This is a genomic window from Deltaproteobacteria bacterium HGW-Deltaproteobacteria-18, from assembly GCA_002841885.1.
In the GTDB taxonomy this organism is placed as follows: domain Bacteria; phylum Desulfobacterota; class Desulfovibrionia; order Desulfovibrionales; family Desulfomicrobiaceae; genus Desulfomicrobium.
This window is the reverse complement of the sequence record PHBE01000007.1, coordinates 171,843-229,513: the sequence shown is the minus strand read 5'-3', so window position 1 is coordinate 229,513 and position 57,671 is coordinate 171,843. Positions and strand designations below refer to the sequence as shown.

Here is a 57,671-nt window from a genome sequence, read left to right as displayed (position 1 = left end):
GCACGCCCCTACGATCCCGCAGTTGTCCCTGACCTCGAGGGCTGCTTCGCCCTGCTGAACCACTGTCTCGCGCTCAATGCCATGCAAATGGAACGCACGGCGAATGATGACTCGCAACTCGTCCAGGTCGATGGGCTTGCGAAAAAAATCAAAGGCACCCAGCTTGATCGCCTGCAGGGCATTTTCCCGATCGTCATTGCCGGTGACGACAATGATCTTGGCTGAAGGCTCAAATTTGAGCATCTCCGCCAACGCCCTAAACCCCTCCTCCGAAGACTCGACATGCGGCGGAAGACCCAGATCAAGGGTCACCACACCGGGATGAAGCCGACGAAAGACAGCCAGCGCCTCGTCAACATTGGAGGCAAGATGGAGCGCGTATGGTTCCGAGGCCAACCCCCATTTGAGCTGGGTCAGTACATCCTCGTTATCATCAACAATAAGCAAATGTTCCAATTATTGGCCCCACTCAAGGTATTTTTTGAATCAGAACACATTTTATTCGACACCACCGATCAATTTTATTGAAAAATAACACATCTTCACATTACAAGTCCATATCTCTCGCCTAAAAATTGATAACAAAGTCTATCTATCCTCAATACAAACAACAAATTCAGCACCTTCTCCCGGAACACTACGAACCTCGATTCGCCCTCGGTGAGCTTCAACGATCTGCTTGCATTGATACAGTCCGATGCCCATGCCCTTGGTCTTGGTGGACTTGAACGGTTCGAAGAGACCGCCCGCCAGAAACTCCTCGGCAATCCCCACGCCATGATCCACGACCTTCACAAATGGCTCCGGTTCCTCCCCGACCGTAATGGATATGGATTGACCCGCCGTGGAAGCCTCCAGCGCATTCAGGCAAAGGTTAAGGATCACCTTGCCCATCTCCACGCTGTCAACCAGCACCCGCACATCCGTACCCTGAAAATCCAGACGCTCCTGCGGCAGGGGACGGGTGGCCTCCCTTGCCAGCGACAGAAGGCCCACAGGTTCACGCTTCAGGGTTTGCCGGTCGGGGAGACCCTTGAGTTGCGAGATGAGGATCTTCATCTTGCCCACCGTGCGGCCCAAAGAATCGACCATATCCTTCTGGAATTCGGGATTGCCGATATGTTTTTGCGCGTTGTCGACCATGAGCGAAAGCGTATAGACATGATTCTTCAAATCATGGAGCACGAAAGCCGAGACCTTGCCCATGATCTCCATCTCCCTCGACCGAGCCAATTGTTCCAGGAGGCGCATGTTCAAGAGAGCCGAGGAGATATGCCGGGCCATGGTGTCCATCAGTTCAAAGTCCTCCTCGTCATACTCTTCTTGGGGATTGATGGGCGGACCCAGAAGCACGAATCCGTCCAACATTTCTTCGCGAAAAATGGGAATGGCGAAGACGGCCCGCGCGAGCCAAGGCGAAGGGTCGTCAACATCCGCCGTGCGCAACACGGAACGCCGGAGGTCAAGCGCAGTCACTAGAGCCGAGTCTGCCCCGAAACCGCCTTCGTGGAAATCCATCTCCACCAGGCTGGCAGACAGATAAAGTTTGCGACCATGGTCGAAAAGAAAAAGCCCCGCACCTACGATGCCGAATGTTTCACAGCAGGCCGACAATGCCGCCTGCTGCAATTCGCTTTGCGTGCGGGCCGCTGCCAGATGCTGCGTGAACTGCACCCACTGGATGCGATAATCATACTTCTCGCCATAAAAGTGCAGCTGCAGAAAAAGACGGATCTTGCGGCGCACCGTGTCAGAAAGAAAAACAATCAGGAGTCCAAGCCCGGCCAGAAAGCTGATCACCAGCAGCACGGCCCGACCCAGCTCGTCTCCGAAAAGGCGCGCGCCCTCGCCGAGCAATCCGAGCCCGACCAGATACAACCCGGCAGCGACCAGAACCACGGATTTGAAGGCCATCCGTCTGGAGAAGCTGATCCTCACCTCGGACCCGCGACGCAAATCCGAAAACCACATCATGCACGCGCCGACCAACAGGGCAGAAGAGCGCAGGCTGGCCAGGCTCATGTTGATGGAACGATGCAGGAGGCTCTGGCTGTAATAGAGGATCAAGGAGGCCAGGATGCTCACTGCCCCCAGAAGCACGAATTTGATTTTCCAGCGGCGATGATGCACGGCCGCCGCCAGGGTGGCTTCGATATTGAGAAGGGCCACGACGCAGCATACGGCGAAACCGATATAGAAATAGAAGCTTCCGGGAAGGAGAAAAAGAAGGCCTTCGGTCGCGAAATCCGGGGCAAAATAGGCGCCCTGAGCAGCCAGATACCCGGCCCAGGGCAGCATGAGGCAGGACAGGAGGATCATGGCACGCTGTATTCCGGGCAACCGCCCCTCTTCGTAGCTCCGGGCAAAAAGGGCCGTGAAACAGATCCAGGCCGGCCCCAAAGCTCCTTCCACCAGCAGACCGGCCATACGCCATGACTGCAACATGCCGGGATACAGAAGCGTCAGCAGATCCGTCGTTTCCAGCCCGGCAGACAGCAGGAGCGCCAGGGCCAGGACTCCCGAGGCCCGCGACCGCTCGGCGCGCATAACGCCAAGCAGCATGCGCACGGCAAACCCGAACGCCAGGATGACGGCGCACAGGGTTGTCAGAAACGACAGAAAGGGAGGCATCATCGATCTACTCCAGCGTGCCTGCAAGCGTTGCCGTATTGCCGAAAGGATCCATCAATTCCAGCCGCCACGGATCTCTCTTGCGAACTTCCCGCTTGGGGACGAAGATACAGGGTCTTGAGGCGAAGCGTTCGAAGACATGCTTCGCCCCGTCTCCCTCGGCTGCGATGCGGCCAAGGCGCATCTGTGCCAGGCGGGGCTCATGGGCGCTCGATCCCAAATCAGCCATGACCAGATAGCCCCTGCCGCGCTCCGCATCCCGGACAGGTGCCACGCGCACGTTTTTTTCCCACGTCAGACCGTTCAGCCCGCCCGGCTTTTGCGGCACCAAAGGCAAACGGTACAGGGGGTCGCCAACAAAGCTGGTGATCCAGCCCATGTGGACCTGATTGCCAAGCAAAATTTCACCAACAGGGCGGCCTTCACGCAGGGCCGGATAAAACACCGCTTCGTCCCAGAAACTGTGGCTGTGTATGTGGGGCGTCTTGCGCGGGTCAACGCGAGCCGCCCCGGCCGTGACCGTCACTCCTTGCCTCAGGAACTCGTGAAATCTTGAATTCTTCACGTTCCAGCCCTGGTTCGACTGCACAAAGGCCGCAATCCCTCCGGGAAGAAACACGGGACCGGAGTTGAAAAAACCGCAATCAGGGGCCAGCCGGAAAAGATCCAGCCGGACCCTGCCTTTGGGGTGTTGGAACAGATGCCTGTATCCCAGGTCCCAGAACGGCTTGGCCGGAGTCCGATCGCCGATCTCTCCAACGCGTTCCGGAGCCTTACGGAGAGGGATATCCGGAAGTACGCCCAGCTCCGGGCCGGCATATCTGGAGGCATAGACGCCCCTGTCCACCAGTTCCATGGCTTCAAGGGGTGTTTGCCCGTCGATGCGCATGGCGAAAAAAAGATGACGATCCGGGCGCAGGGCCCGTAGCGCGGAGGTAAACCGGGGCGAACCCAGCCCTGCCTTGTTCCCGCCTTTGCGGTAGGCCGCCGGATGCACGAACGGATTTGCATCCACTCCCTCGAGGGGCATGGACATTCGCGTGCGGAGCAAAATGTTCGCGAATGCATTTGGCTTTGAAGACGAAACCGGGGCAAAGCGCATCGGCTGGACCTCACTTAGGTGCAGGCTTTTGAAATCGTAGTACATGAGCTGAAGCCTCTGACAAAAATCAATCTCCGAGCCGTAATCGCGCAACTGCAGACCGACCCCGGTGGCAATGCCGTAAGGAGCCGAAACGGTTCGGGGTAGCCCATGACAAACGACAATGTACAGAACATGATCTTTCAGCAGCGTCCCGTCAGGCCTGGCATTGGAAGGGTCTTCCAGAAACGCCTTGATCGGGGCTTCCACAAAATCCAGATAATTCTGATCGTCGCGAATTCCGTCGAGACCGGTGGAACTCCAGGACGCCTGACGAATGTCCTTGTATTCGGCGCTCCACTCATGGACATCGCCCTGAACATTCCCGCACCGGGCTCTGGCCGTAAACGACCCCGGCAAGATGAGTCCGCCCAGAGCCCTGATCTGCCAATCCTCGCCATGCCGTACCCGCACCTTGTCGGGGTAAAGGCTCAAACCATTCTCGACCAGCACGAGGCGTGTGCGGCTTGAGCTGTCGTCAGACTCGATCTCAAGCCTTAACGTACCTAGGTCCCACGGAACCTTGGACCTGGGCAGCGCCACCTCCACCATGCGGCTGTCCCGCATCTCGCAGGCGGGAACTGGGCGTTTCGAATCACGGGGCTGATACACGACCCCGCAACTGTTGTCGTGGCTGCGTTCCTGCAAGTGATCGCCCGCAAGGAGGCTTTTTGACGACCGCGCACCTGTCAATCCCAGCAGATAGGGCCGCTCCCCGGTGACGGGGTCGGTATGCATCCGCGCATAATGCTCGGCGACTGCCAGGGAATCCTGTGCCGAGGGGATCAGAGGATGCCGTGCCCGCCAATCCGCATTGTAGAGAACGAGGACCTGCGAGGGCGAGATGTCATCCGAGGCCTTGGCAAATGCCAGCCCCCGGCAGAAAATAAGCGCGCACAGGAGAAGCAGGAGCGCAGCGGACAGGCGGCATGAAATACCGCGTACGACAAAACTCGACATGTCCGTGTACATAAGCCCCCCTCAAGTCCCTAGCTTGGCAAAAAATCGCGAATGAGCGGATAGAAATCCCGCAAAAAGTCTTCGATCTGTTTCTCCGCCGCTTCCTGACTGCCCCCCCCCTGCACGGAAATTCTCATGAAGCTCTGATCCCGGCGGCGGTGGAACATGGAGCCCGTTATCTCGGCAAGTTTCAGGGAGAACTCGTCTGGCATGGTCCTGCCGCGCATGGAGAACCAGTAGTAGATGGTCTCGCGGTTGTTACCCATGGCGTATACGGCCTGGACCAGGTTGACCGTCTCCGCGCCCAGCTCCAACGTGGCGTGCCTAGAGGACATTTCCGTCCAGCCCCCGCCCGGCAGGCAATGCTTGGGCGAGTGAATCCGCCCGGAATCGGGACCACCGTCAAAAAAACTCAGGTACATGTCCACGCTCGATCCGTCCTCCCTGGCATAGCGCCGGGAAAGGTAGTCCGTCGGCATGAGCACCTTGATGATGTTTTCGCCAAGGCTTGCCTGTCCGATCATGCGCCAGCCCGCATGGCTGATCGGGAAATCCCCGAAGGGACGAGCCAGCGGCACTTCGAGATCGCGGTGAAGACCCATGTATGTTCCGGCCCCGGCCAAGAAAAGAATGATGAAAATAAAACGGAAGCGAATGTTCATGACCACCTCTTGAGTGCCGCGCCCAGGACCAAGAACATGACCACAGCAGCGAAAAAAACGAAAACTCCGGCAAATTCGTGAAAAAATCCCTCGGCTGCAGCCGCCCCGAAATACTGGGCCAGTCCCCCCGTGACGATGACCCGCAGGCAATTGGTGAAGACCGCGATGGGCAGCGTGGAACCGATGAGCACCACCCGGTCCCGGACCGAAGTGTGCAGCACGAAGGCGTATGCCGTGCCCAGGGCCAGAAGGGACATGATGGAACGCAGCCCGCTGCATGCATCTGCCACTTCAAGGGTGATATTCGGGAACATGAGGATGTTGCCTTCCTGCCAGATGACGATGCCCATGGCTTTCAAGGCCAGGACCGAAACCTTGGTCACAAAGAGCTTCAGCGGAAAGGCGGCTGCGTCGTAGATAATGTAGGGGATCGGAATCATGAGCAGCAGATAGGCCAACGGTGCAAGAAGAATACTGAAAATCCTCCATCCCAGGATATAGAGCACCGAACCCGCGATGATGATCACCAGCGAGGCGCGCATGGTGTAATATTCCGTACCCAGCCAGCCGAAAAGAAGCATGCCCAGCCCGAAGAAGACGAGACCCAGGCCGGACTCGGCAGGCCTGACCTCCGCCTCCAGGAGCTCTTCCCGACGCATGTAGGCCAGATACCCGGCGATGAAGGGCACGAGAAAGCCGTGCGAATAATTGTCGTCGGCAGCCCACTGCCTGACCATTGGGACGACAATCGGCCAATAGACGACCCCGACCGCCACGATCAGGAAAACACCCCAGATGATCAGATTTTTTTGATTCTTCAAAAGTTCCATCCAGTTCCCCCATCAGATGTTCACATTCCAAAGGACCCGACCTATTCCCAAACCCCGTCCAGGGCCTCGCGGTGCGCGCCCCGTCCGACAAGGCTGCGCACCTTGCGTACGGCCTGGCAGGCAACCCAGCCCGCCAGGGGAAAAGGATCCCGCAGCTCAAAATCATCCATGGCCGCGAATCTGGAAAACTCCGCATCCGGCCGCTCGACGTTCGGCCTGGCCAATAATCCGCAAGCCTTGCGCATCATGTCTCCGCCCAGCCACCTCGTTGCCACCTCCGGCGGGTCAAGGGGCGCACTGAAATCATTCTCATCCATGGCGCATTTGTAATAGTAGTAGGGAAAATCAATGCCCCGGGCGATGCTCTGTCCGACTGACCCCCAAAAACGCGGATTGACGTCGATGAGAAAACTCTCGTTCCTGACCTCGTCATGCAGGAAGTCCGCCTGGCACGGCCCGGTCCATCGCAAATCGTCCAGAATGGTCTTCAGCGCCGCCGTCGCTGCGGGAAAATCGCGGCTGACACGCACTGTTGGCTGACCATACGGATGAGGATAGGTCTGTACGGTCCAGTACGAATCCGAGGCGACGAGACGCCCGTCTTTGTAAAGCATGGCCACTCCTGCAATGGGACCGTGGATTTTCTCCTGAACAAGGTATCGATCCGGCAGCAACTCAGGCTGTTCAGCCAAGACTCGGAGGACGGGCATGTCGGCCACCTCCATCACCGACCATCCCCCCCCGCCCTGCTTGGGCTTGAGGACGGCAGGGAAATGAAAGTCAGACGGCAAGCCCAGGGCCAGCGCGTCTTCCAACTCCACGGTCATGGGCATGCGCACCCCGAGACGATCCGCAATGCTTTTGAGAGAGCGCTTGTCATGGAGGCTGATGAGTTTCTCGTATTCGGACATGAAGATGCGCACATGGGGGGCAAGGACAGCGCGATGGCGGGCCACGAAATAAGTTTCTTCCAGAACAGGGACAAGGACGTCGATACTCTCCCTGTCGATGATCCGGAGGAGGTCTTCGACAAAGCGGGCCTCATCCAGAAAGGGCGAGGCGTAAACATGCCTGCCGGCGGCATGACGGGACCAGAATGACATGGCCAGCGGATCGGAATCCGCCATTACCGCCTGGATACCATGACTGCTTAAATTCTTGCAGATGCAGTAGGCAACACGAGTACTGGCCGAAGTGATGAGTGCGCGTCCCACATTATCTCCATATTAAAATACATAATTTAAGTACAAAAAATCATGAGGATTCTTTCTTTACAAAAGAATTTTTCATAAATTTTGCGACAGAATATATTCTTGAATTCTTATCAAAATAATTTTTTGGATTTGAATAAAAATTCAGTTTATAAATAAATTGTCCATACATACCAAGTCTATATTTAAGACCTATTTCGTATGTATTTTTACATGGATTACATGAACCGCAAGGCTTTGAAAAAAATGTAGGACGATGACAAAACCATGACAAACTCAGTATATCAAAAAAATCATGTTCTTTCGATATTTTTTGCATATCTAATTTATAAATATCTGTTATAGAAAAAACAAAACGATGAAAAAGATCATAAACTGGAGATCCTTTATACTTTTGATCTATACAACGAGACCCATTTTCCTCTTTTGATAAATAATTTGATATGACAGAATGACAGCCTACAACCGAATTTGAACGTTCAATAACGAGCTCAATCTCTGAAACCCCGAATCTGTCCGCCCAAATGGATAACCACTCATACTGCCCGCCGAGCCTGTTTTTAAGCCCCTCATAAGATGCGGATAAATGCAAATTCTCTCCCACATCGGTTTTATCAAAATAAAGCGTCGGCAACAAAAGAGCGCTCAACTCAGGGTATCTCTGCGTCAAAAGACGCTTGACGTTGCTCATCGCCTTGAACTCATGGACAAGAGACCATCGAAAAGGATCAATTATATAGTACGTCTGTACTGGACATTTTTCTATCAGAACAAGAGAAAGCACTCTAAATGTCGAGTCCCATCCTCCAGTCCATAAAACTTTCTTAACTTCACTCATTTCTACCTCTAACTAATTTAAAAACTTAATATTTAAGCACTTACCAAAATTTTACCCATCTATTTTTTACGAGTTTTAGAATTATCTCTATAGTAAAAATCTTGCTGAAAATATGGCCGCTTTTGTCTTCATCAAGTAATTTCATCAATTTTTTTTCTGAAACATATTTTGATATTTGAAGCTCAGAAGTTTTAAAAAAAGCATCAATCCATGTTTTACAGTCTTTGTTGAGCCATTGCTCCCAATCTTCGAGCGGGACATGATTCATCTCCTTGTTCCACGCATTGCAAACTTTATGATAGGCACGGTACAGGAAATGAAAAAAACCTCCGGCCAAAACAAATTCTGGCCGCGCACTGACAATGGGAATTTTTGCAAGATGCGGAGCTTTTTTGGTCAACAAATAGGATTGCATGACCATTTCGCGGCGTGATCCGCGTGTATGCTCGGGCAGGAACTGGGAATAATTCAGCATGCTCAATTCCGAAGCAAAACCATACTCAATAATTTTTGTATCATATGCAGGAACACGCCACGTGGTGAAGTTGTCTGCAATTTTCATTTCACCGCCGAAATATCTCGCTCCAATCATGTACAAACTATATAAAAAATGATGCGCACTCGACGTAAAACTTCCAAATTTATTTTCAAGAAAACAGTTAGTCTCTTCAATATGATCAGAAAAATATTCAAGATTTCCTTCAAAAATATCACGCCATGCACCGCTTTGAAATTTTGACGATTTGCCTTCAAAGAGGTTGTACACATCCGGAGATGTCAAAGGATGCCACCCTGCATGTCCCCGGAGCGCTCCCAAGGCAACACCGCTCAACGTAAGAGGATATTTCGTCCCGTTTTGGGTTATCAAACGATACACGTGCAGCAACGTTGCCCGCTTCACGCCTTGCGTTCCGGAAGACACGTAAACCGTATCCAACATAAGCTGCGGCAAGCCGCTTACGAATTCCTGATCGAACAAAACTTCCTTGTGCAACGTTCCGGCCCTGCGAGCCACTTTTGCCGCACGAAGCAGATCCGATGTACCGGGAATCCCGTACGTGTAGGTGGTCAGGGGTGCGCCATCCGGCTTGAAAGCCAGGACCGTCCTCGCATCCCAACCGGCAGTGATGGGACAGGCCATTTCCTTGCCTTCGTAATAAAGCGGAAATCTTTCCGAAAAGACGTCCAAGGCGGTTTCCAAGGCTTTTTTCTTTTTGAGAAGAGGCGTATGCACCTTGAATTCCGGAGCATATTCAAAAGTTTTATGTTCAATCGGGCCGTGCAAAGAAAATTTCATCACGGTTCCAGCAGACGCTCTGGTCACACCTTTTAAAACACTTACGTTTGACACAGGAAAGTTATAATACAAAAGCTCCCATATCCACTTCTCGTTGATATCAAAAGCATCCAGCTTACAAAACGAAGACATTTCAGAACCTACGTACAATTTATCTGAAACAATTCCCCAATATATGGAATATTGACTTCTTCTGTCTGTAACTACAAAAACATCATTTTTAGTATTATTTACAGCTATTATCCCGTACATACCTTCAAATTTGGAAAGCTCATAAAATGACTCTTTATTCAGCGCTTTAGTTATTATTTCTACATGGTTTGCAGGGATATCAACAATATCACCTATTATGAATATTTTCCATTTCAAGTTATCAAGGAAAGTTGAATATTTCATTTCCGGAGAAGGAGTTTGACCAATTCTGATGCGAAAATTCTTGCCGATAAAACTCGATAATGTCCGCGTCCGACAAGGATTCAACGTTTCATCAATATCTGAAAAAAGATGATCCTGATTCAAGCATCCTTCATCGCTACCAAAGCAGCTAAAAAATGAGGACATAAGCACCTCGTTTTATACATGCATCAATTTTCAGTCCCGCTCTTTCATGCAAGCTCATGTCTTATCCACCCTCATTCCGGAAGATGCGGACCTTCAAACACGCCCTGTCCAAAGGTCGTGACAATGATTCGTGTCATGTCCGCAGGATCGAAATTGATGCTTTGCACCGTTGCGGCAGGAAACTGGGCATAGTGCCGCCATGTCGCCCCGCCATCCTGACTGAAGAGCAAGCCGTTCCTGGAAGTGCCGGCATAAACCAGCCGGGAATCTTGAGGGTGAAGGGCCACAGCCATTGTTTGCTCATAGCTGCCCCCTCCGCCCGCGTCATGGATCATCTCATCGGTCAGGACATGCGCCCAGGAGCCCCCACCATCGACCGTCTTGTATATGCCCCCCTGCATCCAGTGACCTTCCGAGGACCCGGCCGAGACGTACATCACATCCTCGTCCTCAGGATCCAGAGCGAAGTTCGTGGCCCACCAGACAAGATCGACCCCATTGCTGATCGACGTCCATGTACCGCCGCCATCCGTCGACTTCCAGACGCCGCCCGGAGCCGTGAAATAATCCTTCTTGGATCGTAGCCCCGTGATGAGACAGTACAGATTCCCGCTCTCCGGATGCATGCGCAGCCTGTAGACGTGCAGATTGGGCGCGATACCCGGGCCCGGAGAGATTTTTGCCCACGAAATTCCCCCGTCAACGGACTTGTACACTCCCGCGTCGTCATCATCGCCCTCCCCGTACACACCGGCATAAAGGGTTCGCCGGCCAGGAGGCGACTTGGGATCCAGAACCACGGTGGTGCAGACCTGCTTGGGCAACCCGGATGAACTCCCCGGCCTGTAAGGAACCTGCCAGCTCACGCCGCCGTCCGTTGATTTGACCACCCCGCCCTGATGCCCCCGATATCCCGATTTCGTCACCGACAGATTGGAATGGTGAGGAATGTCGTGCCGGGCGCTCACCGCCGCATAGAGCACATCCGGCACATCCGGATCGATGGCCAGATCATAGAACGTGTTTCTCCAGGGCGACCCCTGGCCCGCCCATTGCCAGCTTGCCCCGTTGTCGGGCGATCTGGCGAAGCCGATGTCCGTATAGGTGATGTAGTGCCTGGAAGGATGATGGGGGTCGAAATGATACCCCCAGGCGCTAGTCACCTCCAGCCCGATGCTCCCGTAATGCAGCGCATGCGGGCCCTGACCATGAAAGACCTCCCGGGCCATGCGAGGATGCCATGACTCTCCACCGTCCTGTGTGCGGTAAAGTTCGCCCTGCGTGACAAGAAATGCCTCATCGGGTCTTCGAGGATTAACGGCAAAGCCCTTGGGCGAGATCAGATAGCTCCATTTCAGGGAATCCTGAATCCAGGAGGGAGCCACATTCGCCTTCCAGGCATATTTCCGGGCGAAGTCGGCCATCCTGAAGCTCGGACTCCAGCTTCGGCCTCCGTCAACGGAACGCAGCAGATTGATGTTGACGTTTGATCCGGTCTGGGCGGCATACGCGACCGTGGTCTGCCCAGGCGCCATGACAAGATGATTTTCACCCCGATACGGCGAATGAGCGAGAGTCCAGGTCGAACCCTGATCCGTAGAGCGGATGATACCGAACTTTTGCAGGCTGGCCACCATGAGCGAAGCTTCTCCCGACATCGCACCCGCAAACGCCACGGCCGGATGCCCCGTGATTGTCCGCCCATCGACGACCACTGGAGACGTTGTCCACGTCAAGCCCCGGTCCCGGCTTCGGGCCACACCATCCGGGGACGCCATGGCACAGAGGACCTCGCCAAGGATGACGGTCTCGGTGGTTTGCCCTTCCAGAACCTTTTTCCAGGTCACGCAGCCATCCTCGGTGCGCCACAGTCCGCCAGTCGTGCTGACGAGAAGAACATCCGGCGAGCCGGGAACAGCCGTCAAATTCAGGATATCGGACTTTTCCCAGGGCATGCCCGTCACCTTCGACCACGAGCACCCCTTGTCCATGCTGACTCGCAGCGCGCTCTTCCCCGAGCGCCAATATATGCGATCATTGAAGAACACCGGGGGCGTGGAGAACTGCATGAAGCGAAACCCTTGGCTGTAATGAATCAGCTCCCACCGCTCGCCGCCGTCTTCCGAGCGGTATGCCCCGCCCATGTCGGTGACCAGGAACATGAGCCCCTCGTCGTATGGAGAGACGGAGATGATGTACATTCCGCCGCCGCCGCCAATCCCCCTCGGAGAGAACACGCCCGTATTCACCGCAGCAAACGATGCCGGCGCGAACATGCCCATGATGGCGAGCACGGCCCAGAACAACAGGCCATACGCTCCGCGTCCGCCCAGCTTTCTCACGGCGATTATTCGTGACATGATTCGTTCCTCACCCGCCCAAGCATGGCGATCTTCATTTTTTCCCAGTTTTCGACCGCGAGTTTCCCTCCTCCCCGTAGCAGCCGAGCCAAGCGGTTTCCGCCCCGAACCTCCTCCAGGAACAGCGGCAGCAGCCATGGACCGAGATAGCGAAACCCCATGCGCCCCTCGACCCCCGGAGGCCCCACGCGGGAAAAGCGGAAGCACCCCTGCGCATCCAGTGCCGCCGGCCGGAGCCGTTCGCGGGACCCGACGGTGGTGCCGGCATAATATTCGGCTGCCGCGTCAAACACTTCCGCAGTGTACCCGCCCCCTGGCCAGCAGAAGAAATCGATCTTCTTGCCCAGGTTGTCTTCAAGAATGGCTTTTGACTCCGCAAGCTCACGACGCACCCGCAGCATGAATTCGTCATGCGTCTCGAACCCGTTTTGCGTATAGGTATTTACCAGTTCACCGGCCTTGGCGTGCAATGCGTCTCTCCAATCCGGCCGCTCGAAAAACGACCGACCCTGTGCGGCCGTAAATTCGCGCAGCGCCTGCCCAACGCGCGCATCGGGATGAAAAATCGGGCCGTCCATGGATTTGACATGCTCATACACCGGCTCGCCCCAGACGCCGGGATCGGATTTGAAATTCAGATAGCGCCATTTGTCGGCGGGTGCCGCGTTCCAGTCCATCCAGTAGTGCGCATCGCCCGGGTGGCGAAAATCCACGATCCCCGGCCCGACGGGATACCAGGTGTGCGTGATCCCGTGGGACTGGATCTCCATGACCCCGCTCTGTTCCAGGGCGCGCATCTCGCTCCAGGACAGGAAGCCCGCGCCCGGCAAACGGGCACTGTCCGGACGTAGCGGATCAAACTGGGGCCGTGGTTCGCTCGCGGGATCGACGAAATCGGTTGAAACGAAAATCGTGGCGCAAAAACCGTGTTTTTTGAGCAACGGCGCTGCAAAGACCCAATTATCCAGATACCCGTCGTCAAAAGTCAGGGACACAACCCGCTCCTGGCCAAGGCGTCCGGACAGGGCGATATCCATGTACTCGCGCAGAAAAACCGACCGATAGCCGAAGCGCCGCAACGCGCTAAGCTGGGCGTCGAAGAGCTGCCACGGAACCGTGAGAAAACTCCAGGCCCAGCGCCCGTCGGGCACACCCACGGTGTGAAACATGACGGAACTTGTTGCAGGACGGGACATTACTGCACCTCACAGACGATATACCTGTGTTTGCCACCGATTGTACGTGGAATTTCATCTACAAAACGGACACGCAGCCGGATTTCGCCCCCGTGATCATTGGCGACGCCTTGCGGCAAGGCCTTGAGCTGCTCCGTGGACGTTTCACTGATGCCCTCCTTGCATTTGACGAAAAGTTCCACTTCTCCGGGGACGGACTGCCTGAACTGAAATGAAAGAACACCTTCTATCCCTTTGATGATCTTGACAAAATACGCGCCGTGAACCTTGCCGCCACCAGCGGCAAACATGAAGTCATAGATGCGGCCGATATCCATGCGGACAAGAGGAAAGCCCCGGCCGCAGGGACAGCTTTGGGAGAGCGGAGCCGCATAATCGCCGATCTCGTAGCGCAGAAGCGGCATGGTCCGATTGGTGAGGCCGGTCACGACCAGGCGCTTCAATTCCGAACCCTCCTCGGGCAGGAACTCGACATAGGCCGAATGCGTCAACAGGTGCATGCCTCCGTGCTCGCACTCCACGGCGATGCACGGCACCTCCCTGCTCCCGTACTGGTCGTGAACCCGGCAACCAAAGGCTTGCTCGATGAGGGCGCGCTGATGGTCATGGAGCTTTTCAGCCGAAGTCATGACCGCGCACACGCTCGAAGGCGTGAATCCGCCGGCCTGAATGTGCGCGGCCAAGTCACTGAGAACGGAGACATAGCCGTACACGAAGACCCTGCGAAAACGCGCGAGGACTTCAAGCCAGTCGTCCATCTCCCTGCGCCCGTAGCGATAGGCGCTCAGGGTCATGGAGCCGGAGAGCCATTGCTTCAGATTCACTGACGGCCGTGCAGATCCCGTGTCCCTCGGATTGCCCCAGATGTTGACGATCATGTCGGAGGGCTTCCACCCAGCGAACGACAGCCCGAGCATGAAGCTGCCCTGCATGGCGTCGAACACGTCCATGTCCTGATAAAATCTGACAGGTTCTCCAGTGGACCCTCCGGTGGCGTTGTCCACACGGCGTGATGCGTCCGATTCGGTGGACAGCATGCGCGGGAGGCTGTCGCGCAGCTCCTGCTTGGAAAGAACCGGCAGGCCGGCAAAATCTTCAAACGTCCGGATATCCTTCGCCCTGAGGCCGCGCCCACGGAAGAGTTCCTGATAGAACGGCACTGTTTCGGCGGCATGATGGACCAGACGGACAAGCCTGGCCAACTGCAACCGCCGCAATTCCTCCTCAGGCAACCGTTGCAGGGCGATGCCTTCGCGCATCAGCGCATAGCGTCTGCTTCCGCGCAGGGAGTGCATTGCCTGGCGCAACAGACCTACCATGATCGCCTCCCCGCCTCCGCATACAGCTGGAAATAACGCTCCACCATCCGCTCATGCCCGTATTGCCCATGAATCAGGGCCCTGCCTCGCGCCGCCATTTCCGCCCGCGCGGCAGGGTTTTCAAGCATCCACGCCAGCCCTCCCGCCAGGGCCGGAACGTCCAGAGGAGCTACGACCCTGGCCGTCACACCGTCCTGCACCACCTCGCCGATCCCGCCGACGTCGGTGGAGAGCACCGGCAAGCCAGCGGCCATGGCCTCCAGGACCGAGATCGGCATGCCCTCGCGCATGGAGGACAAGACAAAGACGTCCATGAGGCCAAGCAGGGCTGGCACGTCCCGGCGCATGCCCGTCAGCCGGACAAAGTCGCCAAGATCAAGCCCGTCGACCAGGGCTTCGATGTCCGGTCTGGTCTCGCCATCGCCCACCAGCAAGAGACGGGCGCCGGGATATCTGCGCCGGACCGCGTCAAAGGCCCGCAGTAGGCCGGGGTGATCCTTGGCTTCGCTGAACCGGGCCACATTCCCGAACACCGTGATATCCGGACCGCCCCAGTTCTCGGGCAAGAGCCCGCGCGTATCAGGGCTTTGCTCAACCCGCGTGAAACGACCCAGATCCACCCCGTTAGGGATGACCTGAATCCTGCGTGCATTGATGCCTACGCGCTCGACCATGAAGGACTTCAGATTCTCCGAGACGCAGGTGACCGCGTGCAGAAACGGCGCGCAGAGGCGCACCATGCGCCGCAGCATGGGCTGCTGTTCGAGGGAGTGCTTGGCGTGCTCGGTGTACACGACGCGCACACCGGCCATGAACGCCGCAGGAAGCACGAATGAAAGAAGGTAGCCGGCCTGTACGTGCGCCACGTCGACCTTCTCACGGCGCAGCACGCCCGCAAGAGCCTTCCAGACCGCAAAACGGCGGGGGGAATTCGACAAGAGCGCATGCCAGGGCAATCCCCGAGACTCGATGGCCGGGATCAGCGCGCCGGTGCCGCGCACCAGTCCGCACACCGAACCTCGCACGTCCGCCTTCTCCAGAATGGTCAAGGCCAGGCTCTCGGCCCCTCCGGGAGCCAGGGAGACAATGCACTGCATCACATGGGGCTTCATGGGCGCTCTCCGATGACCTTGGCGGGAACGCCGGCAGCGATGCTGTACGGGGGAACCGGTTTGGTCACCACGCTGCCGGCCGCGATGACGCAGCCCTCGCCCAAGTCGGCCATGATAATGGCACCGTTGCCGACCCAACAGTCCCGCCCGATGGTGATGGGCTGGAACTCGCCACCCTGTAGCCGGATCGGTATGTCCCGGGAATCAAAGCGGTGCTGGTTCTTTCCGCCGGTTATCATGACGTAGGTTCCGATCATGCAGTCCGCCCCGATATGGCATCTGCCTATATTGGCACCCGTGCTGAAGTCCGTGTTGTTGCCGATTGTGATATCCGGTGACGAGAACGTCGTCAGAAATCCAACCGCACAGCTTTGCGGAAAATCATTCATCGCAATATGATAAAATCCGCCGCGAATATAAGAACCAAAAAAACCTGGAAAAAGAGACAAGAACTGCGACATGCTTATGAATGCAGCGCTTTTTCCTATAACAAAAGATCCTATACGATATATCACATACGGAATTATCGCGATAATAAGAAAAACTGCATGGAACAACTTCTTTACCATATGTCACCAACCCATAACTATGTGTGCAAGCGGCCAATATAATTCTGAAAAATTCATACTATATGACAACTGCGCCCTGTTGCTCTTTCCATATCCGGAATCGATCTTCCCCAAAATGTTCTTTGAGTTCTTCGGAAATGGGGAGTTTAGCCACAATGCGGCCCGGATTCCCCGCAACAAGGCAGAACGGAGGAATTTCGCCCGCCACATGCGCGCCGACCTTGGCCACGACCCCGTCGCCAAGACGTGCGCCGGGATAAAGACAGCTCCCGGCACCAAGCAGACACAGATCGCCCACGCTCACCGGCTTGACGCTCGTCCGCGAAGGGCTTCCGCCTCCGGAAGACATCCTGGCGGCTGCATTTGCGATGGGATGTCCGGAGTTATCCATGACGATGCGGCATCCAATCAGGCTCCAGCTGCCAATGACAACACTTTTGGCAACCATGAACCGGGATCGTGGTGAAATGTACGTGTTATCTCCAATCCTGAGTTCAGGATCGTCAAATATCTTGAGGCCTGCCAAGCTGACATTATCGAAGATCGTAACATTTGATCCTATATAGATATTCAGATTCCCGCCAATACGAGTAATTCCATTTCCTCCATAATACATCTTAAAGCCAGGACCGACCTCTTTGCACATCGATTTGAACATAGGCTCATAATAAACGACACGCCAGAAATCATGCCACACTGAAGTCCGAAACGCCCATTCATTATACAAAAATTTATGCACTCCAGGGATTACAGGCACCGATAATCCATAAAATTTCTTTGCAATATCATAGAGCTTTGAATGAAATGGAGTCTCACGGCGTCTGATCGCCAGTTTGAATTCAGAAAAATTACGCATTTTATTTTCCTTCAATAGTTCGTGCCAAGAGGATTTGCTTATAGAGCGCCAGCAAGCGATCCACTCTGACCGTTGGTGAAAAATTTTCAAGCACGCGACGCCTCCCCGCTTCCCCCATGGCCAGCATTCGGCTCGACGATGTCAGCATGCGAATGAGCGCCAAAGCCAAGGCCTCGGCATCACCCGCCCTGACCATGAAGCCCGTCTCGCCTTCAACCACGACCTCGGGCACACCGCCCACCCGACTCGCAACCACCGGCTTTGCGAACATCATGGCTTCCAGGGCCACATTGGGCATCCCCTCGCTCAAAGAAGGCATGGCCACCAGGTCCATGGCCCGGTAATAATCGCCCAAGCCCGAAACATGGCCCGTAAAAAAAACAGCACCCGCGAGGCCACGTCTGGCGGCCTCGACCTCCAACATGGCCCGATCCTGGCCATCACCCAAAAAAACGCCCACGGCATTGGGCACGCTCCGGCGAGTCTGAACCAGGGCCTTAAGAAAAAAAATCTGCCCTTTCTCCGGGCTCAATCGTCCAACCACCCCAACAACCAGTGCCTCGCCGGGAATGCCCAATTCCTGCCGTACATCACGCCCACTGAAATCATTGCGTTCAGCCGGATCTACGGCGTTGGGGATAATCGTCATCTTGCGTTGCGCGATTCCCGGCAGTCGTTTGCCCAGCGCTTCGGAAACAGCGACAACTCGTGTTGCCAGAGTCACCAGGCCCATTTCAACAATCCGATAACAATGCATTTTCATGTTTTCTGAAGTCCAGCCGTGAACAAAAGCAATCCACGGAAGCCGCATGCGCCTCCTTAAGAGAGCGCACAGCACGTGACTTTTATATCCGTGCGACTGCAATATTTGGCAGCCTTCACTTTTTACGATGCCCTGCGCCTGATCAACCAAGTCCAGATCAAATTTTTTAGTCTGGCGAAGCTCGGCAACATTGGCTCCCGACAGCCGCATGACTCGCGCAAACTCCGATTCGGAACCTGACTCGGCGACAAAATCCGCGATGACAGGATCACAAAGCTCAAAACCCCCCGATCTCAGAAATTGAAGCAATCCCTTTCCCGGCCCGCCCAAATTGGAGGTGGCCAAACTGATGAATATGCGGGGTCTCATTTGACGCCCAACCCGGCTTGAGATTTTGTCAAAAGAGCCTCTTCAATCCAGTCGGAGACCATCTGCGCCTTGTCCGTCCACGCATCCCCTTTCAAACAGGCAAGCCTGGCCACAGGGTCCACAACATCAGACAACGCCTTGTCCACTTCACTCGCAAAATCTTCCGGACTGGCCGCAATACGCAGGTGCTCCTTAAAACGGAAAACTTCCGCCATGGCCGTGGTCACAACCGGCTTGCCGGTCGCCAGGTACTCTCTTAGCTTCAGGGGATTTGCAGTATTCGTGTGCTGATTCACCACGTAGGGAATTATGGCCACATCAAAGGCCGAAGCGTATTGCGGCAAATCCTCATAGGGCACGGCAGGCAACCAACGAAAATTCGGTCTCGATTCCAGTGTGCCAAGATCGATACGTTTTGTACCAATGAGCACTACAGTCCAATCAAGACGCCAATCGAGCAGCATGCGAATGATTTCCAGATCCAGATGAGAGTCAATAAGTCCGTAGAAGCCAATTATGGGACCAGGAATATCGGCCAAAGAAAGTACCCGTTGCCGCTTAACTGTTTTCGTGAAAAAATGATCGACATCAACACCATGCGTTAACAGGAGCGTACTATTGTTAACACTTTTTTTTGTCGAATAAAGTTCATCAGAAACAGCCATGACAATATCAGCTTCTTCCAAAAGCCTCTTTTCAAATTCCATAACCAAGTCCGGCAAATTCATACCAGGCCATACTGTAAAATCATCAACGCAATAATACGAAACAAGACACTCATCAAAGTATCCAATATACTCAGAAGCATTTGGAACCGTCGCAAAAAATATTGGATCATGCATACCCCATTCAGCCATGGCTTTTTTGACTGAACGGACTACACTCCATTTATTGAAATTTCGAACAGGATACACGTTACTGAAAGGAACCATGACCGGCGAAACAACACGCAGATTATCCGGAAGACTTTCTTGCGGCGGATTTGAAGTCCAAGACGAGATTTTTCCGGCAGCCCTTTTCACATCATAAAGACAGAGGCGGGGCAGACGCATGCCTATGGTGTTAACCCACAGCACCCTGTTGCAGGGCAGAAAATGCTGCATGATGTGCTGACAACTGAACGGATGCCGCCCCCAGTCGTCGGAAAAAACCAGAAAATCCCTGTCCTTGATCATACGGAACTCCATGCGCTCTCAAATGATGGAGGCGGGACCGCCAAGGATATGCGCTTCATGTTCGCGCCGCGTCCCCGAACCCGACCAGTCTGCGATCCAGACGAAAGAGCCCGTATTGCACCACAATGACTACCAATCCCTGCATGACCGACATTGCAAACAAGGAGAGATATCCCGTTCCCATGTAATCCCTGACCAAAATCCAGAAAATCCATTGAGGCAATACATGCGTCAGCGCAACGCATCCGATCAACTGTAAATAATTTAAAAAAGGCAACCCAGCTTGACGAAACGCATAATAAGGCAAAAGATATGCGCGAAAAATAAACGCGCAGAAAAAAAAAGACCACCCAACACCGATAATTCCCCAGTACATCATGGAAAACATTGAAGCCAAGACAACGCATATTCCCTCGCCTATATTGCATATAGCCGTTATTCTATGTTGGGAAATGCCCATGAGAAATTCTTGTGCGGGAATTATGCTTGTGGAAAATATTGAGCCAAGCGCCATGGGCACAAGAACAAGCTGTACGTCCCGAAACTCGGGACCAAGCCACAGATCGACAAACTCTCCCCCGTAAAAAACAAGACAAAGCCCTACATAGGCCGAAACCCGATAACTGAGCCACAGCGCGCCCAGCATGGATTGCCGAATCCCATCGTGATCATGCTTGGCCTGAAGACGGCTGAAGTGGGGAATGAATATGCCAAAGGCGCTGCGAATAAGATTGGTGAAATAGGTTATCAGCTGTGTTGCGATCGAGAACACCGCAACTCCTTCCGCGCCGATGGTTTTGACGATGATGTATGGCTGCGACCTGAAGCGCATGGCCTGTCCCAACTGGGCCACCAGGGAGGTCAGCCCGAATCGGAAAAGTTCTCCTCCAAGTCGCCAATCGACATGCCTGAACCTGATGCTGGCCGAAAAGCCGCGCCGGGCGAAAATCCAGTAGACAATCCCTTCAAAAAGAAAACCCGCTCCGTTGACGACGGACAGAAAAAGCAGACCGTTTTCCCCTGAAATCCAGATCAGAACCGAAAGACTCACAACCACGTTCTTGACCATGGAAATAAGAGCCAGAAGGGTCCAGCGCATCTCGGCCGCCAGCACCCCGTTCCAGGTTCGAAAAAGAAAAAGCAGGGAAAATGTGCCCGCGTAGATGGCGAAATACGTCTGAACTTGTGCGAAATCAGTTCCCTGCGGAATATGATCCCTGCCTAAATAAAGCAGTGCAATAGTAATAACGAGTGACAAAAGGCATGATACGATGTTCAACGCAATCCCGGTGGAACAAATGCGATTTATTTCCTTCTGATCTTCTCGGGCAATGGCAGCTGCCACAAATTTTGAAACAGCCTGGGAAAGCCCGAAATCAAGCAGCAGATAGTTGGCCACTGTGGCGCTGATCAACGCCCAGACACCGTAGGCGGCCTGGCCTATGGCATTTATTATGACCGGCGTCACAAACAGGGCAAAGACTATCCCCACCCCGAAGGACACCAGGCGCAACGTGGAGTTGCGTACGAGATACTGCACCATTCTCACAGGCGCACCTTCTGCTGCCGCACCTGCAGCGCACTCTGCGGAGGATACCTGAGCTGAACGCTCGAGCGGGCTTTTTGCGGAACAGGCGCGCCGCTTGATTCGACATGATGGAAATGCATGACCGCGGCCAAGCCGAGCAGATAGTACAGCGTCGAAGAATACCCCGCAGAAATGAAGAAGCTCGCCGTCCCAAAGCCGACAATCCCGACCTTCAAGGCAATCCAGCGGGCACGCGCGCCGGCGTGTTCATCCTCCTCGACGTGCCTCGTGATCATCTGCCAGGCGCTGCAAAGCATGGCCAGATACAGGATGAACCCGGGGATTCCGAGTTCCGCGGCAAACTGAAGATAGGTATTGTGCGCTGTGAGCCCGATCTTGCCATCAAGCAGAAAGTGCGCCGTTCCGAACATCCCGATACCCACCCCAAGCACCGGATTGTCGGCCACGATCTTCAGGCCGTTTTTCCAAATCTGCACGCGGCCGGACCTGCCCTCAAGATTGTAATCGGCGGCCTCACCCTCCGCGGTCAGGCTCGCAAAACGATCCCACAACGACTGCTCGGCGGTCGCCACCACAACCAGACCGGCCGCACAGACAAGCCCGATGGCCAGGAGCCTGAACTTTTTGGCGGTCAGGACGAAATACAGGGCCTGAACGCCAATCGCGACGATCGCACCGCGCGAACCGGTCAGGACAAGTCCGAGCAGGACCATGGCGCCCAGCCCCAGATAGAAACCGCGCCGGATCATGTTCCCGTTCATGGCCTCGGCCAGAACAACAGGCATGAACGTGACAAACAGGAGTGCGATGTCGTTCGGGTCGTACGTAAAGCCGGCGGACATCCTTCCGGCGCCCGTGCTCATGATCATTACCGCAGCCAGCAAAGAGACGCCGTAAATGAGCGCCGCCCTGTATTGATCCAGCCGCCCGGCTGCTGAAAGCAGCGCCAGACAGCCAGCAAAAAAGAGGATTCTGCTGAAAGAGAGCAGGCTGTTCAAAGCCCCGGTACCCCAGACGCTGAAAGGAACGCTCGCCATTGCCATGATGAACAGCAGGAACAGAAAGTGTGCAAACGGCACACTGTTCTTCAGTTTTCCCAAAAGTCCTTTCGGCAGGAAAAACAAAGAAAGAAAGCCCAATGCAAACGCAACTTTTCCAAGATGCAGAGGAATCAGAAAAGTGAATAATTCCGGCATGCGAGCCATCACTACAAGAACTATTATAAAAATTACGATTGTATGCATACAGCCTCTTAAATTGAAAAGGAGAACTCAAACAAAGTTAATCATCACCTATAAGTAGCTAATAATTCTAAATCGCTTATACTTACGCTTAATATTCAAATAGTATTTGCTTATTGGATAAATACAAATAAGTGCAATAAGCGCTATAAAATGACTTGAAGTCAAGCTAAAATAAATATTCTTTGATATTGGCCAATACATGTAATTTAAAATTGTCGACAATCCAACAGCGATAATCTTACATAAAGGAAGATGTACTATATATATAAAAAGAGATGTCGACCCAATGGTTATCAAAAAAAGACATCTCAACGAAAAATAATCAATCAAAAACAAAAACAAAAAAATTGTCCCGAGCGTTACAAGGGAAAAATACAAGGAAGGCGGGTATTTCAAAATATTTACAAAGGATGCCACCGTCTTCCATGTTTCAGGATATTCCTGCCATACAGACTGATACCCGTAGACATTTGCACCGCGCAGCACCAGGAACACAAAAAAAAGGGACAACCCCAGGAACAGGAACACATTTCTTCTTTCCTTAGGGGGCAAGTGAAACAAATGGCCTGTCGCATAACCTAAAAGCATCATTCCAAACCATGGAATGACTGGAAACCGATTAAATATCGATGTTCCACCAATAAATTCAAAAATATCGGCAGTCATAAAGACCCGCCAAAGAACATACTCTTCGCCATTGAATCCAAACACGGCGGGAAGTCCATGTCCGACCAGAATCGCAATGCTCAGAAAAACAAGCACGTTGCGGGGAAGATTTGAAAAAAATGATAGCAGTATCATGGACATCCCGATACTCCAAAGCACATCAAGAGACGCCGCATACTCCGAAGTGAGTAACTGCATGACAGTCCTCACCAACTGCAGCGCAATCAACAGCAATCCTCTGGGGATCAGGAAGCTGCCCAACGATCTTTTGACCCCGCCCTTGTAGCTCCACAGATAGGCACCAACACCGGCCAGAAACAGAAAAATGGGCGCCCCGCTGTGCGTGAACCAACGATTGAAGAAAATGAAGACCGTGGTCGCATCGATGTTCAGCATGGCCAGCGGGAGCGGCGAGGCCGAACCCATGACCGCGGCCGCTTCGTAGGAGAGATAGTCGTAGCTGTGCCCCACGATCATGAGCACGATGGCAATGCCCCGCACCATGTCGACGGACTCTATGCGTGAAGAAGCGGGTGCCTGAGCGCTGACGGATTCGGCCATCTTACTTCCCCCTCGGGTTCCAGGTCACGAATCTCTCGCCCTGGGCAAGCCGAAAAAGTCCCAGCAACGCGGCCCAATGCAGGATGAGAAACATCCACGCTGCGTGTGAAATGCCCTTCCGTCCCCGGAATCCCGCCCATGCCAGCAGGGCCAGGCCTGCCAGGCCGGACAGGACGAGAAGCTGAAAAACCCCGTTTCCCCCACCCGCGATGGCACTCGCAACCAGCACAGCCAGAAACGGCAGGGTCAGCCAGCGCAAAACCTTGTGCGAGACGAGCTGCCACAGAAATCCGAATCGCCCAGCCTGCAAAAGATCGCCGCTGAAGCGCAGGCAAAGCAGCCAGGACTGGGCCATGATGCGTGTCTGCCGTCTGAGCTCCGCCCCGCCGTTTTCTTCCCCCGCCTCGACCACCACGGCCGAAGGCTCGCTTATGGCCCGCTTGCCACGCAGGACGACCTGGATGGGATGCAGGAAGTCATTGATGTATTCCGGGCGCAGGGGTTCAAACAGCTCCTTGCGCAAGGCGTAGATCGCGCCGTCGGCGCCAACGATGGAAAAAAGTCCGCTCTCGCCGCTCTTGATCCACTCCTCGTATCGTCGGTACAGCCCCCCCGGAGTCTCGCACCCGTCCATGTCCGCATACACGCTGCGCCCACCGACCAAGCCGACATCTTCACGAGTAAAGGGCGCAGCCAGCTTGCGCATGCTGTCCGGACGGAACATGGAATTCGCGTCGGTGAAAACCAGAATATCTCCGGTGGCCTCGGTGGCGGCCCTGTTGATGGCCCGGGTCTTGCCCCCACGCCCGGACTGCCGCAACAGACGGACCCGCGCGGAGGAGAACTGTTCCACCAGGAATCCGGTGGCGTCGTCGCTTCCATCGGAGACCACCAGAAGCTCGATGCGGTCCTGCGGATAGTCGAGTTCCAGAAAATTGCGGATCTTGGCCGTGATGACACGCTCTTCGTTATAGACCGAAAGCAGCACACTGATGCTCGGAGGTTCGCCTCCAAGTGGTACGACCAAGCGCCTGTGGCCAAAGAATGCGACAAGCAACGGGTATCCGGCAAAGGCGTACGCAAGGGTCAGCAAGGAGAACCAGAACAGCGCGTTCATGCTGCAACCTCCTTGACGCCTGCGCAGTTCTGCGCAGGCAGATCCTTGAAAATCCGAACAATGGCCCCGATATCGTCACCGAGCACGTAGCCATGGGTAGGCAGGGTCAGGAGATTGGCGGCCAGCAACGAGGCCCCGGGATACTCCCCGACGAACGCCAGAAACGGAGCAAGCCCCGCAATGCGATGCAGAGCCAGGGGATAGGAGCGGGTCACACCCAGCGCCTTCGCCCTGAGCGCAAAATCCCTCGGCCAGGCACCAGAAATCGGCAGGATCGGCAAGCGCAGATACACTGGAGAGGTCCCGTCGGCCGGCGGCACGACACGTACGCCAGCCACTTCCCGCAGCCCTGAGCGCAGGGAAGCGGCGGTCCTCTGACGGGCAGCATTCAAATCGTCCAGCCGGTCAAGAACGCTTCGGCCTATGCCGGACCGCACCGCATCCAGACCTTCCAGACAAAAATCAGGGTCAAAAACCGAGGATCCGATCCCCAGAAACGGCAGGGATGCGGGCAGCCAGTAAGCCCGGGGATGAAGCATGACCATGAGCGCCAGGGCCAGGGCCAGACTCAGGACGGGACGGGCCCTTCCGCCCGCCGCAAAAAGCTCGGGCATGGCCTGAAGAGCGTCTGCCAAATCGTCGCGGTCGGTGAGGACGATCCCGCCGTCCACGGCGGTGACGTTCTTGCCCCGGCTCAGGCTGAAAAGCCCCGCATCGCCCATGGTCCCGGCCAGATCTGCCCCTGTCCGCGCGCCCATGGCCTGCGCTGCGTCATCCAGAAGAGTTGCGCCGTGTATGCGACACAGCTCGCGCAGCCCGCTCATATCCAGGGGATATCCAAAAAGATGACAGGCCACGACGCACAGGGTCTGGCCACTCATGCCCTTTTCCAGACTGACCATCTCCGGGGCCAGGGTCCGGGGATTCAAATCGTACAGTCCGACCTTGAGCCCGGCATTGACCACGGCAGAAGGCACGGAAAAGGAGGTGAAGGCGGGCAGGAGCACCTGATCCCGTTGCGGACAAAGCCTGTGCATGGCCCGCAGCGAAGCCGAGAGTCCGGCCCGGCCGGAGGTTGCAAAAAAAACGTGCCGGGCACCGAACCGCCGTTTCACTTCGCGCCGCAAGGATTCCGCGCCCTGGCCAGTCATCCACGCCCTGATCCCGGCCGCGATATCGGCGGGACGCAGCGGCGAAGCGCTCGGTGGCAGCATGCGCAAGTACGGGGCGCTCATGGGATGTCCCGTACGATCAGGGGTCCGAGGGTGCGGGTCATGCCCAGGGGCAGGCGTTGCCACAGTCTGATGGCCAAGGAAAACCTGGGGTTGCTGTTGCTCAGGTTCGGCAGCTTCGCATCCGAAGACAGAAGGTAGTGCCACTGCAATATTTCGGGCCTTGCTCCCCATTGCTCCTTGAACCTGAACGTCCCGGAACCGATGGATGAGCGGCCGAGATCAAACCGGCGCAGCCCCAAACGCAGGCCATGTCGAATGGATTCCCAGTACATGAGATTGTTGGGACAAAGAGAATTGTAGTCCCGGATGGACGAGGCCCAGGGAATTTCCAGAGTCTGGCCATGCCAGTAGAGCAACCCGGCGGCGATGGCCTCCCCCTGCCTTCTGATCAGCACGAACCGCGTCACGCCAGGCAGACCGGCCAGGATGTTGGCAAAAAATGAACGCGCGTACACGGGGGTGCCCAGATCCCTCATGTTGCGCACGAACACGTTGTAGAATTCGTCCAGCAGCTCTTCCTCGCCCCAGACCGTCTCCAGACCGGCTTTTTGCGCCTTGCGAACCTGGTTGCGGACCTTGGCCTTGAAACCCGTCCACATCTCCTCTTCGCTTTGATCCAGGGCAAGCACCATGACCACCTTGTGCCGCCGGGCGGGCAGATCCGGATTCACGGCCTGGGTGTGACGCAGCTCCACGTGATGCGCGCCCAGCCGGGAACGCAATTCCCCGGCGGCTTCCAGCAGGGCATGGCTTGAGGCCTGATCCCGGCAGAGCAGCCCGCCGTAGGTCACAAAGGGCAGGGAGACCAAAAAATTGCCAAAGATGCTGCGCATGTGGACCAGCGGCAGAACCCCGGTCATGACACCGTTTGTCCTGGCAACCAGAGAATGGGTTTCATGCCCGAAGCTGCGCTCCAGAATGGTCCGCCAGGCGTGGCTGTGATACCCCGCCGCGCAAGGCATGGATGCAACAAAGCGGTCCCAGTCCGCGGCTGCGCCCCGAAAGGTTTCCGTGCACACGCTCATGGCTGCGAAACCTCCAGGCCGACCTCGCATCCGCTTTCATCGCCGTTCTTCCCGGCCAGCCCCAGGACCTTGACCATGGTGTCGAAGCGCAGCCCGCCCAGAAGACTGCGGACCTTGTCTTCCGTCGTGTCCAGATTGAGATAGTGCCGGAAGCGGGACCTGAGCCGGGCCTTGATCCGCGGCTGGTCAGGATCCAGTTCCCAAGGGTGGAAATAGAGAACCACGGGCTGCTGCTCCGCGCTGTTGATGCTGCGCATCCCCCAGAGCACAATCCCTGCCGGGAGCAGGCGCAGATAGCCCCCCCCGGCGATGGGCAGGACAATCCTGCGACCCGCGAAGTTCACCGCCAGGGTAGTCAGGGGGAATTCGCGGATGCTGCCGCCGGGACGAACGATGTCGTACGGAAATCGCTGGGAACCCGGGATGCCGTAGTTGTCGTGTACAATGGGAAAGATGCTCGAATCATAGGCAAAGCCCTCCTCGATGAGGATGTCCAGGGCCCACATGGATTTGCTGGTGATTGAATAGCTCGGTGCCCGGTAGCCAAGGACAGGGGCCCCGATCAGATCCTCGAGCAGGGCCTTGCACCTGCGCACGTCGACGCGGAAGGTTTGGGGCTGCAGGTTGTAGACGAGTTCGTGGCCATACCCATGACAGGCCACCTCATGACCGCCGTTTGCAATGGCCTGCACAACGGCTGGATAATGCTCCGCCACCCAGCCCAGGACGAAGAATGTGCCTGACAGGGAAAATTCATCAAGCAAGTCCAGCACCCGCCGGGTGTTGCTCTCGACACGGGACGGATAAATCATCCAGTCCTGCCGCCTCACAACGCCGTCAAAGGCTGTGACTTGGAAATAATCTTCCACATCGATGGTCAAGGCGTTTTTCATGTATCCCCATTCATCGTTACAGACCTTTCGCGCTGCAAGCTCTGCCGTCATCGTCATCCTGTCCCGCTCATCGCCTCCGCCTAGAAGGTCATTGAAAGCTGCACTCCGACCCGATTGACCTCATAGTCGTCCTCCTCGTCGTCCGACGAGGAATCCTTGAAGCGGTACCAGCAGCCGAGTTTCATGCGTTCGCTCAAGGCATAGTTCAGCCCGATATTTGCGTACAAGCGCCGCGTGTCGTCATCCGAACGATTCTGAAAATCATGGATCAAGCCCATGGAGACGGTCATTCGTTCGCTCAGCTCATGGGACAGGTTCAATCCCAGCAACGTTCTGCGCACCGTCTCCCCGTCCCCGACTTCATCACTCCTGTCTTCGTATTCTTCCAACGTGGAGAACACGCTGCCCGTGGTTCGCGACCAGGTCTTGCTCAACCGCAGAGTGCCGAACCTTCGTTCATAGGTCTCACCCGTTTCCGGATCGTCCTCGAAGGACACTCCCGTGCTCAGGTGCAGGAGCACGGCCCCGAAATCATGATCCAGTCCCGCATCCCAGAACAGGCTTGAAGAGCTGGTGTCGCTATTCCGATAGCGGGTATGCTGGGGACCGGCTTTCAGGTACGCCACCCCATTTTCTGCGTAGGCATAGCGGCCGCCGAGGTAGGCTATGTTGCGGTCCAGGATCTCGTCTTCCCAGAGTTCCTGGGTATAGGAGTAGCCGCTGAGCAAGGCGGTCTGTCCTGAGAGTTCGTATTCCGCGTCCACGAAACCCCGATGGATGTTCTTGGTGTCCCGGTCATCCTCGTCATACCAGATGTTGCTGTAGGCGTAGCCGACCTTGGCCTGGCCGCGCTGCCCGAACCGTGGGGTGAAAAACGGGGAAAAGGTGAAGATGTTCTGCTGCAGCTGGTCGATAGTCGAGTCGTCTTCCAGGGCTTCGCCGCGTGTGCGATCCTGGTTGACCATCCGATAGGTGTCGCGGACGTCCAGAAAGAAAAACCCGTCCCATGCATCCAGCAGGCCATGAAGCATGGCGTTGTGGTTGAATTCCTGATCCCGGCTCCCGGAAGCGTAATGATGCCATGCCCCGCTGTAGTTCGTCTCCAGCAGTGTGCGCGCCCCTACATGTTTGTAGCTCAAGCCGGGGCGGACGGTTGTCACGAAATCATCTTTGCCGTGGCGCTCTTCCCTAATGTTGTCGTTATACTCTTCGCTCACGCTCAAGGATGCCTGCCACTCGGGCTCTGCCCAGGCAGGAGACCCGGCTGTCATCAGAAAAAAGGCTGCGATCAGATAGTTTTTCATGGTGCGGTCTCACGTTGAAGTGCGGATAAAAAAGGCCCGTTATGTCCCGAGGCCTGTTGCAATCAGTTCCCCCACAGGTAATTCCAGATGCTTCGCATGGCCCCGTTGCGTTTCTTCACATCGACCTTGACCGGCAGGGGATCGAACTGCTGTACGATTTCGCTGCGCAATTGCTGCTGCATCGATCGCAGCTCCCGGATTTTGGTCTCCAGGGAGTTTTCCAGCCTGTCCATCCGCTCCTGCATGTCGAGCAGGGCCGCATGATCCCAGACGGGCATGAATTCCAGTTCCTCGATACGCTTGTTCATGGATCCGATGACGCTCAGGATTCTGGCTTGCGCGGCCGTATTCCGGGCCACGTCAGTGGCGTCACGTTTCTCTTCGATCGGTGCAGGCCTTGCGGCGATCTCCGGTTTTTCAAGCGGCTCCGGATTCCAGTACTGAGCCTCGAAGGAAAGATCCGCTGCCAGTTCGTGGATCACGCTTCCCTCTATGTTCCGGGTCTGGGAAGAAAACGCATCGATCATGATGTAATCGCAGAGGATGTTGACGAGCCGGGGAATGCCACGGCTGTATGTGGCGATGGCCTCCACGGCGTCATCGTCGAAGACCAGGGCCGTCTTGTTGCCGGCCTTCTCCAGGCGGAAAAGAATGTACTCACGGACCTCCGCTGCGCTAAGAGGCTGCAGGTGGCAGTTGATCTGGATACGCTGCCGCAACTGCAGGAGACCGGGCTGAGCCAGGATTTCACGCAACTCCGGCTGGCCGACAAGAATGATCTGCAGAAGCTTGTCCCGGTCCGTCTCCAGATTGGAGAGCATGCGCACCTCTTCCAGGATCTCGGCGGAAAGATTCTGGGCCTCGTCGATGATCAGCACGGCCTGCCGGCGCTGAGCATATTGTTCGATGAGAAAATCGTTCAACTCCCGCAGCAACGTGGCCTTGTCCCGACCGTCTGTATCCAGTCCGAAATCGCCGTTGATCTGCATCAAGAGCTGCAGGGAATCGACACGGGTGTTGAACACCTTGGCCAGAACACTGTTCCGCAGCTGGGACCGGATCATGTTGCGGATCAGGGTAGTCTTGCCGGACCCCACTTCGCCGGTCAGAAGAATGAACCCCGCCCGCTCCTTGATCCCATGCGTCAGATAGGTCAGCGCCCGCTTGTGAGCCCGACTCGGATACAGGAAGTCGGGGTTGGGAAGAAGATCGAAGGGTTTCTCGCGCAACCCGAAGAATGCTGTGTACACGGGACAGGCTACTCCGCGTAATAGTAGGACGACCTGCTCTGCAGATGCGCCCCGTTGTAGACAATGCCCAAGACCTTCTGATCCAGGGCTTCGATGGCCTCCTCGATCTGATCCAGGCTTGGCATCCCCTCCTTCACGACCAGAATCACACCGTCGACGATGCTCGCGATGGATCGCGTCTCGGCAAAGGGCAGCACCGGAGGGGTGTCGACTATGATGTAGCGGTCCCCGTATCGTATCTTGATTTCCCGAAACAGATTGCGCATGGCGTCGGAAGAGAAGAGCTCCACCGGATTGGGTGTGGGCGTGCCCGCTGGCAGCACCGAGAGCTTGCCGATACCTGTCTTGACCAGCAGTTCACCCACGTCCAGGCCTTCACGCATGCAATCCGAAAGCCCCTTGCACGCGCCCAGACCAAGATACTTGTGCACGGCAGGACGCCGCAGATCGGCATCGACGAGCAGAACAGTATGGTCGTACTCGCCAGCAAGGCTTGCGGCCAGATTGACAGAGGTCATGCTCTTGCCCTCTCCCGCGGTGGAACTGGTCACGGCAATGAGGTTGTCGAAACGTTCGCGCTTGGTCATCTTGATCAACGCCTCCTTAAGCTTGCGATACTCCTCCGCCATGGGCGACAGAGGCGCGTTGATGACCACCATGGTCTCCTCGGCCAGACGGACTCCGCCGACGCTGGTCGACTCGCCCATGGGTACCCGGACAATGCCGGGCCCTGCGGCCATGTTTCCCTTGCTGTAAAATCCGGCTTGCATTCCAGCCGCCTTGGCCAGTGCGTCCTCGATTCTGCTCATTGGTTTTAAGTGTCCTCTCGTATTCAGGTTTCGAAACTACAACCAAAGGTCTCGCGCCCGTTCAAACAGCGCGTCGATGGGTGACTTGCCCAGGGCTTCCATGACTCCAATGCTCACCAGCATGAGAAAATAGAGCGCTGCGCCTGACAGGAAAATACGATCCCCTCTCACGCGCAATCTCTCTTCTTTCGGCTTGGGAATGGATGGCAGAACGGCCAGCACCCGGTGGTTGAGGGACCGCAGGTCAGCCAGGCTCTCAACCGATCCGCGCATTAAATATGGCACCATGATGACGGCTATGCCGATTCCGATTCCAGCCAGGACCGACAAGAGCATGATCGAAACACGCTGGGGACTGACTGCGGTGTCGGGCAAGACGGCTGGATCCACGACCCGAAAGTTCATGGACTTGTTTTCCATTTCCATTTGTTTGGAAACTTCAGACTGGCCGTAACGGGTCACGAGCTGGCTGTAGATCAGGGTCTCGTTTTCCTTCTTGCGCAGGAGTTCGTTCAAACCCGTGCGGAGCGCGGGAATCCGGCGCAGAAGCGCTGTCTTTTCATCGATGGTTGCGAGCCCGGCCGTTTCCTGAAGCGCGATGGCATCGATCTCAGCCTGGATCAGGGTTTTGGCCGCGCCCCCCGAATTTCCAACCATGCCGCCCGACGGACTGGTTTTCACCGCCCTGATCTGTCCCTGCAGCCGGATCACCTTTGGATGCTGGTCCGTATAGGCCGTCAAAAGCGCTGCCAATTGGCGCTCCATATCGGCCAGATGCGCGGAACGGCCCGTTCCGGAAGGCAGGAGCTGCAACTTGGTCTCAAGCTCAAGCCTGCGCGCCCGAACGGCCTCCAGCTTTCTCTGGGCATCGGCAATCTCGAAACGGATGGTGGTCTCGTCCGTCGCCAGCTGAAGGCCATGCTCGGCTTTGTACTGGTTGATCTCCTCCTCCACGATGTCGAGGCGCTTCTTGAAGCTCTCTATCTGCTCGGATAAAAAGCGGGTCGCTTCCAGGGACTCGTCCCGCTTGGAGGCCGTATTGGATTCGATGTAGACTTGAGTGATGGTGTTGACGAAATCACGGGCATAATGTGGATCGCTGTCCTGAAAGGAGATGAAGAAAATCCCCCGTTTTTCATCCAGCCTGATGGATATCCGCTCCCGCAAATCCTTGATGTATGCCTCCCGGGCCATGTCGGAATCAAACTCAACATCCTTATCCAGAATGCGCATAACCTTGGAGAGCGTTTCCCTGCTCAGCATGGCCACGGTCAAAACCTTGATCTTGGCCTCCATGGACGGCGTGGTGGCAATGCCCTTGACCAGTTCGCTGATAACGCTCTGCTCGATGAAGACCGTAGACTGCGCCTCGTACTTCCTGGGAAGGACATAGCTGGTTACAACACCCATGGTCATGACCAGCAGAGCCACGACGACCACGATTCGCTTGCGCTGCAGCAAGATCCGCGCGTACCTTTCAAATTGCTGATAAAGTTCATGATTCATGTGTGGCTCCGCTCCTGCTGCCTAAAAAAAGCTTTCCGCGGCAATGATGTAGTCTCCGCGGTGCAAGACCACGTTTTGCGACAAATCGCGGCCCTCGGCCAGATCCTGGGCCCGTACTTCGATCCGCTTCTCCGCGCCGTTCTCCCGCCGGACCACGACCGTGTCGTTCTTCTTGGCGAATTTGTTGAATCCGCCACAGGCCAGCAGAGCATCGAGCACCGTCATTCCATCAGTGTAAGGCAACGCCTGGGGCGTGTTCACGGCACCGACGACATAGACATACGGTTCAGGCAGGGCCGGAAAGACGATGACGTCGTTGTTGCGGAGGACAAGGTCCTGCTTCAAGTCCCCGTTGCGCAGCAGAAGGTCGAAATCCCTGTCCATCCGGACTCCGTCGCGCATGACATGTGCTCCATGCAGGTCGGCCCGGGCCAGATCCATACCCGCCAAAAGATGCAGGAGCGAAGTCTTCTGTTTCAGGGGATAAACGCCCGTGACAACGCCTCCGCCGATGATGTAAACTTTGCTGTTCTCGATGCCGACCATGGACACCGTGACCATCGGTTCCTTGACCAGGGCCGAGAGTCGGTTGGCGATCTCCTTTTGCAGGGCTACGGGGGTCAAGCCCTCGGCCATGATCTCTCCGGCTCCGGGGAGGGAGATACGGCCGTCGGGACGTACGAGGGCGGGAACCGTCAGGTCCGGCTCACCCCACACGAAGACATGCACGCTGTCTCCAGCGCCGATGACGTACTCCTCCGCAAACCCTGTCCCGCCAAGAAGTAGCGTAGCGAAAATAAGCACAGCAACATTGATCATGAAACATTTTTTCCAAACAATGGATACAACTCCGGTATCAGACAACATTTCTACCTCCCTTTTCCAAGCAATACGACTTTGAATGTTTTTATTACAATGTATAAATCAAGAATTATTGATATATTTTTTATATAATACATATCATATCGAAGCTTTTCGATTGCATCTTCTATGGTAGAACCATATGAATATAGCACCTGTGCCCACCCTGTCAGCCCAGGCTTAACGTAATGGCGCTCTGAATAGTACGGAATCACTTTCTTCAATTCGCTTACGAACTCAGGGCGTTCCGGCCTGGGACCGACCAGGCTCATGTCGCCCTTGAGGATGTTGAGCAACTGCGGAATCTCGTCCAGACGGGAACGACGCAGGAAGTTGCCAACCTTCGTTATGCGCGGATCGTCCTTCTGGGACCAGACGGCCCCGATCCCTGCTTCGGCATTCTCGCGCATGGTGCGGAACTTCATGAGTACAAAGGGATTGTCGCCCCGGCCGACCCGGACCTGCCGGAAAAGTATGGGACCGGGGGAATCCAGCTTGATGGCGAGGGCGATGAGCGGCAGCAGCGGCGACAGGCAGATCAGACCGACGCTGGCGGCAATCAGGTCGAAGACGCGCTTGCACAGACGCAGCATCCAGTTCACCTTGAAACCGTGGCTGAATATGAACCAGCTGGGCGAAATATTTTCGATCAGCAGCTTGTGCGTCGCGCTTTCGTAGAAGGAGGGGGCGTCCATTACCTCGATCCCCGCCATCTTGCAGTTGAGGAGTTCCTCCACCGGAAAGAAGCCCCGCCGCTCGGCCAGGGCGACCACGACCTTGTCAGCCCCGAAATTCTGAGCCAGACGCAACAACCTGCCGATCCTGTCCGGAGCCGTTTCGTGCCCTGCCTTGCCTTCTGTCGGGGGAAACACCTCCGACGTACAGCTGACCCTGCCCAGCATGACATAACTCTCCCGGTTGGCGAGCATGAACTCCTCCATCTGCTCGGCCAGAGGGCCGTCCCCGACGATAAGCACGCGCTTGAGCACTCCGGGGATGACCCGGCGATACTTGGCGAACAGGAATTCGGCGGACTTGAGCCCGGCAAAGACGCCAAGCCCCAGCGCGACAAGGCGGATTTCGCTACCGAGCACACCCGACGACATGTCCACGACATAAAGCGCTGCCATGCTCAGCGAGGTCGCCACGGCCTGATAATACAAGGCCTTCGGCGCTCTCGGCCGGCGACCCGTGAACCAGAATACCGACCATACCGCGACTGAGGGCAGGATCGTGATGACCAGAACGCTGCTGGCTCCCCGAACGAATTCGAAGTCCCCGGACAGCGACGAGACGGACGGCGCCAGAATGGCCAGAGACGCACTCAGGGCCAGCAACGCCCAGACGATATCATGGGCAAGATTGCGAAATATCAATGGTGACATGCTTCCTCCCTACTTCCCGCTCAAGGTGCGCAGTAGTTTTTCGGCGTCCTCGCGTTCCGCGAAATCGGTCTCGGCCAGAGCCACTCCAAGGGTTGCTCTGGCCTCGCTTGTTCGGCCCAGTTCGGCCTGGGCCAAGCCCTGATGATAGAGGATCCCGGGATTGCCCGGGGCAAGAAGCAAGGCCCGCGCGAATACACCCAGAGCCTCCTCCGGGCGTTTGTTGCGGATCAGGGCGTAGCCGAGAGTGTCGAGAATGGCGGGGTCATTGCTTGCGAGAACAAAGGCCGCCATGGCCAAATTCACGGCCTGAACACTTTTCGTCTCGTCATCAGCCCAGATCATCGCCAGATTGTTCAAGGCGGGGACATGGTTGTGCCGGGCCTGAACGGCCTGGAGATACATCCTGGCTGCTTCGTCATTCCTGCCCAGCATCTGCAGAGCCATGCCCTTCCCGGTCAGGGCATGAACGTTGGTGGGGAATTGCGCCAAAACCTGATCGAAGGTGGCAATCGCCTTCTTTGCCTCCCGGCCACGCAGTTGAAACTCGCCCAGCACGACGCCGATCTGACCGTTCAAGGGTTCCAGCGCCCATGCCTTGACCAGCAAGTTCTCTGCCTCCGTCCGGTCCTTGCGCAACCCGAGAATATTCGCCAACGGCAGGCAGGCCTGAGCCTCGTCCGGCTTCAACTGCATCAGGCGCCGAGCACTTTCCTCGGCTTTGTCCAGATCTCCGGCAGCCATCCACGCCCTCATCCGCTCCACAGTCCCGGCATAGGGGTCGATCTGTTCAAGCTGGCCGTACAAGGCCATGGCTTTGTCCATCTCCTTGCGTGCGACATGCAGCTTGGCCATGCCCTGGACAAGGACCATGTTCTTGGGTTGCTGCGTTCGTTCCTCGTCCAGAACCGCCAGGGCCTCGTCGCTTTTTCCGTTTCGTTGCAGAAAACTCGAAAGCATGAGGATCGCCCCGGTGTCCTTCGTGGCGCGTGCTTTTTCCAGTCGAACCCGGGCCTCGTCGAACTTCCCCTGTTTCTCAAGGACCGCCGCCGAGGCAATGAGGGCGCGCAAATCGTCCGGAGCATAACCCAGAGCCAAGTCATACTGCGTAATGGCCTCATCGGGCTTGTTCCGGAAAAGCTTGGCAATGGCGCCGTGATAATAGGTCTGGAGGAAAGCCGGATCCGCGGCCCGTGCCTTGGCCAGATACTCCTCGGCCCCCTCGGCGTCCTTGCGCCCCAGCGAAGCCTTGGCCAGGGAGTTGTAGAGCACAGCGTCGTTCCTGCTCCCGTTCAGGCCTTCGCTCAGCACGGCCAAAGCCTCGTCCGTCCGGCCATTTCTGAAATAATACGAGTGCAGAGCCATGCGCGCATCAACGCCCTCGGGCGAAATCTTTATCGCACTCATCAAATCGTCCTCTCCGCGAGAATCCCCCAGGGAGAGCTTGAGCAGTCCCGTTTTAAGCAGCAATCCATAATGGGATGGCGCCAATCCGATCGCCAGTTCGAGTTCGGTCAGCGCTTCATGGGCCTTCCCCTGAATCATCAGGGCATCGCCCTTGAGAACATGGCCGCGAAAATCATCCGGGCTCCCGCTGATCAGCTTTTCAGCCACGACCATCGCCTCCGGTCCACGCCCCTGACGCAGAAAGATCTCGCCTTGCATGATCCTCGCCTGCACGAAGCCGGGACTGTAATCGAGCACGGTCTGGAATTGGGTCACCGCCAGTTCCAGATTATCGAGGTTGTAATAGACAAGACCCAACAGGTAGTACGTTTCCAGATCAGGTTTGATGCGCAGGGATTTGCCGAGGTACGTCGCGGCCTCGTCGAATTTGCCTTCGCGGAAGAGATACAGCCCCATGAGCCGGTGCCCTTCGGCGTTGTCGGGGTAATCTCTCAGCATGGCTTCGGCCGACGCCTTGACCTTCTCCCCTTCACCCCTGTTCATGAGAAGGCTGCCTTCCTTGTAGCGGGCAAAAAGATCGGAGGGATAAATGGAGGAGATGCGGGAGTACACATCGAGCATGGCTTCGGGATCCTTCTCCTGGGTCTCAAGCTGCGCCAATGCGTGCAAAGCCGTCCGGTTGTCGGGTTCCTGGACCAGCAATTCTTCGAGCATCGAGCGGGCTGCGCCCCTGTCTCCCTGAACCATGAAAATCTGAACCAGGCCCAACTTGGCCGAAATCCGGCCGGGCTCGACGGCCAGGGCCCTTTCCAGATGCTCCCGAGCGCTGGCGGGATCTCCGGAGATCGTGGCCGAAATGGCCAATTGCTCCAGGGCGGCGGCATCATCCGGATGATCCTTCAGATAGGCCATGATCAGGGGCACGGCCTCGGCAGGCTTGTTCTGAAAATTGGCGATCCGGCCCAGCTGAAAATTGACTCGTCCGTCATAGGGATTCTGCAGCAGAACTTTCTGAAACTCCCGCTCGGCCTGATCCATCTTGCCTGTTTCGATATAAGCCAGTCCGAGGTTGAATCGCGCAGCTACAAAATTGGGTTCCTTCTCCAGCGCATTTTTATAATGGACGATCGCCCCATTATAGTTGCCTTGCTTGAAAAGGGCCTCCCCTTCGGCGTTGAGAGATTCGCTGGTATGCCCCTTGCAGCCTGCAAGTCCGACGCAGAGCATGAGCACAATCGCGAATACGGCAGATCTGATCATTCTTCCTCCGTCGAACGATCCTTTTGAAAAAGGGATCGCTCCGTATGCTGAATAATTCGCCTTGGTCGGGACTGAGAAGCCAGTCCCAAACGAATTGACCGCGCCCGGGCGACAGGAATCTGGAAATGTATCCGCTGCGCAGAACAACGCGGACGTCATCTTCAAAAGCGCCGATGATATCCCTGCGAACATTTGCCATCAGCCTCGACAGAGGCATGGCTGACAGTCACCCGTCGCCTGTCGAGTCTACCTTGAGCAAGTTCAATGCCCGGAGGTGAAAAGCCTGCTTAATTTTAATTTATGACATAATTCCAAGAGGATAATTAACAAAAAGCGGATTTCGCGGAGGGCGCTGGAGCATACAGAAGTGTTGCACGCAGCAGAAGTGTTGCATCAACATGTAACAGATATAAAATCTTCATTTTCATGTCCGCATGTTGCACTGCAATGCAACACAAAAATTGACTTCAAGTGTTAAAAATATCTCGATTTAATGTCGAAAAAATTTACACTTTAGCGAAATTATCCGAAATAATTCACTGTAAAGATCTAGATCACAGCTGTTGCATCTAAATTTTTACACTTCTTCCAACATATCATTGACACTTCAAACAATATCACTGAAAAATGTTGGATATGGAGGAGACCAGAAACAATCAATAATCCGTGAGCACCGATCATGCATACCCATACCCTGATCCCGAAATATTTCCTTGTCTGCTCGATCCTTATCTGGGGTTTTGCACATCCGGCCGTCCCGGCCCACGCCCAGCCTTCAGGCCAGGAACTGGCCCAGTTGGTCCATGACCGCTACGTGGGCGACAACTCCGTCTCCCGCCAAACCATGGAACTCATTCCGGCTGAGGGACAAAAGCGCGTTCGCCAGTTGAACGTTTCCGTCCTGGAAAAAAACGGTGCACGCTCAACCCTGCTTCGCTTCACGGCCCCTGCGGATATCCAGGGGACAGGCTTTCTGGCCGTCGAGGACGGCCAAGGGGGGACGGCCCAGTTCCTCTATCTGCCAGCCCTGAACAGAACGCGACGCATCGTGGCTGGGCAAAAGAGCCGCAGCTTCGTGAACACCGATTTCACTTACGAGGACATGGAGCGAAGACCTGTTGATGATTCCGAACACACCATTGTTGGCGATGAATCCCTGAACAAGGTACGGTGCTGGATCTTGGAGAGCCGCCCCAAAACAGGCACAAACTCCCAGTACACCTCGATCCGAACCTGGGTGGCCCAGGATATGCTCCTGCCTTTGCGGGTGGATTTCTTTACCGGCGGCGAGACCCCGGTCAAACGCTACGCCGTGCTCCAACTGGAGAACATCCAGAACATCTGGACCGAGACCAAGGTGGTCATGGAAGACCTCCCTTCCGGCCATAAAACAACCCTGGAGACAACAAGTATCCAATACAATACAGGAGTATTGGACAGCATGTTCACACAACAGGCTCTCGAGAGATGGTAAAATCAAAGCATATACATACGTATAAATTTCTCCACCCCATGAACATGCTCAATTTTTCTCCATTACTGAAAAAAAATTGCGCACAAATTGAAGCGCAGTTCTGGGAGATCCGAAACATATGAAAATTCGACAAAAATGGTCGCCCTCATCTTGCAGAGGGACGCACCGCCAACCCGGATCAACCTTGCCGCCTTTTCTGCACGCCACCCTTCTGCTCATATCGTTCCTCTTCCCGATCCCGACCTCTGCAAACACGTCTGTCCTGGTATCATCTTTCGACCTGAGCCCGGCTGACGCGCCGCAAACCCTGGTCATCCATCTGTCCAGGGCACCCCGGGACGTGCGCTCTTTTGTACTGGACGATTCCAAGCGCCTGGTGCTCGACATCACCGAGGCACGGCTTTCCGGCCCGGCCACCACGCTGCCCGCCCGGCATCCATTGCTCCTCCGCGTCCGCGCGGCCCAATTCAACCCACAGACCGTGCGCGTGGTCCTGGACTTGAAACGCGACGCGGCACACCGGATCGACACGATCCCCGCAAGCAAGGAAAGCGCCGCCCACAGAATCGTGGTCAGCCTGGCTCCGATGAATCCGGCAACGCCATTCCCGGAGCCCGCTCTTCCCACCCCGCCACCGCAGGCCGTCGAACCCGGCAACGGAAAGGTTCATCCGGCATACCCCGTGGCCTTGGCAGGCATAGACGGCGCTGCTGAGAATAAAATCCTCACCTTTGCAGACTCCAAAGCTTCAGACGAGAACCAGGAAGAGCTTTCACCCTGGGGGCGGTTGGATATCTCGGGGTTTCTCCTGGCAAAAATCGCGCAGGAACTGCATGAATCAGGAGACCCGGAACAGGCGCGAAACTTCCGCAACACGGTCAGGCTTGAAGGAAAATGGACTCCGCCTTTGTCCGGCAACGATTCTGCAGCCGCCCCCGGCGCATCGACCACCTTTCTCCTGGCCTCGCTGCAGTCCGACTACCTCTGGTTTGGCCCCGAACATTCAACGGACGAATATGATCTGGATCTTTACGAAGGCTATCTCTTCCACGCCACCCCCGACTGGGATCTGCGTTTGGGCAGGCAGATCGTGCGCTGGGGCAAGACGGACCAGATCAGCCCCGTGGACAACGTCAATCCACAGGATATGCGGGAATTTTTTGTCCCGGAACTGGAAGACCGCAAGATTCCCAACTGGATGGCCAGAATGCGTCTGTTCCCCGGCGACGTCACGCTGGAAGGCATCTTCATCCCCTTTTTCGAGGAAAACGAATTCGACTTCTCCGGGACCACTTGGGCTCTCCTGGGCAATCAGCCGAGCGAACTGAGAATCAAGGAGTCCAAGCCCGGCAAGGGCCTGGACAACGCCGACCTGGGCCTGCGCACCTCCGTATCGCTGGCGGGATGGGATGTGGCAGCGAGCTACCTCTACGCCACTGAAAAATCGCCCCGCCTGCGCTTTGACCCGGCCAATCCCGCAGGGCCCACCCTGCATGCCGACTACCAAAGGCAACACATCTGGGCCGTGGAATTTGAAACCACCGCAGACAAATTCGGATTTCGGGGCGAAGGGGCCTATTTCGACAAACAGACCTTGAACACGGAGTCCCTCGACTCTGTGGCCAAACCCGTACTCCATTATGTTCTGGGGGTGGATTATCTGGGCGAACAGGACTGGTACGCGAACGTACAGATCTCGCACCAGCACGTGTTTGAATACGAGTCCAGCATTCTGTTCCTTCGGCGCGACAATTTTTACTTGAACGGCGAGATCAACCGCGAATTCTGGCGGGGAAACGCCATGCTGAAGTTGCGCTATGCCCTTGATCTGAGCGACGGGGGCTCGTTTCTGACGCCGGAAGCCATCCTGAGTTACTACAAAAATCTCGAATTCACCTTGGGCGCAAACGTCTTTTTCGGCCCGGAAGACTCCCTGTTCGGCCGCTACCGGGACAATGACCAGATCTTTTGCAAAGCCAAATATTATTTTTAGATAAAAAACGCACTCCACCTGCGCCGCGACCTTCGGGGACACGCAACACTTCAGCCCCGGCAGCTCGCGGCGAAGATATTCGCCGACAAGAGCGGCGCTATCATGCGTTCCAAGCGAACCAGTGATAGCGCCGCTCTTGCGAGCAACACACTAAAACACATTTGTCTGGAGATATAATGACACTTGAAAGACATAGATGGCTTAACTTCACAAAATCGATCACGCTGGAAAAAGAATACTCTCCTCAAGCCGATGAGATTGACTATCTGTTCAAGGTTGCGGATTCCGCATGTGAACTGCTTGAATCCTACCATCTCTTGTATCATGAGTATGTACAGGCTGGATATACAAAGGAAAACAAAAACGAGATATTGGTCACAAAGCACCATTTGCTTCCCAAAACAACGGTCCTTTTAGCCAAGTCAGAAAACACCGTAATATCCACCGCAACGCTTGTTCCCGATTCCAGTCAGTTCGGCCTGCCCATGGATGACTTGTTCGGCAAGGAACTTGCGTCGCTGCGCAGGCAGCGGCGTAAGGTGGTGGAAGTGTGCTCTCTGGCGTCCAACACGCAGAGATTTTCGAGAATCGGCATTCACAATTTCACCAGACTGCTCTTTCTGTATTGCGTATTCCAAGATGTCGACGATGTCTGCGTGATGGTCAACCCGAAGCATGTCCCCATTTACAAGAGGCTCTGCGACCTGGAAATCTTCGGAGATGAGAAGCACTACCACAGGGTCAACGCGCCGGCCGTGGCGCTGCGCGCGAACGTTGCCACCGTGCGGGATCGACTCGGGGAGAGCGGTCTCATGGCCTCATACCGCAACACCCTCAACTCTCACTACCTGTCCCTGCGGATCGCCCTCTGCGATCGTATCACCGGCATCTTCAAAGACCTGGACTTCCCCCGGTTCCGCCTCGCCCCCCTGGACACGAGCCTTATCAACCACATCCTGTCCGACGTCATGGACGACGTGAAGGATCTTTCCCTGGAATGCAAAATCCTGCTCCGGAATTCGTACCCCGGCCTGCAGATCTGATTCCCCCAAACCTGTTTCAGGCATGGCATATGCAGTGATCATTAACGCCTCTACAAACGCCGCTGCCAGGAGGAAACCATCGCGAGCAGAGTCGCCTGCTTTTTGTCACCAGGGCCGTGACGCGAGCCGCGTCTGCTTTTCCTCTTTTTTTTCATGCTCGCGAATATGGAGAACCCATGACCGATCTCTCCGAAAATACGCGCCAGGACCGCCGAAGATCCGTCAGACTTCGCCGCTCGGCCATGCTGAGGGCCAAGATGGACGAAATAGACCGACCGAACATCAAGATTGCGGAAAACCGCGATGAGTGGTCTCAGTCCTTCGCCCTCGTCTACAGGGAATACCTTGCCTCGGGGTACATCCAGCAGCCGCACTCTTCGGAAATGCATCTCAGCATTTACAATCTGCTGCCGGCGACGTGCGTTTTCATTTTCAGGACCTATGTCACAGTCATATCCACCCTGACCCAAATCTTCGACAGCAAACTCTTTGGATTGCCCATGGATGTACTGTATAGGCCTGAACTCGATTCACTGCGATCCAGAGGAAGAATGATCACCGAGCTATCAGCCTTGGCAACGCCCAGAGAAACACGCTGGTGCAATCTCATGGTGTTCCTTTCAAAGACGATGTTTGAATATTCAATGATGAACAAAATTGATGATATATGCATCATGGTCAATCCGAAGCACGTCAATTTCTACAAGACCATGTTTTTGTTCGAAAACTTCGGGGAGGAACGTTTTTACCCAGGAGTTGGCGCTCCGGCAGTCGCCTTGCGCATCAACATGGATCACATTGAAGACAAGGTATCGGAAAAATACAAGGATTATGATGTAGATGACAATATCCACGAGTTTTTCTACAAAATGAAAAGTACCTTGGTGGAGTTGAACAACGGCTGGACGTTCTATGATAAAAGGCCTCCCATGAGTGAAGAGGATGCACGGTTCTTCTTCGAGTCCCGACAGGAACTTTGCGAGAAGCTGTCCCCGTGCCAAATGGAACATCTGACGCAACTCTATCCATTCCTGAAACGCATCAGCTCATTCTCCATGCGCACGGGCCACCCATGAAGCACATCGCCAGCCTGGTCACCCGCGCCCCCATTCTCTGCCTTTTGCTGGCCCTGTGCTTGGCCGCCCCGTTCCTGCTCCAACTCCCCGGCATCCAGACTGTGGACAACGTGGATTATTTCACCGTCGAGGACGATCCGGACGTCGCCTTTTACCAGAGCATCAAGGATACCTTTGGCGACGACGAATTCTTCGTCATCGCCTTTTCCAGTCCGGACCTGTTCACGCCCCCCCTCCTGCACATGATCACAGCCATCACGCAGGAATTGGAAAGCATCCCCGAAGTTCGGGAGGTGCAGAGCCTGGCCAATGTGGACTACATCCACGGCGAGGAGGAATATTTCGAAGTTCGCCCCTTCCTGGAGCGCATCCCGGAAGACGCACCGGGACTCGGCATCCTGCGGGGGCAGGCGTTGGGCAATCCGCTGTATGCCGGCAACCTCATCTCTGCCGACGGGGAGACCACCGCCCTGATCGTCTTTCCCAGAATACCCGACACAAAGGACGGGAGCTTTCGCAAGAGGCTCATCAAACAAACCGAGGCAGCGCTCTCTCGACACAAAGAACTCGTCGACCGTTTTCATCTGGCCGGCTGGACCATGACCAACTTCAGCCTCAGCCAGTACATGAAGTCGGATGTGGCCGTATTCATTCCGGTGACCTACCTGTTCATCACCCTGACCATCTGGCTCTTTTTCCGCAATCTGCGCCTGACCCTGCTGGCCCTGGTCAACATCTCCGCGTGCACGGGGGCGACCATGGGGCTCTTCCCCCTGCTCGGCATTACGCTGAACAACGTGACTACCATTGTCCCGCCCCTCGTCATGGCCCTGGCCCTGGCCGATTCCGTGCATATTTTCGCCCACCTGGACAAAAAACTGCTGGATCATGAGCACTCTCCCGCCAAGGCCCTGGAGATCATCCTGCAACGGGTCATAACCCCCTGTTTTCTGACCAGCCTGACTACGGCCGTAGGCTTCATCTCCCTTGCCGTGAGCGACATCCCGCCGATCAAGGAATTCGGGTATGTGGCTTCGCTGGGGATGATCTTCGAGTTTGTATTTTCCTTCATGCTGCTGCCGCCGCTCATGCTCATGTGCAGGGCAGAAACCATATACACCCACCAGCGCATGGATGTCGGCATAGGGGCTTTTCTGCACCGTCTCTCCACTTTCGTGCAGACGTATGCCCGTCCCGTAACCATCCTGGTCGCGATTCTGGCCCTGGCCGCGCTGTGGGCCGCCTCGACGATCCGGGTCGAGACCAACTTGCTGGAGTACTTCAAGCCCTCTAGCCCCCTGCGGCAGGAACTCGCGTACGTCGAGCCACGTCTGAGCGGAGTCGGCACGGTGGATATTTCCGTCAAGGCCGGGGAGAGGGACGCCTTGCGCGATCCGGCCAGGCTGGCGATGATCGAAAGGCTGCAAGCCTTCGCCCTGACCCTGCCGGGTGTCGACCGGACCATGTCCTTTGTGGATTTCCTGAAGGACATGAACATGTCCTTTCACAACGAGAACCCGGATTTCTACGTCATCCCCGAAAGCCGGGAACTGGTCTCCCAGTACTTGCTGCTCTACGACTCCGATGAAATGGACGAATTCATCACTCCGGAATACGATCAGGCCCGCATCCTGATCCGCATCTCCGAACACAGCTCCGCAGGCCAGGACAAACTCATACGCGCCCTACGCGCCTTTATCGACCAGAACGAACACGAGGGCCTTCAAATCCGGGTCACCGGCCGAGCCGTACAGGACGTGAACACCATCGACGCCTTGGTCCGGGGACAGGTGGAGAGCCTGGCCCTGGCTGCCGCCGTGATCACGGTCATCATGTTCCTGGCCCTGCGCTCCTTTGTCGCCGGGGCCCTCAGCCTGATCCCGAATACACTGCCGATCATTTTCAACTTCGGGACCATGGGATTGCTCGGAATCCCGCTGAACACATCCACAGCCCTGATTTCCGTCGTTGCTCTGGGCATCGCTGTAGACGACACCATCCATTTTCTGACCGATTACAACCGGAAGCGCGCCGACAATCTGCCCATGCGCGAGGCTTTGCGACGATCCATCCTGGAAAAGGGTCTGGCCATTTCCGCTTCATCGCTGATCCTGGTCATCGGCTTCAGCGTGCTTCTTTTCAGCAGCTTCGTGCCCACCATGAGCTTCGGAGGCCTGAGCGCAGTGATCATGATCACTGCCTGGATCAGCGATCTGATCGTCCTGCCGGCGGTCATGCTTTCCTTTGACGGCAGGAGCGGGTGACAGGGCGGAAGCAAGCCGGGCATCAAACACGCAGGAGACGTCCCGCAACCGCCGGGCATCTCTTCAGAAGAAGGGGATCGAGCATGAAACAAGATGATCATCTGGCAACGTTGCAGACCCTCGGCTTTCCAAACGCAAAGGCCTATCTCGAGGCCGCCTTTTCCCGCAACATCGGACTGTTTTCGCCTGGCGAGCAGGAGCGACTGGCCCAGGCCAGGGTCGCCATTCCGGGCATGGGCGGTGTGGGCGGAGTGCATTTGATCAATCTCGTGCGCACCGGAATCGGCCGATACAATCTGGCCGACTTCGACCAGTTCGAACCAGTCAACGTGAATCGCCAGTTCGGGGCCAAGGTTCCATCCTTCGGTCGCCCCAAACTGGAGGTCATGATCGAAGAGGGGCACAGCATCAACCCGTTCCTGGACATCACCCCCTATCCCGCAGGGCTGACCAGGGACAACATGGAAGCCTTTCTGACGGGCGTGGACGTGGTCCTGGACGGACTGGATTTCTTCCAGTTCGAAATCCGCCGAACCCTGTTCAACACGGCCCGGGCCATGGGCGTGCCCGTGATCACGGCCGGGCCTTTGGGCTTCAGTTCGGCCCTCTTGGTCTTCACCCCGCAAGGCATGGGCTTTGACGACTATTTCGACGTGGGCGGGGAACTGCCGGAGGAGCAGAAATACCTGCGCTTCGCCATGGGCCTAGCCCCCAGGCCCACACATATCGGGTACATGGACCTGTCCAGGGTGGACCTCAAGGGCGGCAAAGGCCCGTCCCTGAACATCGCCTGCCAGCTCTGTTCGTCTCTTGCCGCCACCGAGGCGGTACGCATCATTCTTGGCAAGCCGGGACTCAAACCGGCCCCCTGTTTCATGCAGTTCGACCCCTTTCTGCAGGCGCTCCGCAAAGGACGACTGGCCAGGGGCAATCGCGCCCTAAGCCAGCGCGCCAAACTCTGGTACGTGCAACACGTGCTGATCAAAGCTACAGACAAGGCTCGGGTGCGTATCCCGGACCAACCTGTTCCAAGCGCCTCGCATTTTGACTCTCTTCCCCAGGATGTCGTCACCTACCTGCTGCAGGCCGCAGTTCAAGCGCCCTCCGGGGATAATGTCCAGCCCTGGCAATTCCGTCTGGAGGGCAACGACATCCATGTCTTCCTGAATCCACAAGCTGACGTGTCCTTTTTCAACGTTCGCCAGACCGCCTCCATCATCGCCTGCGGAGCGGCAATGGAAAACATGCGTCTCGCCGCCACTACTTTGGGCCTGGACGCAACCACGCAGATCCTGCCGGATGCCGTGCAGGAAAATCTGATGGGCACCGTGCGCATACAGCCGGGCAACCAAACAACAGCCCCCCTGGCCCGACACATCTGGACGCGCTGCACCAACCGGAGGCCCTTCAGCAAGCGCCCTCTGCCCGATTGGGTGCAGGCCGATCTCAAAGCTCGCATCCGGAGCATTCCCGAAGCGCAGCTGCATCTGCTCACCGACCGTCCTCAGCTCCGAAAACTTGCCAGGGTGATCTACCTGGCCGACAGGATCCGCACCGAGCATCAGGGACTGCACGAGCATTTCACGTCCATGATCCGCTTCAACGCCCAGGAGGCGCAGCAGCGCCGCGACGGGCTGCCCCTCAAAAACCTGGAAGCCGGATTGTCAGGGGAAGCATTCCTGCGCCTGACAAAACCCTGGCCGGCAATGCGCGTCGCAAACGGCATTGGCCTCGGCCGGATGGTGGCTTTGCACTCGGCCCAGGGCATCCTGAACAGCGGAGCTGCCGGGATGGTGGTGATCGATGGATTGGAGCCAAGGGACTTTCTGCTCAGTGGACAGGCCTTGCAGCGCATCTGGCTGGCAATGGAGCACCATGGCCTGCAAATGCAGCCCATGACCGCAGTCACCCTCTTCTGGCTGCGCTGGCTCTGGGAAGGCCCGACGAGTTTTTCCGAAAGGCACCAGAAATTGCTGGAACGGGTTTGGCAGGATTTTATGGGATTGTTCGCGACCGTAGATTTTGAAAAGCAGGGCCTGGTCATGCTCTTTCGCACAGGCTACGGCCCCGGAATCCGGCACCGCACCCTGCGGCGTGGAGTAGGCGATTTTCTGATTGAATAACCCTTGACCCGCTCAGGGCAGAGAACCTCACAAAACGCAAAACGGCCGGGAAGCAGATGCTCCCCGGCCTTCATCTGTCGAAAACAGTCTGATCAGTTCTTCTTGTTGCGACGGACCGCTATGCCGAGACCAAGCAGACCCGCACCGAGAAGAAGCATGGTGGCAGGTTCAGGAACAGGAGCGGCCACAATGCTCAGGTTGAACTGAGCCGAGGTGTCGCCATCCTCACTTGTAAGCCAGCCAAAATAATCCGTATCCACACCCAGCTGACCGACAATATAATCATGGTAAGCGCCAGTGATGAGTCCGAAGCCGTTGCTGTTGAACTCAAAATCATACCTGTAGCCGTCATAGTCAAACGATCCTGCGGTCAGGCCTGGGTCGGTGAGGATAAAAATATCCATTGGCGTTACTTCATTATTCGGGGTTTCAAAGAACAGAAACTCCAGATAGGCGGTGTCGGGAAGCTGCGCGGGTCCGGCAGGAACAAACGGAGTAAACTGAATGGTCGCCGCAACCTTTCCATATGCAAGGGTTGGAAACAGTGAAGAAAGAACATGGTTGAAGTGCGTGATTGAAACCACTTCTACCGCAGACCCAAAAGTCATCAGGTCATCACCGCTTACAGGCGCGTTAAGCACAAGCGAGCTTTGCAACCCGGTCTCACTCGTCAACGCCGGAACGCCCCAGGACAGGGTTTTCAGATCAGGGCTTACTGACATAAAGGCCTGGTCTCCTTCGTCGTTGAGCCAATCAACGAAGTTGGCGTCATTGGTATACGACCACTGAGTCACCAAGGCAGCGGAGGCAAACGTCGCCAAGAAAAGAAACGCCACAGCCAAAAAACAGGTTACAGTTAAACTTTTCCTCATGGTAGTCCTCCCGATGTTAAAATAGATATCTTGCGGTTACTGCTTGATAGCATGGTCCATGCCAAGACTTAAAAATGTAATATCAAATGGTTATACGCACGCAAGGTAACTTGAGCTCAAAAAATGTAAATTCTCCCGACATTTTTCCAGTTTAAATTTACAGACAGAGAATGCCTCCCATCCAGGAGGCGCCTTCACGATGACCCCGCCCGCATTAGAAAACACCACCCTCATCGGCGCTCAACATAAATTTTTCGAATTTCCAGTGTTTTACATAAAAAAAATCGGAACATCCTTGGGATGTTCCGATTTTTTTCACCAGGAGCGGATACTTTTATTTGCGCAGTTTGCGGCTTGTTAATGCCAGAGCCACCATTCCGATTCCCAGCAGGGCCACGGTGGCCGGCTCAGGCACTGGAGGCGGGGGAGGATTGTCGCTTCTGTAACCAAGAATGAAGAAATCTTCAAAACCATCACTCAAAAGCCGATACTGGAAGGTCGCCGTGAAGAATAGGCCCTGACCAATAAACTGGGCCAAATCCATCGTCGGAGCATACACCAGAAAGTCCACGTCGTTTGTTCCAGTCGTATCGAACGAGTATTCAACACCCATGAATTCTACAGTTCGAGTATTAGGCACTTCAACAAGAGCATCCTCGTCAAATTCGCCATTAGGTGAACTGTCAAAAGCCCACTCTGCAAGACCAAAAAAATCTGATGCATAAGGAACAACCGCGTTAAATTCGTCGACAATCGCTACGTAACCATTGCCGACCATGTTAGGCTGATTTCCTATCTGATTAATATCAAATGCAAAAACAGGGATGTTTGAACCATCAAATTCGCTTTGCAAAAAATCATACAGTAAATCTACGGAAACTATCCAACTGAGACTCAAATCAGTGTTAAACTCAGTAGTTGAACCTGAATTCGGGAATGACAGGGGATCAGGAAAGTCATATCCACCCCTAATATTTAAATTGTCACCAGCAGCCTTCTCTGCACTTTCACTGTCACCCCACCATATTTTTAGTTCATCTTTGAGTGAACCTTGATTTGATGGATAAACAGAATAGTCTGGATAAAGCTGTTTTAATATACTTGTAGAATATGAATAATATTCATCGTATGGTATTGCATTAGGAAAGACTGGCTCAGGCAACCAAATACTTGCCCATGCCGACGAGGCCAAAAAAAACATTAGCACTGTCGCGCAAAGACTGCCCTTGACAAGCGATTTCATGATTCTTTCCTCCCGTTGATTTCTTTTTGGTGCCCTTTGAATGTTTATCTATTCAAGCAGAATAAATGCCAACACCTATAACCCATTAATCATTCAACTTATTGTAAATGCGCGACAAAGTAATGTAAGATTATCCGACAATGCGTGTCTTTGTTTTCCAGTCCGGCCCCAACGGTTACTCAATAAAAGGTACCGTAAAATAAAATACCCACTCTTGGAGAAGGGCTTCACGTTTTTAACTATCTGAAAATAATATACTATCTCCTGCAATGGAATGATTTTCGACGGTGCTGAACGACCTGTTGCAGGAAATTGGCGACATCGTGATAATCTTCAACGGAGCCCCTGGATTCGGCGAGTAGCATCAAAATCGTCCTGAACTCACGGCACGCGTTGCAAACAGGCACGCTTTTAGCTTAACAGCCAGGCAATGAACAACAAAGCTTGGCCGCGCGTATTGCCTTTTGCCCTCTTCATGGCCGTCATCGGCATGGAGGAAGGATTGCGTTTCATGGATGGCAAAGCCTGGATCAGCATCCAGGATTCCACCTTCGCCCTGCTTTACCCACTCAAACCCCTGGTCGCCGGTATCGCCCTCTTCCTGTGTCGCCGGGCCTACACGGAACTGCGCTGGACCGATCTGACCAGAGGCATCCAGACCTTGGGGAGCATCGCGCTGGGGCTTGCGGTCTTTGCGCTGTGGGTCAACATGGACTGGACCTTTGGGGCGCTGAGCGAACCTCCCGGCTTCAACCCCGGCATCTTTCCGGACCCCGGCCTGCGCCGGGCCATGACCTTCATCCGTATCGGAAGCGCTGTGCTCATTGTCCCGATCATGGAGGAAATCTTCTGGCGATCCTTTATTCTGCGCTACGTAATCAACCCGAATTTTACCAAAGTCCCTCTCGGGACATTCACCTGGGTTTCATTTCTGGCCGGAGCCGTGCTCTTTGGCTTGGCCCATCATTTCATCCTCGCCGGAATCATGGCCGGCATGGCCTATTCCTGGCTGCTCTACAGAACCAGAAGCCTGGCTCAATGCGTTCTGTCCCACGCAGTGACCAATCTGGCCCTGGCCGCATTTGTGCTGAGCACGGAAAAGTGGTGGTTTTGGTAAATCGTGAGGAAATGGTTCGACACAGCGGGATGTTTCACAAACGAGGCGCCTCACATCAGCGAAATCCCGCCGTAGAGAAGGCCGACGACAACTCCGAAATTGAAGGCAAAGACCCAGCGACTCCCGAATCGATGGATCTTGTACATCGACACGGCAACGCTCACGATGCAGATCAGGGCAACGACTATCCAGCCCAAGCTCGACCCGCCCCACTCAACAATACTTTTGGCCACAAAAATCTGACCATAGCCGAGCAGCATCCCGTGAGCCAGGGAAACAGCCCCTACCCGGCTCAAGAAATCGTCCAAAGCCTGCATGCCCTGACAAACAAGAATTGCGGCAATCGCCAGCAATATCTCCATCAGCCAACTCTCCCTCATGGATGCGCGGGAACCATAAAAGCCAAATCGCATGCAGCCATGCAAAATCCAAGGCGACCGCTGCAGTTGCGTTAATCCATTTTCAGCTCGACCTGCTTTGAACAGTGCAACCGGGATACGGAATCAAAAAAAGGCCGGGTAGCTCATGCTCCCCGACCTTTTCATGCTGATCGAAAATGCGTGATCAATTCTTCTTGTTGCGTCGCACCGCCAGACCCAGGCCAAGCAGGCCGGCGCCGACAAGAAGCATGGTGGCCGGCTCGGGGACAGGCGCAGCCGAGATGCCGAGGTAGAACTGAGCCGACGTGCTGCCGTCCTCATTTGCAAGCCAGCCATAATAGTCTGTGTCCACTCCCAGCTGACTGACAATGTAATCATGATAAGCACCAGTGAGGAGCCCGAATCCGTCGCTTATGAAGGAGAAGTTGTATGTGTAACCATCGTAGTAGAATGTGCTGCTTGTTGCTCCAGGATCGGTGAGAATGAATATATCCATGGCAGTCGCAGCGTTATTGTTTGGAGTCTCGAAGAACAGAAACTCAAGATATGTTGTTTCTACAGGAAGAGGCAATCCTGCAGGTAAAAATGGCGAAAACTCAACATTAGCTTCGACTTTTCCATATGCAAGTGTAGGATATGCAGAGCTCATTACATGATTAAAGTGCGTAATAGAAATGGCCTTTACAAGCGCACCAGAATTCATCAGATTGTCGCCACTGACAGGCCCGTCGATAACAAGTGAACTTTGTAGTCCTGTTTTAGAGAATACAGACGGAACTCCCCAGGCCAATGTTTTTTTATCAGAGCTTAGATTCGTATAATCTTGAGTACCGACTTCGTTGCTCCAATCGACAAAAATAGCATCATTGACATACGACCACTGCGTAACCAGAGCTGCGGAAACTAATGTCGCCGAAAAGATAAATGCCGCCGCCAAGCATGTCGCTGCTATTTTTTTCTTCACAGTAGCACTCCAATGTTAAATAATTATATCGTTCTCACGGCACAATGCACCGAACATGCCAAAACACAAACATATAATATTATTCAACTATAATCCAAAGAAGGCTCGAAAAAAACACGCACTGTAAAGTTTTCCGACATACTTTCGGGGCAATCTTACATGCCAAGAGATACAACCAATGGATCTGCGGGACCTTCGAACGTGCAGGCCTGGATCTCACATACGAGAGACCTTTTGAGTGATGCACTGCGAAGATCAGTTTGTCCGCTGCGCCTCCACTTCCGGAGAAGCGATGGGAACGGCGAGTTCCACGCCTACGGAATACGTCCCCGTGAGCGAAGCCGGATCGTTCTGTCCCCAGCGAACGAGGCCCTGATAGCTGTCACTCAAATCATAACCATCCACCTCTCTCCCGGGACTTGCGATAATCGACAAGGTGTCGCCAACGTTGAAGACGCAATCCGTCTCTATGAGAAACCCTTGCCTACTCATGTTGAGGATACGGCCCAACACGATCGTGTCCTTCTTTTTTCCGCATATGATCCCGCAGGGAAACATACAGGCATGACGCTTCCACTTTCTGATTTTTTGTTCTTGCGTCGACATGATTGATCCTGCCTTGAGGCATTTTTCATATTTTCAAAAATCCTGCACGCAGGTCGTGATTGAAAATATTGATGATGAATGCTTTTTTTTCACTACATCCAGCAACGAACGTACCAGCAGGACAATCTGTATCGACATGGGCATGTAGCGTACCCAATGACAAAAATATATTTTCTTCAATCACATCCATGATAAAAACATCATTACACTGTAAGATTTTGCATGCCACCCTGTCGGAAAAATTTACATCTCGACATGTTTTTTTCGTTTCCCCACTCCCGCAATCGCACTGACCTGCCCACTTCTGCCTGCATTGCACTTCGCAAATATTGCAAGTCGTGTTCTGGGCTTTAAAAAAAGCTAGAGGAATCTCGGAGAACGCACAGGCGCCACCAAACTTCCGCTCGGCGCAAATAAAGCCATTCTTTGGCACAGAACATGTAGTGGTAAAAAACGAAATCCATTCCGGTGATGAGAATAACCGTCACTGCGACGACTACCTCAGGGAGGGAAACAATCGACATCCGGACTTATCTCGCGATGCCACACTTAATCGCGAGAACAAGCTCGAACCAGGCAAACGCTCGTGACATGCCCGCGACACGAATAGATGGCGGAGAATTGCCTCTCCTTGCTAACGATGGCGCAACCCCGACATTCATTGTGGCGTCAGGCGAAGAACCCACGAGTTGAGCATACCCCTCCCTGACAAGCCACCAGGGAGGGGGGATTTTTTTTGAGGCTGCGGACTGAAGTCAAAACTCATAGCCATGAGCAAGAGCTTTGCTGTTGAGGAGGCCCCCAGCCAGCGCCGATTATCCCTGCCCCCGCTGCAATGAATTTCTTTCGGCGGTCAATGCGGTGAAAGCCTTGTCCACCATCGGCCGAGCCAGGTAGTATCCTTGGCCCTCGACACAGGCGTGTCTCTTCAGGAAGGCATGTTGTGTCTTAGTTTCAATACCTTCGGCCACGATCCGGTGATTGAATCCCCGCGCCATCGCCATGAGGGCAGTGAAAACGGCCCTTCCTGGCTTGGCATCGACATTGTGCACGAACGACTTGTCAATCTTGACTGTGTCAATCGGAAACTCCCGCAAAAAACTCAGACTGGCATACCCTGTTCCAAAGTTATCCACGGCGATCTGCACCCCGAGGTTCCTGAGTTCATGCAAGGCGGGCAAAGCTTGCTGCGGATTCCGCGACAGACCGTCTTCGCTCATTTCAATTTGCAGATAATGTGGATCCAGTCCCGTTTCTTCCAGAATGGCGCGGACTTTGGACAAAAAACACCTGTCGCTGAATTCAACGGCCGAAACATTAACCGCGATCCGTTCCAGGTCGAGGCCGCACTGCAACCAGGCCTGCGTCTGCCTGCAAGCTTCACGAACCACCCACTGCCCGATCGGCAAAATGAGGCCACTGCTCTTGGCAACTGTGATGAATTGTGCCGGAAAGTTCAGCCTCTGCCCGAAACGCTCCCAGCGCAGCAAGACCTCGGCACCGGTAATGACGCCGGTCTCCAGTTGAACGGTCGGCTGGTAATACAGAATGAATTCACCTTGTCTGAGCGCGCGTTCCAGCGCCTGCTCAGCGGACTTTCGCATGACCGAATTGGCGTTCATGCCCGAAGAGAATATCTCATAACTGTTGCGACCGCTTCTTTTGGCCTGATACATCGCGATGTCCGCCTTGCGTATCAGCATCTCGGCATCAACGCCGTCATCTGGGTACATGCTGATACCGATGCTCAAGCTGATTCGGAGTTCCTGTCTGGAAATGAGATGGGGTTCCCCTACACTTTGAAGCAGTTTCTTTGCGGTAAGGACTGCGCTCCGAACATCATCGACTTCCGGGAGCAGAACCACGAATTCATCGCCACCATACCGACTGACCGTGTCCGAACTGCGGACGCTTGCCTGCAGACGTGTTGCGACGGATTGCAACAGCTGGTCCCCAACCGCATGCCCCATCGAGTCGTTGATATGTTTGAAGTGATCGAGATCCAAAAACATCAACGCCACTTTGTTGCGGTGGCGTTTTGCAAGCAACATCGATTGGTTCAGACGATCCGTCAGAAGCGCTCGGTTCGGCACCCCCGTGAGCAGGTCATGTTCGGCCATGTGAGACAGATGAGCAGCGGCCCTCTCGACCGCCTCGGTCATCATGTGCGCGTTGATCGAGGCGATAACGAGATTCTCGTTTGCTTCACGCAGCCTGCTTTCCATTTCCGCACAGAATTCACCTTTGACCTTTTCGGCGTTCTTGCGCGCCCGCAATGCCTTTTTGCCCACAATGAACGCTTCACTGCGCCTGTCAAAAGCCCCACCCTCATGACCGGTCGGCTTTGCTTTTTGCGCCATCCTTGTGCCAACCTCCTGTTTACATTCGGAAAGTGTTCCCGGAGCCTTGCAGCTTGACGACAGGGCAAACGCACGCCACTTGAGCGACTTCCTGGATGCAAGGTGTCTGTATTTCAAGCCAGTTCTGCTCAGCATGGGCACTCCTGCTCGCTCACAACGAAAGGCAGCGTCGGACGTTATCGCGGTAGCACACCGTTACCGGGCAGATTTTCCCCGAAGACAAACCCACCACCTTCCTTTTCGCCCTCCTGTAGCTCTTTGCCCTGAAAGCTGAAACCAAGCGTGCAGCATCTGTCTTCAGATTCCATGGTCATGAACTTTGTCGCTCCTCTGCCAAGAACCGCTCCAGGCCCGGAAACAGCAATGGCAAGGCGAGACGCGTCTATTTTCCGGCTCATGATGTCTTCCCCTGCTCCTCCACTGCGGATTCAACATCCCACACCGGATCCAGCAGACGCTTGGCCAGGGAATTTCCAATCAGGGTGACGAGTAATTCAGTGAAAGTTATCAGCAGAGCGCTCCCTGCTTGCACAGCCACGACCGGCTCGCGCCCTGCCATAAGTTCCGCGATGCACTCGGGAAGAGAGTCGCTGTCCATCTGCTCATCCGGACTTGCAAGCCAGGGAAATACGACACCCGTCAGATGCAGCGCCTGCTCGAGAATGGCATCGACACCATTGCTGCCGATCACGGGTGTCAACCGAGCGGACATCTGGAGCCAAATCTCAGATGTCGCGTTGGCTATGGCAAGCGCGTCGGGGGAATTTCCGGCGCGCCGCCTAAGCGTTCTCCGTATCGCTTCACGATTGAGATCGCGGTCCGTGATTGGCATCCAAAGGCTCCTGAAACCTGAATCCGATCTCGCCTTGCGAAATTGCTCGGGACATCAGTGCGGTGTAAAATTTTTTCGCATGACGGCAATCTGAATATTGAACTCGGGCAGAGCTGCATCAAAACATGGACTTTGTGCAAAAACATCTGGTCGACGTGATCGGATATGGGTCGGGTTTCGATGTAAGAGCGAATACGCACCGCCAGAGCGAACTCCCGCTCAGCTGCATGATTGTTCAAGCAACGATCGCGCCAAGACGACCGGCGTCGTTTCACTACCGAAATCTATACCTGCGGCGTCAGGAAGGATGAGAGTCAGTCTTGATTGCATCGACGATTCGACGCTGCGAGCCATGATGATACAAGAGATTAATCGTAAGGCCGGAATGGACACGTCGCATTAATCAGTTTTTCAAAAAGGAACGATCGCGGAGAGCACGACGACCGCATCCGGTGACGCCGTGCGCGACTTGCACAGCCAGTACCGCAATGAACTGAGATTAAGGCCATGCTTGGGCAATACCTGGCCTTGCTCATGTCGCCTTACCGCCATTGCGTCACACGGGTGAGCCACCAAGCCGCACGCTTCTGACCGATATGAGATTTCATGCTGACCTCCTAGAATTGGAGGCGCACTATCTCATAGCCTGAAATTATCGAAAGATGGGGTTCCCAGAACGGTTACCTCCATCCCCCTTCGGCATCACTGTTCCTCGATCCTGAACTTGTTCATCCCGAAATTTCGCGACGGGTTGGGGTACTTGCTTGTCAACAGTAGCTTGTTGTCTTTCAGGAAGCCAAGGACGTGGTCCACGCGAGGCGCTATCGCGACCGGGTCCATCTCGTACAAGTTGGACACCAGATCTACGCATTTGTCCCGTGAAATCCTGTTGTACATGAAGAGCAGCACGGTTGTGCCCGCCACTCCCTTGAATTCAGCCGGTTGAAAACGACCCTTCTTGCTGCCCATGACCACGCCGGTGTTGGACAGTTCGACCGAGACGTAATTTCTGGCCACAATGATGATATCTTCCTCGAGCGTTTCGTTGTGGGCATAAACGCCAATGGCGCAGCACAAAAAAGCCATGGTCAATGCGATGCTCAGCGACACCGTCATTTTGAAACTCTTCATAATTCCCTCCTTTCATAGAATTCCTTATGATGCTCTTTTCAATCCCCGTGCCACAAGTACATTCCAAGCCGTCACGCCCAAATGCCGCACAGGCCAAGACCTGCGCGCATTCGGCGGGTTCTTCGCAACTGGGTGCGAGACACATTTTGTCTGGTTTTTCTGGAATCAAGATCTCGAGACCGGAGGAGCTTGAAGAAGGCTTTGCTGGAAACTGGCAGTTCAATGGCCAATACAGTTGGAGGGCGGCGTGACAAGCCAAACTTAAAATGCGATC

At 55.1% G+C, this 57,671-nt stretch carries 45 protein-coding genes (1 of these 45 only partly in view); 7 read left to right on the top strand and 38 right to left on the bottom strand.

Annotated elements, in window-relative coordinates:
• The 29 genes from prsR to prsT all read right to left on the bottom strand — a co-directional run.
• Window positions 1-456, bottom strand: partial view of a PEP-CTERM-box response regulator transcription factor gene (gene prsR / locus CVU60_08045; GenBank protein ID PKN42161.1) — the 5' end (the start) only. Its footprint begins 915 nt before the window's first position; only the first 456 of its 1,371 coding nucleotides appear in the window; the start codon lies at window positions 454-456; its stop codon lies beyond the left edge, outside the window.
• Between the two features lie 132 nt (window positions 457-588).
• A complete protein-coding gene (gene prsK, locus CVU60_08040) occupies window positions 589-2,634 on the bottom strand; it encodes a PEP-CTERM system histidine kinase PrsK (protein PKN42160.1) in 2,046 nt (681 codons plus the stop codon).
• A gap of 4 nt (window positions 2,635-2,638) precedes the next feature.
• On the bottom strand, window positions 2,639-4,744 hold the full coding sequence (locus CVU60_08035) for a hypothetical protein (GenBank protein PKN42159.1): 2,106 nt from the start codon (window positions 4,742-4,744) through the stop codon (window positions 2,639-2,641).
• A gap of 17 nt (window positions 4,745-4,761) precedes the next feature.
• A complete protein-coding gene (gene epsI, locus CVU60_08030; GenBank protein PKN42158.1) occupies window positions 4,762-5,394 on the bottom strand; it encodes an EpsI family protein in 633 nt (210 codons plus the stop codon).
• Window positions 5,391-6,224, bottom strand: a complete 834-nt coding sequence (locus CVU60_08025; protein ID PKN42157.1) for an exosortase — start codon at window positions 6,222-6,224, stop codon at window positions 5,391-5,393. The genes epsI and CVU60_08025 overlap by 4 nt, the downstream gene beginning before the upstream one ends.
• Window positions 6,225-6,265: 41 nt before the next feature.
• Window positions 6,266-7,438, bottom strand: coding sequence for a hypothetical protein (locus tag CVU60_08020; protein PKN42156.1), 1,173 nt, complete (start codon window positions 7,436-7,438; stop codon window positions 6,266-6,268).
• 875 nt (window positions 7,439-8,313) lie between these two features.
• A complete protein-coding gene (locus tag CVU60_08015) occupies window positions 8,314-9,966 on the bottom strand; it encodes a hypothetical protein (GenBank protein ID PKN42155.1) in 1,653 nt (550 codons plus the stop codon).
• Window positions 9,967-10,202: 236 nt separating this feature from the next.
• Complete coding sequence (locus CVU60_08010) at window positions 10,203-12,491, bottom strand: hypothetical protein (GenBank protein PKN42154.1); 2,289 nt, start codon at window positions 12,489-12,491, stop codon at window positions 10,203-10,205.
• Entirely contained in the window at window positions 12,479-13,687 is a 1,209-nt protein-coding gene (locus CVU60_08005; GenBank protein PKN42153.1) for a hypothetical protein, read from the bottom strand. Before CVU60_08005 ends, CVU60_08010 begins: the two co-directional genes overlap by 13 nt.
• A complete protein-coding gene (locus CVU60_08000) occupies window positions 13,687-15,006 on the bottom strand; it encodes a hypothetical protein (protein PKN42152.1) in 1,320 nt (439 codons plus the stop codon). Before CVU60_08000 ends, CVU60_08005 begins: the two co-directional genes overlap by 1 nt.
• Complete coding sequence (locus tag CVU60_07995; GenBank protein ID PKN42151.1) at window positions 15,000-16,118, bottom strand: glycosyl transferase family 1; 1,119 nt, start codon at window positions 16,116-16,118, stop codon at window positions 15,000-15,002. Before CVU60_07995 ends, CVU60_08000 begins: the two co-directional genes overlap by 7 nt.
• Window positions 16,115-16,687, bottom strand: coding sequence for a transferase (locus tag CVU60_07990; protein ID PKN42150.1), 573 nt, complete (start codon window positions 16,685-16,687; stop codon window positions 16,115-16,117). Before CVU60_07990 ends, CVU60_07995 begins: the two co-directional genes overlap by 4 nt.
• 58 nt (window positions 16,688-16,745) lie before the next feature.
• Entirely contained in the window at window positions 16,746-17,543 is a 798-nt protein-coding gene (locus CVU60_07985; GenBank protein PKN42149.1) for an acetyltransferase, read from the bottom strand.
• 1 nt (window position 17,544) lies between these two features.
• Window positions 17,545-18,675 (bottom strand): glycosyltransferase family 1 protein, encoded by a 1,131-nt coding sequence (locus tag CVU60_07980; protein ID PKN42148.1) that lies wholly within the window; start codon window positions 18,673-18,675, stop codon window positions 17,545-17,547.
• Entirely contained in the window at window positions 18,672-19,850 is a 1,179-nt protein-coding gene (locus tag CVU60_07975) for a glycosyltransferase family 1 protein (GenBank protein ID PKN42147.1), read from the bottom strand. Before CVU60_07975 ends, CVU60_07980 begins: the two co-directional genes overlap by 4 nt.
• Before the next feature lie 55 nt (window positions 19,851-19,905).
• Window positions 19,906-21,393 (bottom strand): polysaccharide biosynthesis protein, encoded by a 1,488-nt coding sequence (locus CVU60_07970; protein PKN42146.1) that lies wholly within the window; start codon window positions 21,391-21,393, stop codon window positions 19,906-19,908.
• A 2-nt stretch (window positions 21,394-21,395) separates the two neighbouring features.
• Entirely contained in the window at window positions 21,396-22,643 is a 1,248-nt protein-coding gene (locus CVU60_07965) for a hypothetical protein (protein ID PKN42145.1), read from the bottom strand.
• A gap of 48 nt (window positions 22,644-22,691) precedes the next feature.
• Complete coding sequence (locus tag CVU60_07960; GenBank protein PKN42144.1) at window positions 22,692-23,870, bottom strand: hypothetical protein; 1,179 nt, start codon at window positions 23,868-23,870, stop codon at window positions 22,692-22,694.
• Between the two features lies 1 nt (window position 23,871).
• On the bottom strand, window positions 23,872-24,987 hold the full coding sequence (locus CVU60_07955; protein PKN42143.1) for a glycosyltransferase family 2 protein: 1,116 nt from the start codon (window positions 24,985-24,987) through the stop codon (window positions 23,872-23,874).
• Window positions 24,984-26,222: an aminotransferase gene (locus CVU60_07950; GenBank protein PKN42142.1), complete on the bottom strand. Its 1,239-nt coding sequence runs from the start codon at window positions 26,220-26,222 to the stop codon at window positions 24,984-24,986. The genes CVU60_07955 and CVU60_07950 overlap by 4 nt, the downstream gene beginning before the upstream one ends.
• Window positions 26,219-27,247, bottom strand: coding sequence for a FemAB-like protein (locus CVU60_07945; protein PKN42141.1), 1,029 nt, complete (start codon window positions 27,245-27,247; stop codon window positions 26,219-26,221). Before CVU60_07945 ends, CVU60_07950 begins: the two co-directional genes overlap by 4 nt.
• Window positions 27,244-28,140 (bottom strand): polysaccharide deacetylase family protein, encoded by an 897-nt coding sequence (locus tag CVU60_07940; GenBank protein ID PKN42282.1) that lies wholly within the window; start codon window positions 28,138-28,140, stop codon window positions 27,244-27,246. Before CVU60_07940 ends, CVU60_07945 begins: the two co-directional genes overlap by 4 nt.
• An 80-nt stretch (window positions 28,141-28,220) precedes the next feature.
• Window positions 28,221-29,444 carry a TIGR03016 family PEP-CTERM system-associated outer membrane protein gene (locus tag CVU60_07935; protein ID PKN42140.1) on the bottom strand — a complete coding sequence of 408 codons (1,224 nt, stop codon included), beginning with the start codon at window positions 29,442-29,444 and terminating at the stop codon, window positions 28,221-28,223.
• Window positions 29,445-29,506: 62 nt separating this feature from the next.
• The gene (locus CVU60_07930; GenBank protein ID PKN42139.1) at window positions 29,507-30,694 is read right to left on the bottom strand and encodes an ATPase; all 1,188 of its coding nucleotides are present in this window, start codon (window positions 30,692-30,694) and stop codon (window positions 29,507-29,509) included.
• A gap of 8 nt (window positions 30,695-30,702) precedes the next feature.
• Window positions 30,703-31,503 (bottom strand): polysaccharide biosynthesis protein, encoded by an 801-nt coding sequence (locus CVU60_07925; protein PKN42138.1) that lies wholly within the window; start codon window positions 31,501-31,503, stop codon window positions 30,703-30,705.
• A gap of 36 nt (window positions 31,504-31,539) precedes the next feature.
• The gene (locus tag CVU60_07920; GenBank protein PKN42137.1) at window positions 31,540-33,009 is read right to left on the bottom strand and encodes a polysaccharide chain length determinant protein; all 1,470 of its coding nucleotides are present in this window, start codon (window positions 33,007-33,009) and stop codon (window positions 31,540-31,542) included.
• A gap of 21 nt (window positions 33,010-33,030) precedes the next feature.
• Complete coding sequence (locus CVU60_07915; protein ID PKN42136.1) at window positions 33,031-33,876, bottom strand: sugar ABC transporter substrate-binding protein; 846 nt, start codon at window positions 33,874-33,876, stop codon at window positions 33,031-33,033.
• A 2-nt stretch (window positions 33,877-33,878) separates the two neighbouring features.
• Complete coding sequence (locus CVU60_07910; GenBank protein ID PKN42135.1) at window positions 33,879-35,255, bottom strand: polyprenyl glycosylphosphotransferase; 1,377 nt, start codon at window positions 35,253-35,255, stop codon at window positions 33,879-33,881.
• Between the two features lie 9 nt (window positions 35,256-35,264).
• Window positions 35,265-37,919 (bottom strand): PEP-CTERM system TPR-repeat protein PrsT, encoded by a 2,655-nt coding sequence (gene prsT / locus CVU60_07905; protein PKN42134.1) that lies wholly within the window; start codon window positions 37,917-37,919, stop codon window positions 35,265-35,267.
• Window positions 37,920-38,598: 679 nt separating this feature from the next.
• Between prsT and CVU60_07900 the strand changes: the two genes are divergently transcribed.
• The 6 genes from CVU60_07900 to CVU60_07875 all read left to right on the top strand — a co-directional run bounded on the left by CVU60_07900 (window position 38,599) and on the right by CVU60_07875 (window position 47,892).
• Complete coding sequence (locus CVU60_07900; protein PKN42133.1) at window positions 38,599-39,393, top strand: outer membrane lipoprotein-sorting protein; 795 nt, start codon at window positions 38,599-38,601, stop codon at window positions 39,391-39,393.
• 118 nt (window positions 39,394-39,511) lie between these two features.
• Window positions 39,512-41,386, top strand: a complete 1,875-nt coding sequence (locus tag CVU60_07895) for a hypothetical protein (protein PKN42132.1) — start codon at window positions 39,512-39,514, stop codon at window positions 41,384-41,386.
• A gap of 176 nt (window positions 41,387-41,562) precedes the next feature.
• Window positions 41,563-42,429, top strand: coding sequence for a hypothetical protein (locus tag CVU60_07890; GenBank protein PKN42131.1), 867 nt, complete (start codon window positions 41,563-41,565; stop codon window positions 42,427-42,429).
• A gap of 176 nt (window positions 42,430-42,605) precedes the next feature.
• Window positions 42,606-43,505 carry a hypothetical protein gene (locus CVU60_07885; GenBank protein ID PKN42130.1) on the top strand — a complete coding sequence of 300 codons (900 nt, stop codon included), beginning with the start codon at window positions 42,606-42,608 and terminating at the stop codon, window positions 43,503-43,505.
• On the top strand, window positions 43,502-45,769 hold the full coding sequence (locus CVU60_07880) for an RND transporter (protein ID PKN42129.1): 2,268 nt from the start codon (window positions 43,502-43,504) through the stop codon (window positions 45,767-45,769). The genes CVU60_07885 and CVU60_07880 overlap by 4 nt, the downstream gene beginning before the upstream one ends.
• Window positions 45,770-45,852: 83 nt before the next feature.
• Window positions 45,853-47,892: a hypothetical protein gene (locus CVU60_07875; protein ID PKN42128.1), complete on the top strand. Its 2,040-nt coding sequence runs from the start codon at window positions 45,853-45,855 to the stop codon at window positions 47,890-47,892.
• A 92-nt stretch (window positions 47,893-47,984) separates the two neighbouring features.
• Here the strand turns inward: CVU60_07875 and CVU60_07870 are convergent, their stop codons facing one another.
• Together CVU60_07870 and CVU60_07865 are read right to left on the bottom strand one after the other, a co-directional pair.
• Window positions 47,985-48,764 (bottom strand): PEP-CTERM sorting domain-containing protein, encoded by a 780-nt coding sequence (locus CVU60_07870; GenBank protein PKN42127.1) that lies wholly within the window; start codon window positions 48,762-48,764, stop codon window positions 47,985-47,987.
• A 334-nt stretch (window positions 48,765-49,098) separates the two neighbouring features.
• Window positions 49,099-50,007 (bottom strand): hypothetical protein, encoded by a 909-nt coding sequence (locus CVU60_07865; protein PKN42126.1) that lies wholly within the window; start codon window positions 50,005-50,007, stop codon window positions 49,099-49,101.
• A 430-nt stretch (window positions 50,008-50,437) separates the two neighbouring features.
• Between CVU60_07865 and CVU60_07860 the strand changes: the two genes are divergently transcribed.
• Entirely contained in the window at window positions 50,438-51,124 is a 687-nt protein-coding gene (locus CVU60_07860) for a CAAX prenyl protease-related protein (protein PKN42125.1), read from the top strand.
• 50 nt (window positions 51,125-51,174) lie between these two features.
• Here CVU60_07860 and CVU60_07855 read toward each other — a convergent pair whose 3' ends face one another.
• From CVU60_07855 to CVU60_07825, 7 genes are all read right to left on the bottom strand, one after another.
• Window positions 51,175-51,486 (bottom strand): hypothetical protein, encoded by a 312-nt coding sequence (locus tag CVU60_07855; protein PKN42124.1) that lies wholly within the window; start codon window positions 51,484-51,486, stop codon window positions 51,175-51,177.
• Window positions 51,487-51,688: 202 nt separating this feature from the next.
• Window positions 51,689-52,468 (bottom strand): PEP-CTERM sorting domain-containing protein, encoded by a 780-nt coding sequence (locus CVU60_07850; protein PKN42123.1) that lies wholly within the window; start codon window positions 52,466-52,468, stop codon window positions 51,689-51,691.
• A gap of 255 nt (window positions 52,469-52,723) precedes the next feature.
• Complete coding sequence (locus CVU60_07845) at window positions 52,724-53,074, bottom strand: hypothetical protein (GenBank protein ID PKN42122.1); 351 nt, start codon at window positions 53,072-53,074, stop codon at window positions 52,724-52,726.
• Between the two features lie 815 nt (window positions 53,075-53,889).
• Window positions 53,890-55,569: a diguanylate cyclase gene (locus CVU60_07840; protein PKN42121.1), complete on the bottom strand. Its 1,680-nt coding sequence runs from the start codon at window positions 55,567-55,569 to the stop codon at window positions 53,890-53,892.
• A gap of 41 nt (window positions 55,570-55,610) precedes the next feature.
• Window positions 55,611-55,832 (bottom strand): hypothetical protein, encoded by a 222-nt coding sequence (locus CVU60_07835; protein ID PKN42120.1) that lies wholly within the window; start codon window positions 55,830-55,832, stop codon window positions 55,611-55,613.
• Window positions 55,829-56,266 carry a hypothetical protein gene (locus CVU60_07830; protein PKN42119.1) on the bottom strand — a complete coding sequence of 146 codons (438 nt, stop codon included), beginning with the start codon at window positions 56,264-56,266 and terminating at the stop codon, window positions 55,829-55,831. The genes CVU60_07835 and CVU60_07830 overlap by 4 nt, the downstream gene beginning before the upstream one ends.
• Window positions 56,267-56,968: 702 nt before the next feature.
• Window positions 56,969-57,397, bottom strand: coding sequence for a hypothetical protein (locus CVU60_07825; protein ID PKN42118.1), 429 nt, complete (start codon window positions 57,395-57,397; stop codon window positions 56,969-56,971).
• Between the last annotated feature and the right edge of the window lie 274 nt (window positions 57,398-57,671).

Excerpts from the sequence above, each read along its gene's own strand:
- prsK (PKN42160.1), bottom strand. The coding sequence starts at position 2,634 with ATGATGCCTCCCTTTCTGTCGTTTCTGACAACCCTGTGCGCCGTCATC.
- CVU60_08035 (PKN42159.1), bottom strand. The coding sequence starts at position 4,744 with ATGTACACGGACATGTCGAGTTTTGTCGTACGCGGTATTTCATGCCGC.
- epsI (PKN42158.1), bottom strand. The coding sequence starts at position 5,394 with ATGAACATTCGCTTCCGTTTTATTTTCATCATTCTTTTCTTGGCCGGG.
- CVU60_08025 (PKN42157.1), bottom strand. The coding sequence starts at position 6,224 with ATGGAACTTTTGAAGAATCAAAAAAATCTGATCATCTGGGGTGTTTTC.
- CVU60_08015 (PKN42155.1), bottom strand. The coding sequence starts at position 9,966 with ATGAAATATTCAACTTTCCTTGATAACTTGAAATGGAAAATATTCATA.
- CVU60_08010 (PKN42154.1), bottom strand. The coding sequence starts at position 12,491 with ATGTCACGAATAATCGCCGTGAGAAAGCTGGGCGGACGCGGAGCGTAT.
- CVU60_08005 (PKN42153.1), bottom strand. The coding sequence starts at position 13,687 with ATGTCCCGTCCTGCAACAAGTTCCGTCATGTTTCACACCGTGGGTGTG.
- CVU60_08000 (PKN42152.1), bottom strand. The coding sequence starts at position 15,006 with ATGGTAGGTCTGTTGCGCCAGGCAATGCACTCCCTGCGCGGAAGCAGA.
- CVU60_07995 (PKN42151.1), bottom strand. The coding sequence starts at position 16,118 with ATGAAGCCCCATGTGATGCAGTGCATTGTCTCCCTGGCTCCCGGAGGG.
- CVU60_07990 (PKN42150.1), bottom strand. The coding sequence starts at position 16,687 with ATGGTAAAGAAGTTGTTCCATGCAGTTTTTCTTATTATCGCGATAATT.
- CVU60_07985 (PKN42149.1), bottom strand. The coding sequence starts at position 17,543 with ATGCGTAATTTTTCTGAATTCAAACTGGCGATCAGACGCCGTGAGACT.
- CVU60_07980 (PKN42148.1), bottom strand. The coding sequence starts at position 18,675 with ATGAGACCCCGCATATTCATCAGTTTGGCCACCTCCAATTTGGGCGGG.
- CVU60_07975 (PKN42147.1), bottom strand. The coding sequence starts at position 19,850 with ATGATCAAGGACAGGGATTTTCTGGTTTTTTCCGACGACTGGGGGCGG.
- CVU60_07970 (PKN42146.1), bottom strand. The coding sequence starts at position 21,393 with ATGGTGCAGTATCTCGTACGCAACTCCACGTTGCGCCTGGTGTCCTTC.
- CVU60_07965 (PKN42145.1), bottom strand. The coding sequence starts at position 22,643 with ATGCATACAATCGTAATTTTTATAATAGTTCTTGTAGTGATGGCTCGC.
- CVU60_07960 (PKN42144.1), bottom strand. The coding sequence starts at position 23,870 with ATGGCCGAATCCGTCAGCGCTCAGGCACCCGCTTCTTCACGCATAGAG.
- CVU60_07955 (PKN42143.1), bottom strand. The coding sequence starts at position 24,987 with ATGAACGCGCTGTTCTGGTTCTCCTTGCTGACCCTTGCGTACGCCTTT.
- CVU60_07950 (PKN42142.1), bottom strand. The coding sequence starts at position 26,222 with ATGAGCGCCCCGTACTTGCGCATGCTGCCACCGAGCGCTTCGCCGCTG.
- CVU60_07945 (PKN42141.1), bottom strand. The coding sequence starts at position 27,247 with ATGAGCGTGTGCACGGAAACCTTTCGGGGCGCAGCCGCGGACTGGGAC.
- CVU60_07940 (PKN42282.1), bottom strand. The coding sequence starts at position 28,140 with ATGAAAAACGCCTTGACCATCGATGTGGAAGATTATTTCCAAGTCACA.
- CVU60_07935 (PKN42140.1), bottom strand. The coding sequence starts at position 29,444 with ATGAAAAACTATCTGATCGCAGCCTTTTTTCTGATGACAGCCGGGTCT.
- CVU60_07925 (PKN42138.1), bottom strand. The coding sequence starts at position 31,503 with ATGAGCAGAATCGAGGACGCACTGGCCAAGGCGGCTGGAATGCAAGCC.
- CVU60_07920 (PKN42137.1), bottom strand. The coding sequence starts at position 33,009 with ATGAATCATGAACTTTATCAGCAATTTGAAAGGTACGCGCGGATCTTG.
- CVU60_07915 (PKN42136.1), bottom strand. The coding sequence starts at position 33,876 with ATGTTGTCTGATACCGGAGTTGTATCCATTGTTTGGAAAAAATGTTTC.
- CVU60_07910 (PKN42135.1), bottom strand. The coding sequence starts at position 35,255 with ATGTCACCATTGATATTTCGCAATCTTGCCCATGATATCGTCTGGGCG.
- prsT (PKN42134.1), bottom strand. The coding sequence starts at position 37,919 with ATGATCAGATCTGCCGTATTCGCGATTGTGCTCATGCTCTGCGTCGGA.
- CVU60_07900 (PKN42133.1), top strand. The coding sequence starts at position 38,599 with ATGCATACCCATACCCTGATCCCGAAATATTTCCTTGTCTGCTCGATC.
- CVU60_07895 (PKN42132.1), top strand. The coding sequence starts at position 39,512 with ATGAAAATTCGACAAAAATGGTCGCCCTCATCTTGCAGAGGGACGCAC.
- CVU60_07890 (PKN42131.1), top strand. The coding sequence starts at position 41,563 with ATGACACTTGAAAGACATAGATGGCTTAACTTCACAAAATCGATCACG.
- CVU60_07885 (PKN42130.1), top strand. The coding sequence starts at position 42,606 with ATGACCGATCTCTCCGAAAATACGCGCCAGGACCGCCGAAGATCCGTC.
- CVU60_07880 (PKN42129.1), top strand. The coding sequence starts at position 43,502 with ATGAAGCACATCGCCAGCCTGGTCACCCGCGCCCCCATTCTCTGCCTT.
- CVU60_07875 (PKN42128.1), top strand. The coding sequence starts at position 45,853 with ATGAAACAAGATGATCATCTGGCAACGTTGCAGACCCTCGGCTTTCCA.
- CVU60_07870 (PKN42127.1), bottom strand. The coding sequence starts at position 48,764 with ATGAGGAAAAGTTTAACTGTAACCTGTTTTTTGGCTGTGGCGTTTCTT.
- CVU60_07865 (PKN42126.1), bottom strand. The coding sequence starts at position 50,007 with ATGAAATCGCTTGTCAAGGGCAGTCTTTGCGCGACAGTGCTAATGTTT.
- CVU60_07860 (PKN42125.1), top strand. The coding sequence starts at position 50,438 with ATGAACAACAAAGCTTGGCCGCGCGTATTGCCTTTTGCCCTCTTCATG.
- CVU60_07855 (PKN42124.1), bottom strand. The coding sequence starts at position 51,486 with ATGGAGATATTGCTGGCGATTGCCGCAATTCTTGTTTGTCAGGGCATG.
- CVU60_07845 (PKN42122.1), bottom strand. The coding sequence starts at position 53,074 with ATGTCGACGCAAGAACAAAAAATCAGAAAGTGGAAGCGTCATGCCTGT.
- CVU60_07840 (PKN42121.1), bottom strand. The coding sequence starts at position 55,569 with ATGCTGAGCAGAACTGGCTTGAAATACAGACACCTTGCATCCAGGAAG.
- CVU60_07835 (PKN42120.1), bottom strand. The coding sequence starts at position 55,832 with ATGAGCCGGAAAATAGACGCGTCTCGCCTTGCCATTGCTGTTTCCGGG.
- CVU60_07830 (PKN42119.1), bottom strand. The coding sequence starts at position 56,266 with ATGCCAATCACGGACCGCGATCTCAATCGTGAAGCGATACGGAGAACG.
- CVU60_07825 (PKN42118.1), bottom strand. The coding sequence starts at position 57,397 with ATGAAGAGTTTCAAAATGACGGTGTCGCTGAGCATCGCATTGACCATG.